At 39.9% G+C, this 57,671-nt stretch carries 50 protein-coding genes and 2 riboswitches (1 of these 52 only partly in view); of the genes, 8 read left to right on the top strand and 42 right to left on the bottom strand.

Translation table 11 applies throughout. The features are described from left to right. Positions 1 to 34: 34 nt before the first annotated feature. The 8 genes from G622_RS0110615 to G622_RS0110580 all read right to left on the bottom strand — a co-directional run bounded on the left by G622_RS0110615 (position 35) and on the right by G622_RS0110580 (position 16,582). Positions 35 to 1,798 (bottom strand): cache domain-containing sensor histidine kinase, encoded by a 1,764-nt coding sequence (locus G622_RS0110615; protein WP_026510708.1) that lies wholly within the window; start codon positions 1,796 to 1,798, stop codon positions 35 to 37. A 93-nt stretch (positions 1,799 to 1,891) separates the two neighbouring features. Further along, positions 1,892 to 2,902 carry a galactofuranose ABC transporter, permease protein YjfF gene (gene yjfF / locus G622_RS0110610; RefSeq protein ID WP_044957491.1) on the bottom strand — a complete coding sequence of 337 codons (1,011 nt, stop codon included), beginning with the start codon at positions 2,900 to 2,902 and terminating at the stop codon, positions 1,892 to 1,894. Then, positions 2,899 to 3,936 carry an ABC transporter permease gene (locus G622_RS0110605; RefSeq protein ID WP_044957490.1) on the bottom strand — a complete coding sequence of 346 codons (1,038 nt, stop codon included), beginning with the start codon at positions 3,934 to 3,936 and terminating at the stop codon, positions 2,899 to 2,901. The genes yjfF and G622_RS0110605 overlap by 4 nt, the downstream gene beginning before the upstream one ends. Next, a complete protein-coding gene (locus G622_RS0110600) occupies positions 3,933 to 5,435 on the bottom strand; it encodes a sugar ABC transporter ATP-binding protein (protein WP_044957488.1) in 1,503 nt (500 codons plus the stop codon). Before G622_RS0110600 ends, G622_RS0110605 begins: the two co-directional genes overlap by 4 nt. Positions 5,436 to 5,585: 150 nt before the next feature. Further along, positions 5,586 to 6,668 carry an ABC transporter substrate-binding protein gene (locus G622_RS0110595; RefSeq protein WP_026510704.1) on the bottom strand — a complete coding sequence of 361 codons (1,083 nt, stop codon included), beginning with the start codon at positions 6,666 to 6,668 and terminating at the stop codon, positions 5,586 to 5,588. 119 nt (positions 6,669 to 6,787) lie between these two features. After that, the gene (locus tag G622_RS0110590; protein WP_026510703.1) at positions 6,788 to 8,002 is read right to left on the bottom strand and encodes a response regulator transcription factor; all 1,215 of its coding nucleotides are present in this window, start codon (positions 8,000 to 8,002) and stop codon (positions 6,788 to 6,790) included. A gap of 173 nt (positions 8,003 to 8,175) precedes the next feature. Next, a complete protein-coding gene (locus G622_RS24620; protein ID WP_049945795.1) occupies positions 8,176 to 14,442 on the bottom strand; it encodes a family 43 glycosylhydrolase in 6,267 nt (2,088 codons plus the stop codon). Between the two features lie 406 nt (positions 14,443 to 14,848). Continuing rightward, complete coding sequence (locus G622_RS0110580; protein WP_026510702.1) at positions 14,849 to 16,582, bottom strand: methyl-accepting chemotaxis protein; 1,734 nt, start codon at positions 16,580 to 16,582, stop codon at positions 14,849 to 14,851. Between the two features lie 237 nt (positions 16,583 to 16,819). After that, positions 16,820 to 16,895, bottom strand: a riboswitch (cyclic di-GMP riboswitch). A 434-nt stretch (positions 16,896 to 17,329) separates the two neighbouring features. Here G622_RS0110580 and G622_RS25725 point away from each other — a divergent pair. Together G622_RS25725 and G622_RS0110570 are read left to right on the top strand one after the other, a co-directional pair. Further along, positions 17,330 to 17,485 (top strand): hypothetical protein, encoded by a 156-nt coding sequence (locus G622_RS25725; protein ID WP_155831461.1) that lies wholly within the window; start codon positions 17,330 to 17,332, stop codon positions 17,483 to 17,485. Between the two features lie 8 nt (positions 17,486 to 17,493). Then, positions 17,494 to 17,868 carry a hypothetical protein gene (locus tag G622_RS0110570; RefSeq protein ID WP_026510701.1) on the top strand — a complete coding sequence of 125 codons (375 nt, stop codon included), beginning with the start codon at positions 17,494 to 17,496 and terminating at the stop codon, positions 17,866 to 17,868. On the opposite strand, the gene G622_RS0110565 is transcribed toward G622_RS0110570, so the two are convergent. The 5 genes from G622_RS0110565 to G622_RS22515 form a co-directional block, all read right to left on the bottom strand. Continuing rightward, entirely contained in the window at positions 17,865 to 19,391 is a 1,527-nt protein-coding gene (locus tag G622_RS0110565; RefSeq protein WP_196814203.1) for a flotillin family protein, read from the bottom strand. The two genes, G622_RS0110570 and G622_RS0110565, sit on opposite strands and share 4 nt — an antisense overlap. A gap of 410 nt (positions 19,392 to 19,801) precedes the next feature. Continuing rightward, positions 19,802 to 20,125, bottom strand: a complete 324-nt coding sequence (locus tag G622_RS0110560) for a putative quinol monooxygenase (protein WP_026510699.1) — start codon at positions 20,123 to 20,125, stop codon at positions 19,802 to 19,804. After that, on the bottom strand, positions 20,091 to 20,354 hold the full coding sequence (locus G622_RS0110555) for a hypothetical protein (protein WP_155831460.1): 264 nt from the start codon (positions 20,352 to 20,354) through the stop codon (positions 20,091 to 20,093). The genes G622_RS0110560 and G622_RS0110555 overlap by 35 nt, the downstream gene beginning before the upstream one ends. Positions 20,355 to 20,639: 285 nt before the next feature. After that, positions 20,640 to 21,164, bottom strand: a complete 525-nt coding sequence (locus G622_RS0110550; RefSeq protein ID WP_026510697.1) for a DUF3990 domain-containing protein — start codon at positions 21,162 to 21,164, stop codon at positions 20,640 to 20,642. A 24-nt stretch (positions 21,165 to 21,188) separates the two neighbouring features. Next, positions 21,189 to 21,758: an NAD(P)H-dependent oxidoreductase gene (locus tag G622_RS22515; protein ID WP_044957486.1), complete on the bottom strand. Its 570-nt coding sequence runs from the start codon at positions 21,756 to 21,758 to the stop codon at positions 21,189 to 21,191. Positions 21,759 to 22,036: 278 nt separating this feature from the next. Between G622_RS22515 and ilvD the strand changes: the two genes are divergently transcribed. Beyond that, complete coding sequence (gene ilvD / locus G622_RS0110540; RefSeq protein ID WP_026510696.1) at positions 22,037 to 23,779, top strand: dihydroxy-acid dehydratase; 1,743 nt, start codon at positions 22,037 to 22,039, stop codon at positions 23,777 to 23,779. Positions 23,780 to 23,841: 62 nt separating this feature from the next. On the opposite strand, the gene ribH is transcribed toward ilvD, so the two are convergent. From ribH to ribD, 4 genes are read right to left on the bottom strand one after another with little or no spacing between them, the layout of a single operon-like run. Continuing rightward, positions 23,842 to 24,306, bottom strand: a complete 465-nt coding sequence (ribH, locus tag G622_RS0110535; RefSeq protein WP_026510695.1) for a 6,7-dimethyl-8-ribityllumazine synthase — start codon at positions 24,304 to 24,306, stop codon at positions 23,842 to 23,844. A 4-nt stretch (positions 24,307 to 24,310) separates the two neighbouring features. Beyond that, positions 24,311 to 25,507: a bifunctional 3,4-dihydroxy-2-butanone-4-phosphate synthase/GTP cyclohydrolase II gene (locus tag G622_RS0110530; protein WP_026510694.1), complete on the bottom strand. Its 1,197-nt coding sequence runs from the start codon at positions 25,505 to 25,507 to the stop codon at positions 24,311 to 24,313. A 25-nt stretch (positions 25,508 to 25,532) separates the two neighbouring features. After that, positions 25,533 to 26,168 carry a riboflavin synthase gene (gene ribE, locus G622_RS0110525; protein WP_026510693.1) on the bottom strand — a complete coding sequence of 212 codons (636 nt, stop codon included), beginning with the start codon at positions 26,166 to 26,168 and terminating at the stop codon, positions 25,533 to 25,535. Next, positions 26,168 to 27,256: a bifunctional diaminohydroxyphosphoribosylaminopyrimidine deaminase/5-amino-6-(5-phosphoribosylamino)uracil reductase RibD gene (gene ribD, locus G622_RS0110520; RefSeq protein ID WP_026510692.1), complete on the bottom strand. Its 1,089-nt coding sequence runs from the start codon at positions 27,254 to 27,256 to the stop codon at positions 26,168 to 26,170. Before ribD ends, ribE begins: the two co-directional genes overlap by 1 nt. A gap of 354 nt (positions 27,257 to 27,610) precedes the next feature. After that, a riboswitch (FMN riboswitch) is annotated at positions 27,611 to 27,725 on the bottom strand. A 177-nt stretch (positions 27,726 to 27,902) separates the two neighbouring features. On the opposite strand from ribD, the gene G622_RS0110515 reads away from it, so the two are divergent. The 5 genes from G622_RS0110515 to G622_RS22505 all read left to right on the top strand — a co-directional run bounded on the left by G622_RS0110515 (position 27,903) and on the right by G622_RS22505 (position 31,398). Continuing rightward, complete coding sequence (locus tag G622_RS0110515) at positions 27,903 to 28,277, top strand: GntR family transcriptional regulator (protein WP_026510691.1); 375 nt, start codon at positions 27,903 to 27,905, stop codon at positions 28,275 to 28,277. A 78-nt stretch (positions 28,278 to 28,355) separates the two neighbouring features. Continuing rightward, positions 28,356 to 29,288, top strand: coding sequence for an ATP-binding cassette domain-containing protein (locus G622_RS22510; RefSeq protein WP_044957484.1), 933 nt, complete (start codon positions 28,356 to 28,358; stop codon positions 29,286 to 29,288). Next, a complete protein-coding gene (locus tag G622_RS0110505) occupies positions 29,285 to 29,941 on the top strand; it encodes a hypothetical protein (protein WP_026510690.1) in 657 nt (218 codons plus the stop codon). The genes G622_RS22510 and G622_RS0110505 overlap by 4 nt, the downstream gene beginning before the upstream one ends. Before the next feature lie 27 nt (positions 29,942 to 29,968). Next, entirely contained in the window at positions 29,969 to 30,640 is a 672-nt protein-coding gene (locus G622_RS0110500; protein ID WP_026510689.1) for a hypothetical protein, read from the top strand. Continuing rightward, entirely contained in the window at positions 30,637 to 31,398 is a 762-nt protein-coding gene (locus G622_RS22505; protein ID WP_049945794.1) for an acyltransferase domain-containing protein, read from the top strand. The genes G622_RS0110500 and G622_RS22505 overlap by 4 nt, the downstream gene beginning before the upstream one ends. Positions 31,399 to 31,470: 72 nt before the next feature. Here G622_RS22505 and G622_RS0110490 read toward each other — a convergent pair whose 3' ends face one another. The 25 genes from G622_RS0110490 to G622_RS0110365 form a co-directional block, all read right to left on the bottom strand. Beyond that, on the bottom strand, positions 31,471 to 31,734 hold the full coding sequence (locus tag G622_RS0110490; RefSeq protein WP_026510688.1) for a GIY-YIG nuclease family protein: 264 nt from the start codon (positions 31,732 to 31,734) through the stop codon (positions 31,471 to 31,473). A 30-nt stretch (positions 31,735 to 31,764) separates the two neighbouring features. Next, positions 31,765 to 32,538, bottom strand: a complete 774-nt coding sequence (locus G622_RS0110485) for an SDR family oxidoreductase (RefSeq protein ID WP_026510687.1) — start codon at positions 32,536 to 32,538, stop codon at positions 31,765 to 31,767. 355 nt (positions 32,539 to 32,893) lie between these two features. Further along, complete coding sequence (locus tag G622_RS0110475) at positions 32,894 to 33,448, bottom strand: DUF3793 family protein (protein WP_026510686.1); 555 nt, start codon at positions 33,446 to 33,448, stop codon at positions 32,894 to 32,896. A gap of 169 nt (positions 33,449 to 33,617) precedes the next feature. Then, complete coding sequence (locus tag G622_RS0110470; RefSeq protein WP_155831459.1) at positions 33,618 to 33,782, bottom strand: hypothetical protein; 165 nt, start codon at positions 33,780 to 33,782, stop codon at positions 33,618 to 33,620. 70 nt (positions 33,783 to 33,852) lie between these two features. Further along, positions 33,853 to 34,086, bottom strand: a complete 234-nt coding sequence (locus G622_RS0110465; protein WP_026510684.1) for a Fur family transcriptional regulator — start codon at positions 34,084 to 34,086, stop codon at positions 33,853 to 33,855. A gap of 87 nt (positions 34,087 to 34,173) precedes the next feature. Further along, the gene (locus G622_RS25250; RefSeq protein WP_081675265.1) at positions 34,174 to 34,332 is read right to left on the bottom strand and encodes a FeoB-associated Cys-rich membrane protein; all 159 of its coding nucleotides are present in this window, start codon (positions 34,330 to 34,332) and stop codon (positions 34,174 to 34,176) included. Between the two features lie 67 nt (positions 34,333 to 34,399). Further along, the gene (locus G622_RS0110455; RefSeq protein WP_026510683.1) at positions 34,400 to 34,759 is read right to left on the bottom strand and encodes a heavy-metal-associated domain-containing protein; all 360 of its coding nucleotides are present in this window, start codon (positions 34,757 to 34,759) and stop codon (positions 34,400 to 34,402) included. A gap of 91 nt (positions 34,760 to 34,850) precedes the next feature. Continuing rightward, on the bottom strand, positions 34,851 to 36,842 hold the full coding sequence (feoB, locus tag G622_RS0110450) for a ferrous iron transporter B (protein WP_026510682.1): 1,992 nt from the start codon (positions 36,840 to 36,842) through the stop codon (positions 34,851 to 34,853). Between the two features lie 103 nt (positions 36,843 to 36,945). Further along, positions 36,946 to 37,158, bottom strand: a complete 213-nt coding sequence (locus G622_RS0110445) for a FeoA family protein (RefSeq protein ID WP_026510681.1) — start codon at positions 37,156 to 37,158, stop codon at positions 36,946 to 36,948. A gap of 425 nt (positions 37,159 to 37,583) precedes the next feature. After that, positions 37,584 to 40,751 carry an EAL domain-containing protein gene (locus G622_RS24615; RefSeq protein WP_049945793.1) on the bottom strand — a complete coding sequence of 1,056 codons (3,168 nt, stop codon included), beginning with the start codon at positions 40,749 to 40,751 and terminating at the stop codon, positions 37,584 to 37,586. 50 nt (positions 40,752 to 40,801) lie between these two features. Further along, positions 40,802 to 41,896, bottom strand: coding sequence for an amino acid ABC transporter ATP-binding protein (locus G622_RS0110435; protein WP_196814202.1), 1,095 nt, complete (start codon positions 41,894 to 41,896; stop codon positions 40,802 to 40,804). A 2-nt stretch (positions 41,897 to 41,898) separates the two neighbouring features. Further along, a complete protein-coding gene (locus G622_RS0110430) occupies positions 41,899 to 42,570 on the bottom strand; it encodes an amino acid ABC transporter permease (RefSeq protein ID WP_026510679.1) in 672 nt (223 codons plus the stop codon). Positions 42,571 to 42,590: 20 nt separating this feature from the next. Beyond that, positions 42,591 to 43,454 (bottom strand): substrate-binding periplasmic protein, encoded by an 864-nt coding sequence (locus G622_RS0110425; protein WP_026510678.1) that lies wholly within the window; start codon positions 43,452 to 43,454, stop codon positions 42,591 to 42,593. Between the two features lie 44 nt (positions 43,455 to 43,498). Then, on the bottom strand, positions 43,499 to 45,838 hold the full coding sequence (locus tag G622_RS0110420; protein ID WP_026510677.1) for a glycoside hydrolase family 31 protein: 2,340 nt from the start codon (positions 45,836 to 45,838) through the stop codon (positions 43,499 to 43,501). Positions 45,839 to 45,968: 130 nt separating this feature from the next. Continuing rightward, the gene (locus G622_RS0110415; RefSeq protein WP_026510676.1) at positions 45,969 to 46,913 is read right to left on the bottom strand and encodes an ABC transporter permease; all 945 of its coding nucleotides are present in this window, start codon (positions 46,911 to 46,913) and stop codon (positions 45,969 to 45,971) included. A gap of 5 nt (positions 46,914 to 46,918) precedes the next feature. Continuing rightward, positions 46,919 to 48,223, bottom strand: a complete 1,305-nt coding sequence (locus G622_RS0110410) for an ATP-binding cassette domain-containing protein (protein WP_026510675.1) — start codon at positions 48,221 to 48,223, stop codon at positions 46,919 to 46,921. Between the two features lie 142 nt (positions 48,224 to 48,365). Continuing rightward, a complete protein-coding gene (locus G622_RS0110405; protein WP_026510674.1) occupies positions 48,366 to 49,442 on the bottom strand; it encodes a threonine aldolase family protein in 1,077 nt (358 codons plus the stop codon). 68 nt (positions 49,443 to 49,510) lie between these two features. Further along, positions 49,511 to 50,539: an SDR family oxidoreductase gene (locus G622_RS0110400; protein WP_026510673.1), complete on the bottom strand. Its 1,029-nt coding sequence runs from the start codon at positions 50,537 to 50,539 to the stop codon at positions 49,511 to 49,513. Positions 50,540 to 50,568: 29 nt separating this feature from the next. Next, positions 50,569 to 52,122: a sodium/proline symporter gene (locus G622_RS0110395; protein ID WP_026510672.1), complete on the bottom strand. Its 1,554-nt coding sequence runs from the start codon at positions 52,120 to 52,122 to the stop codon at positions 50,569 to 50,571. Between the two features lie 130 nt (positions 52,123 to 52,252). Continuing rightward, complete coding sequence (locus G622_RS0110390) at positions 52,253 to 54,064, bottom strand: carboxylesterase/lipase family protein (RefSeq protein WP_026510671.1); 1,812 nt, start codon at positions 54,062 to 54,064, stop codon at positions 52,253 to 52,255. 135 nt (positions 54,065 to 54,199) lie between these two features. Further along, entirely contained in the window at positions 54,200 to 54,343 is a 144-nt protein-coding gene (locus G622_RS25720; protein ID WP_155831458.1) for a hypothetical protein, read from the bottom strand. Positions 54,344 to 54,524: 181 nt separating this feature from the next. Continuing rightward, a complete protein-coding gene (locus G622_RS0110380) occupies positions 54,525 to 55,415 on the bottom strand; it encodes a cation transporter (RefSeq protein WP_026510670.1) in 891 nt (296 codons plus the stop codon). Between the two features lie 20 nt (positions 55,416 to 55,435). Beyond that, entirely contained in the window at positions 55,436 to 56,245 is an 810-nt protein-coding gene (locus G622_RS0110375; RefSeq protein WP_026510669.1) for a transporter substrate-binding domain-containing protein, read from the bottom strand. Between the two features lie 70 nt (positions 56,246 to 56,315). Next, on the bottom strand, positions 56,316 to 57,056 hold the full coding sequence (locus G622_RS0110370) for an amino acid ABC transporter ATP-binding protein (RefSeq protein ID WP_026510668.1): 741 nt from the start codon (positions 57,054 to 57,056) through the stop codon (positions 56,316 to 56,318). Between the two features lie 12 nt (positions 57,057 to 57,068). Next, positions 57,069 to 57,671 carry the 3' portion of an amino acid ABC transporter permease gene (locus G622_RS0110365; protein WP_044957483.1) on the bottom strand. 72 nt of this gene lie beyond the right edge of the window, so only the last 603 of its 675 coding nucleotides appear in the window; its start codon lies beyond the right edge, outside the window; its stop codon occupies positions 57,069 to 57,071.

Below are 57,671 nucleotides of genomic sequence, written 5' to 3'. Positions count from 1 at the left end.
CCTTATAAACCCGATCAACTTAAAACCTTAGCCTTTATGTATTATTATTTTTTATGAAAATAGAAATCCTGCTACCAACATCAAGGGTACTTGAAACTTCCACTCTATAGCCATTCTTGTATCTCTGCTGTAATCTTTCTTTCACGTAGAAGAGTCCAAAACTCTGGTTATCATCAGCGGATACACTCTCCGGACGCTCTCCTGCATTTAAGAGTTCGCAGAGATATTGCCTGGTATTTTCATCCATTCCCTTTCCGTCATCCTCAACAGTCATACAAATGCTGTCCTCTACTCTGTGAACAGAAATATTTATATGTCCGGTGCCTCTTTTTAGCTTAATTCCATGATAAATAGCATTCTCTACCAGAGGCTGTAATATAAGCTTTGGAACCAGAATCTGCAGGCAGTCTTCGTCTGCGTCTATATCAAAAAGCAGTTTGTCTTCATATCTTGTCTTTTGTACATATAAATAGCTTGAAATGTAATGAATCTCATCTTTTAAAGTAATGAAACTGTTTCCATGACTAAGACTTATTCTAAACACGTTGGTCAGAGCGTCAACCAGGCTTACTATATCTTTCGCCCCATGCTCTCTTGCCATCCAGTTGATCGTATCTAATGTATTATATAAAAAGTGAGGCTTGAACTGCTCCTGTACAATCTTCAGTTCCGCTTTTCTTTTAAGATCTTCCTCCTGCCTTACTCTTTCAAGTAGTTCTCTTATCCTGTCAATCATATGGTTAAAACTCATTCCGAGATCTGCAATCTCATCCTGAGAATCACTCTCAAATCGGTTTGAAAGATTACCGTCATCTGTCTCCATCATCAGGTCTCTTAGCCTTTTGATAGGTCTTGTGATATTATCAGAAACCTTGAGTGAAAGATACTGAACAAGCAACAGCGTTGCAAGCAGAATGGCTGTATAAATGCCAATCATTCTGTTGATGTCCCCCATAATCTCCTCATAGGAAATAACGCTTACTGTTTTCCACCCTGTTTTTTCAGAGGTTTTAAAACGTATCATATAACGACTGCTTCCAATATCAACTGTAATGAGCTTATTATCATCAACAAGCCATTCCGGCCTTATTCTGTATACCACAGGATTTATCGGCGTATATACCATTCGGTTTTCCTCGTCCAAAACGAATACAAAACCTTCCCCTCCATGCTGCGAAACTTCAATTGCAGCTGAAATAATGCTGTGTCCTACATCCATGAGGAGTACGCCTTCCGGCTCTCCTGTAATTCTGTTTTTAACGGCTTTTACAATAGAAAAAACATCATCTACGGAATACCCCACATCAGTAGCGATATTTCTTCCGGTTACAGTACTTATCATATGGCTTGAATCGGGTTCCTCCAAAGCCATTTTGTACCATTTTTCTTTTTCAAAGGAATCCCTTGAAATTCTGCTGATTCCTGTACTTATATACCTGTCATCAGAATAGGCATAAAGTATTCCCGCTATTTCATCATACCTTCGCATGATATTTTTCATGGTCTTATTTACTTTATTGGCATCGATTTCACGGGCTTCAGAGAGGTTAGCATCAGAAATCTCATCGGACACTGCCAGAACCAGCTTATCAAGATCCTCCATATATGTATCAAGTGTCTGACTTACCTGAGTAACGATCTGTGATGTGCGCTGATTAACGTTTTTTCTGGCTTCCCTGACTGAAAATATAATTCCTACAATTCCCACAAGCACAAAAGGGATAAGCGCAATAAGTATCTGGGACAGGATTAGTTTTGTGCGTATTTTCGTTGTTCTGAATCCTGTCTTTGTACTCATTGTGCTTATCCCCGGTTAGTGCATTTTTTATATTACTCTGGTCACCTGATAATAAAGTAATAATCGTGATGTTTAGTGATCAGATTAATTATGTTAGGCTGCAGCCACTGCTTTGCCCTTCATGGCTTCGGCTCTTACTGCTATTATCCTCTGTACAACTATAAAGAAGCACAAAAGTCCTGCGATAGTAACCTTAGTCCACCATGTATTTAAATTTTCATAAGTTACGATAGTCTGGATAATTCCCTGAATCATTGCTCCCACAGCGGTTCCAAATACTGACCCCACGCCACCTGTGAGAAGTGTTCCTCCGATAACAGCAGATGATATGGCATCAAGCTCCATCCCCATATTCTGAAGACCATATCCGGCGAGTGTATAAAAGCTGAATACAACACCTGCCAGTGCTGCACAGAAACTGCTTATAATATACGCTCCTATCTTGGTTCTTGCAACATTAAGTCCCATGAGTTCTGCGGACTGTTCGCTTCCACCAACTGCATAAACTGCACGTCCAAAAGGTGTCTTCTTAAGTACATAAAGTGCAGTGCAGAGAACTGCAATAAATATCAGCACGTAATAGTAGATTTTACCATTGAAAGCTTTCGAATCCCCGAGCCTTATCTGTATTCTTCCAAGTGCCATAAACTTAAAGAAAGGATCTGTGATCGGTATGGATGCCTCGCTTATTACCACACACAGGCCTCTCATAAGGAACTGCCCTGCCAGAGTTACTATGAATGGCTGGAGTTTAAAGTAATGAATAAGGCTTCCCTGAACTGCACCAACTATTATTCCGATAATAAGTGCCAGCGGAATAACCACAAATGAAGGCATTCCGTGCTGCAGGCAATAAGCCATAAATACACCTGTAAATGCTATGGTTGATGATATGGATATGTCAATTCCTCCGGTAATAAGAACAAACGTTATTCCGATTCCGGCAATCATCAGATATGCATTATCGTTAAACAGATTAAGAAAAGTTGACAATGACAAGAAGTGGTCATATCTGACAGATCCAAAAATGAACATAATCAGAAACAGTAAAACCGTCATCGTAAGTGATATATTTTTAATTCGCAGTTTTTTCAAGTCCTTCATAATACGACTGCCTCCTTCTTCTCTGCTACCTTAGCTTTTTTGAATGATAATTTGAATCTGTTTGACTGAGCGAGGCAGATAATTATGATGAGCAGTGCCTTTAAAACTCTGATATATGCTGCCGGTACACCAAGTGCCAGAACTGTTGTGGTGATGCTCTGTACAATCAGAGCACCGATTACGCTGGCAAAAATTGAAAAGCGTCCGCCCATAAGATTGGTTCCACCGATTGCTACTGCAAGAATCGCATCAAGCTCGATATTAAGTCCTGCATTATTACAGTCAGCGCCCTTTATTCCTGCACTTTCAATAAGTCCTGCAACTGCTGCAAAAGCACCGGAAATTGTATAAATAGCAAGAAGATATAAGTTTACCTTGATTCCTGCAAATTTTGATGCCAATGGATTACAGCCTATTGATTCAAGAAAAAGTCCGAATGCGGTTCTGTTTACAAATATCAGGAGCATTCCTACAAGAAAAAGTACTATATAAAGAGGAAAAGGGAGTCCTAATATGTAGCCACCATTGATAAAATAATAAGCGTCTGAATTAATGGTTACGATCTTGCCATTTGTAATAAGTTGTGCAATTCCTCTACCTGCAACCAGAAGTATCATTGTCGCAACAATGGGCTGAATCTTAATTTGAGAAACTAGAAGTCCGTTCCAGAGTCCGCATATGATTCCCGCAATTATTGCAAGTATGATTGCTGCTGCAACATTACCGTTAAGTCCCGGAAGCAGAACTCCTTTAATAATACTGCAGGCAATAGCTCCGCTAATAGCCATGACAGAACCTACTGAAATATCGGTTCCGCCTGTAGCCAGCACCATTGTCATGCCGGCTGCCAGAATCATGAGTTTTCCTCCGTTTCTGAAAATATCTATGATTCGTCCATAGAAATGTCCATCAACTATTGTTATTGAAAGGAACTCTCCTCCGGTCATTATCGTGTTAAAAAGTATGATTGTAAGGAATATTACTACAGGCCAGAAAGCCTGATATCCCGACAGTTTCGCCAGCTTAGTTTTCATTTTGTCTCTCCTCCTGCCATGATCTGCATTACAGCTCCCTCGGAAATGTTGTCTCCCGATACTTCTCCGACTCTCTCCATATCCTTAAGAACCACTATTCTTCTGCAGCATCTAAGTTCCTCATCAAGCTCTGATGATATAAATAGTACTGCCATTCCCTGTGCTGCCAGATCTATAACTATCTTCTGTATTTCAGCCTTTGTACCTATATCTATTCCTCTTGTGGGCTCATCCAGCATCAAAAGCTCCGGATTTGTTGCAAGCCATCTTGCAAGAATAACCTTCTGCTGATTTCCTCCCGACAGATTTTTAATAAGCTGATCTGCATTGGGAGTTTTGATTTCAAGTTTTTCAATATACTCATCAGCTATTGCCTGAGCTTCTTTTTTGGATATTTTTTTGAAAAGTCCTTTCTTAGCCTGAAGTGCCAGGACCATATTGTCTCTTATGGAAAGGTCTCCTATTATGCCTTCTGTCTTTCTGTTTTCAGGACAAAAAGCCAGATCCTTTCGTATCGCATCTATTGGATGCTTCAGATTAACACTTTCACCATTTATATAGATCTCACCCTCATTTACCTGATCTATTCCAAACAGAACCCTGGCTGTTTCAGATCTTCCTGAGCCCAGAAGCCCCGACAATCCAAGAACTTCACCCTTAGATATGCTAAGATCCATCTGAGATATGCTTCCCTGATGAGATACATTTTTCATGGAAATGAGCTCATCGCCTGTTCTGGTTCCTTCTTTCTCAGCCTGTCCCTCCTTAAGTGACTGGTTTAGTACCGCATAATCCTTACCAATCATCTTGGATACCAATTCTACCCTTGGAAGGTCACAGGTTTTATATGTGCCAACATAACGGCCGTTTCTCAATACAGTAATCCTGTCTGTCACTTCATATACCTGATCAAGGAAATGAGTTACGAATATTATGCCCATTCCTTCAGATCGAAGTCTTTTCATGATTGTAAATAGTTTTTCTACTTCCACCTTTGAAAGCGAACTTGTAGGTTCATCAAGAATCAGAACCTTTGCCTTGATATCACTGGCTCTTGCTATTGCTACCATCTGCTGAACAGCCACTGAATAATTATCAAGACTCTTACTAACATCAAGTTTTAAGTCAAATTTCTCCAAAAGCTTTGCGGCATCTTCAGTCATGGTCTTCCAGTCTATTCCGCCCATTTTTGTTTTAGGAGCTCTTCCTATATATATGTTTTCTGCAACTGACAAGTTGGGACATAGATTGACTTCCTGATAAACTGTAGATATTCCAACCTGCTGTGCTTCATTTGTAGATTTGGGATGGATTTTTTTGCCATCCAGCTCTACTTCCCCTTTATCTCTCTCCTCAACGCCTGTCAGTACTTTAATCAGTGTAGATTTGCCTGCTCCGTTCTCGCCAAGAAGTGCGTGTATTTCTCCGGATTCAAGCTCGAACTGCACATCATCTAATGCTATTACAGCTTTTCCGAAGGATTTTGAGATGCCTTTCATTGTTAAGAGTTTTGTTTGAGTGCTCACCCTTTATCCTCCTTAATATATTTATGATTCCTCCTGATTTAAGGTATTGGCCCTATTACTTCCTCAGCCTTAAAAAAATCCGCTCCATAAAGCTTACGGAGCGGATATAAACACTATTACTTTTTAATATGCGCGTCCGTCGATTACGTCTGCAGCTGTATCTGCTGTGAATACGCCGTCAACTGACTTAACCCACTTTTCAACTGTTTCACCGTTCTTAAGCTTAGCTGCTGTCTCGAAGAAAAGAGGTCCAAGAAGAGGATTACACTCAACTGTGCAGTTAGCTTCGCCTGCTACCATTGCTTCGAAGATGCCCTTTACGCCATCAACTGAAACAGTCTTGATATCTTCGCCGGGCTTAAGACCAGCTTCCTTAATAGCTTCGATTGCGCCAAGTGCCATGTCATCGTTGTGGCAGTAAACACCTACGATATCAGGATTGGACTTAAGGAATGACTCCATAACTTCCTTACCCTGTGCTCTTGTGAAATCACCGGTCTGTGATGCAATTATCTCAATGTCAGGGAAATTAGCAGCAATTTCATCATCAAAGCCTGTCTTTCTGTCTGTTGCAGCAGAAGCACCAACAGTTCCTTCGATCTCAACGATCTTACCCTTGCCGCCGATGAGCTCTGCCATCTGCTGTGCAGCTACTTTACCTTCCTCGATGAAGTCAGAACCAATGAATGTGGAATAGAGGCTATCATCTACATCAGCTGTTCTGTCAAGAAGGATGATCGGGATGCCTGCATCCTGTGCTTCAGCAAAAACCTGATCCCAACCTGTCTCAACAACAGGCGCAAGTCCGATAACATCTACATCCTGTTCAATGAAGCTCTTAATAGCCTTGATCTGATTCTCCTGCTTCTGCTGAGCGTCAGCGAACTTGAGAACAACTTCATCTGCATGCTCTTCAGCATATGTCTGGATTGACATTGTTTCAGCATCTCTCCAGCCTGACTCCTGACCTATCTGAGCAAAACCAACAACCAGCTTGCCTTCTTCATCTTCACTACTTGTAGGTGCTGCACTTGTAGCAGTCTCTGTATCCTCAACTGTTGTTTCTTCTTTAGTAGTCTCTGTCTTTTCAGTTGATGTCTCTGTTTTTGTTGTTTCCCCAGCGTTTCCTGCGCTTGATCCGCAGCCTGCAAGCGTTGCTGCAACCATTGTTGTGCACATGATCATACTTAATAGCTTCTTCTTCATATTGTCCTCCTTATTACCCTGACGGGCTTTGTTTGTTTACAAGAATGATTTTAGCTTGGGGCGATTCAATAGTCTTTAGACTGATTTGACATAAATTTATAGATTTTTGTTTTTCTTCATTATTTCTCTTTGATCGATTGTTTGTAGTCTATAGGATTTACCCCAAGCTTTTTCTTGAATACCAGGCTGAAATACTGCTGTGAAGAATAGCCTACTTTTTCTGCGACCTCGTAAATTTTAACGGAATCATCCTGTAAAAGTATGCTGGCTCTGCGCATTCTAAGATTTGTCAGATAATCAACGAAGGTGCATCCGGCTTCTTTTCTGAAGATACGGCTCAGGTATGCTACAGAAAGTCCGACTTCACTTGCAGCCTCCTGAAGAGAGAAATCCTCTCTTGAATAGTTTTCCTGAATCAATTCAATTACTGATTCCATAATAGAGGACATTCCGGTGTTTTCCTCAGTTTTTGCAAGGGCTTCCTGATAAGCATTTGTAATGGTTCCAGGTGCAATTCCGGAGATAGTTTCCACAACTGCTTTCACAGGTATTATTCCTGCTATACACTTTTTATATTCCTCTATCTTCTCATCTAAAATTCCTGCATCGGTTTTTCCGATTATGAGCACCAGATTGCCGGATTCATCACGGCACTTACTTTCCAGAGCAAGTGATGCAAACATCTCCAATGCTATGTTTTCAGATACAAAATACAACAGATCATCATTCCAACTGCTGCTTAGTTCCTCGGAAGGTTTAGTATCTATTCTAAACAGAATAAGCGAATATTCATAAGGCAATTCAAGATTTAGATATTCGCATTCCTGCCTGATCTCATCTTCAATAAGTCTGCCGTCAATAATCTTTTTCATGAGCTCTGAAATCAGAAGTTCTCTGCTTTCATTCATTTTATCCTTAGCCCATTCCAGATATTTTTTCTCCATCTCTTCAGAGCTTCTGTCACTAAGTGCCACCCTGATTCTGCCTATAAGATCGTCGAAAACATCCTCCATCAGAGGCTTTACTATATAATCAAAAACACCAAGCCCCACAGCTTTTCTTGCATATTCAAAAAGGTCATATCCTGTTATTATTACGACCAGTGCCTGTGGATATAGTTTTTTCAATTCCTTAATAAAATCCAGTCCATTTAGAAAAGGCATGTTTATATCAACAAAAAAGACATCAATAACTGTAGTCTTTGCCTTTTCAAGGGCCATCTCACCATCTTCTGCTTCTGCTACTACTTCAAAATCACTATAAACCTTAAGGAAACTGATTATTCCTCTTCTGATCATAGGTTCATCATCAGCTACCAGTGCTCTGTATTTCATATGCTCTCCTCGTCAAACGCTCTGCTCAAACAAACTCCACCAGACTTGATAAGACCTAGTCAAGTGCTCTGGTCAAACCACATAGCTCCCAGGACTTCATTTTTACTGAAGTCCTGGGAGGAGGGGTTATTTATGAGCGTCTTGCATTTTTAATTTTGATTATTAGTTTAAATTCATTTCTTTACAACGCTCTGCGTCTTTTTATTTAGTCCTTTAGCCTTGAAAATCTTGGTGTAATCCTTCAGGACTTTTTTAGGTACTTTGATCTTTGCCATAGAAGAAATGCCCTTGAATGCATTACTACCTACAGATTTCTTTGTAAGCTTCTTGCTGCTAATTGTTACATTCTTCAGGTTTTTGCATTTGTAGAATGTCTTTTTACCGATTTTCTCTACATTTGAACCTATTGTAACCTTTTTCAGATTCTTGTTACCCTTGAAAGCACCTGCTGCAATTTCAGTTACCTTGTACTCCACATTATCAATTGTGACGGTTGCCGGAATCGTTGCTCTGATTGCATCTGCATTTTCAGGCTTGTTATAGCTGACTGCCTGTTGTCCATCATCAGTGGAAGTAATCGTGTAAGATGCTCCATCTGCCACAACAGACTCTCCTGTGCTATGAACTACCGGTGCCGAATTCTCTACAATTGGAGCCTTAGTTTCTACAGGCTTAGTCTGAATCGGATTTTCAGGCTTTGACGGTACTACCTGTGAGGGTGTGCCGGAATTACCGGGCTTAACCACATTGCCGGGATTCTGCGGAGTTGTTCCTGGAACCTGAGGTGTCGTTTCCGGTGTCTGCGGAATTGTGCCGGGTGTCTCTGGCTCTGTGCCTGGTGTTTCTGGTTCCGTTCCGGGTGTCTCAGGCTCTGTTCCGGGTACTTCTGGCTCTGTTCCTGGTGTTTCTGGTTCTGTTCCGGGTACTTCTGGCTCTGTGCCGGGAGCTTCGGGTTCTGTTCCGGGTACTTCTGGCTCTGTGCCGGGAGCTTCGGGTTCCGTTCCGGGTATCTCAGGCTCTGTGCCGGGAGCTTCGGGTTCCGTTCCGGGTGTTTCAGGTTCTGTTCCTGGTGTTTCTGGCTCTGTTCCGGGCGTTTCAGGTTCTTCAGGTGTTGCAGAAGGTGCGGGATTTGGAGCAAGGGCATCTTCAAGCTTACAATACTCAATATAATCAAGTGCCGCTGTTCCCTTTCCACTCACTCCGGATACTACTATGGTGTTACTTCCTTCATTAAGGCTAATCTTCTGTTCATAACCAAACCAGTTGTCTACGCACAGTCTTGAACCGGAATTAGCATTAAAATTGTAAATTGTTTTCTCGTACTCATCTCCATTAACACTGATTTTAAGTGCCGCATCATTTACATCTGCTGAAGCACCGACATAAAGCATATATTCTCCGGCTTCTTCTACATCAAAGGTAAACTCTGCTGTTTTACTCTCATCTGTCAGCCCATGTACGCAGGCATTTGATGAAGAGTTATAGGTTTCTGTACTTGAAAGGCCGGTAAGCTCTGCATTTTCAGCTTCTAACTTATGATATACAACCTTCTTTGTTCCGGAAGGCATCTTTACTTTATCTGTATATTCTGCTGATGTGCCAAGGAAAGGTGTTCCATCCTCAAGCCAGTATACTCTCTGCGCCCTTACACCTCTTCCATTCCAACCGCCACCCGGGAATCTTGTTGCATGGAATACCAGGTAATCCTCTGTTCCATCCGGTGACTTTACAAAGCTTGCATGTCCTGTAGAAAATGTAGTGCTATCATTTTTCTCAAATATTGGCTTGGAGGATTTGATCCAGGACGATTTTTTCATAGGATCTGCACCCTTCTTAAGTGTCAGTAATCCGAGACAATAAGTATCTGACCAGGATCCGCTTGCTGAATATACGATATTTACTGTTCCGTCAGGAGCTATTGCAATTTCTGCACCTTCATTGATAGTAGGATGCTCATTCACTTCCCACTTATATTCAGGTCTTGAAAGCTCTACCCTGTCACCTGAAATCGTCCATGGGTTCTCCATTTTCGCAATATATAGTCTCTGCTCACCATCAACAAATCCGTCCCAGCCTGACCATATCGCATATAGCTGTCCGTCAAGTGAAAGAACTGTCTGATCAATGGCCCATCTGTCTGTTTCAGGGTTAATTTTCCCTTTGTAAATATACTCACCCTGAGCATCATCCGTTACACTCTCAAGTACCATCATTCTGTGATTGGCGCCCTGACCTGCTGTGTAGTAGATATACCATTTACCGTCTATGAAGTGTATTTCCGGCGCCCAAAGCTCTCTTGAGGGCTGATCTCCTGAGGGCATGTACACACATACAGGTTCAACTTTACCGATTCTTGAAAGTTCAGCAGCTTTTGTTACCCATATTCCGGTGTCATTTCGTCCCATACGCACATAGTAGTAGTATCCGTCATGATATGTCACAAAGGGATCTGCACCATAATTCACCAGTGAACTTTCAAAGGAATCCGATGTGTTAAAACGGATAGTGTATTTATTCACATATGATGGATCCTCATCACTATAAACTGTGATATAGCTCTCCGGTCTGTCAGCAGTTGCCTGGGTAACCTTTGATTTAAAGCTGTCATCTGCATTTTCATCAAACTTTACCGATACTGAAGGAATATCTGAAAAATCATCTACATCTACGCTGTATACCTGTTTTTTCTTATCAAAACCTTCTATGGCTCTATCACCAACCATGAGCTCGTATCCAGGTACTTCTACAGCATGGAAAACAATATAATCAAGCTCTGCAAAACTGTTTTCACGTCCGGAGTGAGATACGGTAAATGTATTCTCGCCTTCCTTCAAATCCACATAAACACTGTATAAAGACCATATATCCCAGTTTGTAGCATTTTTATATTCTACAATCTCAGCATGCTCTTCATCTCCGTTTACCCAATATCTGTGTGAAGGATTAGGAAATGCACCTTTATCACCATCTGCAGCAATTTCAACTCTGTAAGTACCATCATGAGGAGCATTTATCTTCATGGTAACCGTTGATGATGTATCATCGATATAACCAATCTTGCGTCCGCCTGATGAATCACCTCTGTCAACAACTTTAGCTTTTCCGGTAACTGTTCCGCTCTCGCCTTCGATTTTTACTGTAAATGCCTTGGCTTCTTTGGCGTTCAGTTCTTCCAATGTCAGAGCTTTATTGTAAATCCTGACATTGTCGATACTTCCCTTGAAATTTCTTCCACCTGCAAAAGATTTTCCAAGATACAATGAAAGTTCTCGCCCAAGCTCAGATATATTTCTGTTTTTGACCGTTCCAACCAAAAATCCATCTGCATAGAAAGTCAGATCATTATTCTTTACAATAAGATCCAGATGGACCCATCTGCCATAAGTTCCATAATTACTGCTCTTTACAGACTTAATACCATTTACACCACTTGTAGTGGAGCCTGCAGATGTCTCATCATTATTCACTCTCATATAAAGATGTTTATCTGCTCCACTTCCAAGTGCGGCAACCATGCTCTGTACATCTGCACGTTCAGCCTTAACATCCATTCTGATGGTTAGTTCGTTCATAGCATCAAAAATGCCATCCTCAAACTTTGCATAGCAATCGTCCGAGCCATCAAGATATAGAACATTACCTGCTTCAGCATCTGCCTTAAGTTCTGCACTTCCGCTAAGAGTTAGCCCTAAATCTTTTCCGTTTGCTATAACCCTGGTTCCATCAGCATTTTCAAAGTCATACTCAGCTACCGGATCATCCTGCTTATCCATAGCTGCAAGCTGACCCTTTTCTACACCATAGGTTTTAACTAATGCATCATATTCCGCCGCAGTTACAGGCAGGATAACTCCATGCTTACAGCCTTCCTGGGCTGTGTACTGATTTTCATCAAGCACATGAATCCTGTTTGGCCTGTTAAGATCGTCCGTGGTAAAAGGAATATATCCTCTGGCAGCTCCGCCATACTCATCTAGCATTACGCACCATTCATCTCTGTCATTAAACTTGAACATGGTGCCGCCTTCATAGTTACCTCTGAAGGATTCAAGACAGCCACTTCCTGTGTTGCCTATGTAGCTGTAATTGTTGCCTACAACATTAAATGTAAGACTACCGATATTTTTTGTAGTAACAGCTTCACCATAGGAACGAAGCTTTCCGGATGCCTTGTCCAGTCTCACATACATGCCATCTTCCATTTTGGTAAGTCTGTAATAATCGTTTCCGACTTTAAGCATGGAAGTATCAATATTGCTGCCAAAATCGTTGAACAGCTCAGGCTCTGTAAACGTGTAAAAATCTCTGGTTCTTGATACAAATGTATACTGTCTGGCAAAATTATCGGCTGCGATTTTGCTTGCCCAATAAACAAGATATTCTCCGGTTGCCTCATCATATATTGCTTCCGGTGCCCATGCACATCCTCCATCTATAGAACCTGCTACATCAACATTTCTCTCATTTGTCCAATGTATAAGATCAGTGGATTCCCAGATTGTAAGCGCCGTGCTGCCCTGAGTTGATAATCTGTCCCATGGAATGTTATTTCCATATTTATATATATCCTGATCTGTAGCAAGAAGGAAAAATCTATCCCCTTCAGCACTTCTGATTATATAAGGATCTCTTGTTGCCTTATCACTTACGTCTGATTTAAGAACTGCTTCATTACCGTTAAGTGCTGTCCAGTTAAGACCATCTTCACTTATTCCATAAAAAATATCCTGTTCGCCCTTTTGACCGGGTATCTCTTTAAAGTGAGCATAAAGATATCCCACATAGTTTTCGTCCCGGGCTTCCTTTGCCAGGACATTGACTTCAATATCTTTTGAAAGTGACACTCCTGATAAAGTAGCCGTTACCGTAAGTGTTACCTTTTCATCCCGTGCGCCTCTTTTTACAACACCGGCAGGGATATCATAATATCCTTCCTGTGAAACATCCTTGGAGCTTATAACTTCTTCGTTATCAGATTCCCAGGATAATTCCGCTTTTCCTGCTTTAGACGGGAGTGTGATATTCCCTCTTATCGCATCAGCAGCCGGAATACTTATTTCATCAAGTGCCTGTTCAAGGTATTCTTTAGCTGCCTGTTCATCAAGAATTTCCTCATCTGTCTCTTCCTTGTACTCACTTACTGCAAGATTCCTGAAGCTTGCATGGGAGAGCCAGTTTCTCATTCCTATTCCGCCACTTTGATGTGTGCTGTCCTTTACGGAAATGGTGGCAAGATTCTCCCCTTCATAATCAGCGTAACAAGTGATATTATATCCGTTTGCAACTACCGTAAGGTGATAGCTTTTCCCAAAATCCGCATCCATTTTCTGCTTTGCTATCTCATGCCAGTTATTGCCTGAGCATCTTCCGAGAATAAGCTCTTTACCTCTTGCATTTACTCCGAGATAATAACCAAAGTAGCCATCATTTTGTCTATTTGTACCTTTTGAAGCTCTGAACAAAATACCGCCCTGAGCACTGGATTTATCAGGTAAATCTGCCTGTTTTTCAACAGTAACATCAGCTTCTAATACAAAGTCGGTAAACTCCTGTCTCTTGGAAATAGCCTTATTACCATTACCACCATCAATTCTTGCAATATTGTCTGCAGCTGACCAGCTACCCTCATTGGGACCTGTATATAAATCGAACTGAGACAGATCATTCATATCTACAGTCCAGATAAGATTGCCTCTGTTTTCGACATCTCCCTGTCTTGGATCCTCTGTCTCGGATTCACTTTCAACACTGTTTTCTGGATTATCTTCCCCATCAGCTTCGGGAATAACTGTATCTTCTTTATCAGTATCAGCCGGAGCGCTGTCAGCATCCTTATAAGTGGCATCTTCATTATTTTCCGGATTTGCAGCTCCATCTAAATCTGATTCAGTAACGCTATCTGCTTCTTTAGCTGTATCACTTCCGTTTTCACTATCCCCACTATTTTCAGCTGCGCCATTATCAGATTCAACTGTGTCTCCTTCAGAACTGTCTTTTTCCGTACTATCTGTCTTCTCTTCAGTTACAGTCTGATTACCTTCTTCCGCGCTGCTATCAGAATTGTTATCCCCATTAGCATCTTCTGAAGTCTCGTTTTTACTGCCATTATTTACTTCATCTGCAGTATCCTGCGTATTGTTCGTTTCTACATTATCTGCAACATTATCCTCTTTGATATTGCTATCTGTATTATTATTCTCTGCCTCACTTTCCCCTACGTCGCTTTTATCGTCAGTTACGGTTCCTTCATCTGCCTGACCCTCCAGGCTCTGATTATCTTTACCTGCATCCTCCTCTGTCTGATCTTCTGTCATTTCTGCTTCGGTAGGTACAGACACCTGCTGTACATCTTCAGCAGCATGAACCACCGGCGCGCCGATCGTTTGCATCGTAAGAGCCGCAGCCAGCGCCAATGATTGAAACCTACTGTTTCTTCTCATTGTGAAACCCCCTTTCACTTTTTCTTTTTTCATACATTCCTTTTTTATTTGTAATAAATAAAGCCTCTTATCTTGGTTAACCGTTTAACTTCATGAGGACACTTTATGCGCATTTAGAGCTGTTACAGCCATATTAAACTATATTTATACCCCCACACCAGACCCAAAAATACCTCGTCAAGTGCTCTTTTTCTGCTCAAATAATCTGAAAGAACTATCGATTGATATTCTAACATCACATATAGGTAAAGTAATTATAAATATTGGACTATTTTTTATAGTTTTTTGTACAGTTAAATCTATGATATAGATATAAAAAGAATGCATTCAAAAAGGTATGACCGAAGCCATACCTTTCCATAATTATATCCTTGTGCTTACTATGAATATTTAACAGCTATAACGTTCATGCTGACATTTTCTCAAGTGAGAAGAAATCCATCTTCTCATTAAGTGTTTCAGCCATATCACGAAGATCATTAGCCGCATTGCTTATAAGCGCAAATGTAGAATTAAGCTCTTCCATTGAAGCATTTGTTTCCTCAGTAGATGCTGCATTCTGCTGAGAAATAGCTGAAAGCTCTGAAATAATATCAGTAAAGCTTGCCTTAAGCTGGTTAAGGAGATGAATCTTTTCAGAAATCATTCTGGTTGAGTTATCAACGTTATTTACATTGGATACAACAACATCCATATCATCCTTTGTAGATGTAAGCTGTGCGTTCTGCTCCTGCATGCTTTCGCCAAGTCTCTGCATAGTCTCAACACTCTTTTTTGATTCTGCTACAAGAGTCTCAACTATCTGCTTGATTGAAACAGCAGCCTTCTTTGACTCTGAAGAAAGAATACCGATTTCTGAAGCAACAACTGAGAATCCCTTACCATAGTCTCCTGCTCTTGCAGCTTCTATTGTTGCATTAAGAGAAAGAAGATGTGTCTGCTCTGCTATCTCTGTGATCACATTTGACGCCTCGGCAATGTCCATAACTGAATCATTTGTAAGACGAATCTGATCATTGATATCCTTCATGGATGTCATAACATCTTCATTTTTATTCATAAGATCGCTAAGTGTATCAACTGTGCGATTTGCACCTGTTAACATCTCATCTGCAGCAGCTGAGAGACTCTCGATTCTATCTGTAATCTCATCGATACTGTCACCCATCTCATTTGTATTGTTTACAGAGCTTTCCATGCTCTCAGCCTGTGAAGCAGCTCCGCGACTGATATCTTCAACAGCGCATGTAACCTGCTCTGCAACACGTGAAGCTGACTCTGCTGAACTTGCAAGAGTCTCACCTGACTTAGTTACATCTTCAGAAAGCTTCTTTGTAGCGCTGATAACATCCTGAAGCTTGTCACGAACCTGCGCTGAACTTGCAGCAATAACACCAAGCTCGTCCTTACGGTTAAATGTACGATCTTCAATATAGAATGAAAGCTCACCATCTTCCAGCTTCTTAAGACCATCTGTGATGTCTTTGATGGAATTTGAAGTTTTTGTGATAAGAATACGTGCAACTATAAGATTAAATACAAAGAATATCAAAAATGTTGCTATTATTGCTAAACTTGCAGCTCTCATGTTACCGTCAACAATTGTTGTATCACGGCCGGCAAAAATCATACCAATAACTGAGCCATCAGCGTTTTTAAGAGGAAGATAATATGCATACCAGTTCTGATTTGCGATTTCAAAATTAGCAGCAAGATACTCATCACCTTTTCTTAATACTTCATCTACTACAACGTCTGATGCCTTAGTGCCTTCCATACGCACCCCTGTTTCAGCATCTTTAAGTGAAGTAATATAACGTGTATCACCAAAGAATACAGTATAGTGCATACCTGTCTTTCTATTAAGTTCATCAAGCTGTCCCTGATACAAATCATGTACAGGTGTCTCACCCTTTAAGAGCTGACCATCTTCTCCCAATGTCCAGTCTCCTGAAATCTGATTGGATAATTCATCTTCCAAAAGGATAGCTGCAGCATGCAAGCCTTCCTGGAAGGAAGTGAAATAAGCCTTCTTAATATGATTAAAGCCAATAAGGCCTATGAAAAATGACATAAGCAGTGCAAGGATAGAGGCTATGATAATAATACGACGGACCATGTTTCTACTTTTTGTGTTCATAAAATACCTTTCCGATTGTCATTTGCAATCTTGAATAAAAAAAACGGTGCATTTGCCTTATAGAAACAGTAACGGCATTTCTATAACGCAAGTAGTTATAGCCACATATAATCATGTGACCAGATTTTTGCAGGCAGGATAACTCTACCGCGATACATTTTTGCTTCAAGAAGAATAATCTCTTAAAAAGCAAAAAAAGCATGGAATCATGTCCCATGCTTCAAATCTTAGTATTTAAGATGCAACTGGCTGACATTTTAAAGTCCCTATAGCTTTGCGCCACAGGCTTTCACCTGCTTTGCCCTGAATATTACAAATTGGAATTATAATTGAGAGTATTAGCTTGTGCAATAAAATATTATATAGGATTTAATTTTTCTACCATATGTTACATGTGTTACCCTAAAACTACTATCTATTTGTTAAAAATGTATAAAATTTATATAAAATTTTTACTATGTTAACTTTAGACAACAAAATTAATCCGGCCCATGCTTCCCTGTCTTTCTGTAATTGCCTTATCTGTGACGTTATCATATACTAACAATATTAGCGTCAATTACTATTCTTACAGAATCAGGGCAGTATTTATAAAAAAATTCTAAATTCACATATTTGCATAGTAATAATAATTTTTAGAGCTATTTATAAATTTTTAAGCCTTCCGATGCAGAATCTACACAATTTGTGACTATGCTTTATACAACATAAGAAGTGTGTGCATTTTTACATTTTGAGGTATTTATCATGAAACCATATGATAATAAAGATAAAATCATAGATACTATAGAATATAACGGAAAGTACAGAAATGTGAGCGACATCAGAAACAGAATACTCGCTGCCGTTGGTACGATTGTTCTTGTCGCAGTTTTCATTACTCTTCCTATACTTGTACTGTGAGTCTTAATATGAAAAAAACAAATGAAATAAGCTACAACATAACTGAAGATCAGATCCGGTATATCCAGGAGCATACTTTCAATATGCTCTACCAAGACACCATGTACTGGTTGTTTACAGAAAGAATGGCTATGTATTTACCGTTCCTGCAGAAAAAGAAGGAATCACTTATTTCTCTGCAGGAACTACTTACATATTGCAAAAATCACTATATTGAAGTTTATCCTATGCCCTTTAAAAAGGGAAAACTCCGTACAGCTATTGCTTCTTATATTGAGTCCTATAAGATGTACCGCGATGGATTACTCATAAAAAGCAATAAGGTTGCACGTCTTATAGTAGAATACTCCAAATTCTGCCTCGCAAATTTCCCGGCTGTTTAATTGTTATCTTTATCAATGGTAACATTCACTCCGTCCCCGCTAAGGTTAATGTTCTTGTTAACCTTGGCATCATACGTGCCGGCTCTCATGATTTCTGTGAAATCAACACCTGTTGCCTCTGACATGGTATCAAATACCTGCTTCATAACAATCGGCATGTTTCCTGAAATCTGACTTGCACCATTTGAGCCATCCCCTGTTCCATAGATGTTAATCTTATCAATCTGTGAAAGAGGCTTAGCAATCTCAGCAGCCATCTGAGGCATGATTTTGATCATCATCTCAGCCATAGCAGCTCCGTTGTACTTCTTGTATGCTTCCGCTTTTTTCTCCATAGCTTCTGCTTCCGCGATACCTTTTGCTCTGATTGCTTCAGCTTCTGCCTTACCTTTTGCAGCGATACCTGCAGCCTCAGCATCATATTTTGCCTTGATACCTGCAGCTTCCTGTTCTGCAGCGTACTTCTGAGCTTCAGCCTGTGCCTTCTTTGCATCAGCCTCACGCTCCTGCTCGTACTTGGCAGCCTCAGCCTTTTTCTGTCTCTGAACCAGCTCTGCTTCAGCCTTTTTCTCAGCCTGATATTTCTCAGCATCAGCCTTCTTCTCAATTTCAGCGGCAAGTTCCTGCTGTTTTACAATAACTTCCTTCTGTTTAAGTTCTGCTTCACGTTCAGCCTTTGCAATCTGAGCATTAACAGTTGCTGTCTGAATTGACTTCTGCTGTTCCTGAGTCTGAATCTCATAAGCTGCATCAGCTACAGCGCTTGCTGTATCAGCTTCTCTCTTAAGTTCTGCCTGCTTGATGGCAAGTGCATTGTTTTTTTCAGCAATCTCTGTCTGTGCAAGAACTCTTGCATCATTAGCTGCCTTGTCAGCCTCAGCTTTTGCTATAGCCACGTCCCTGTCAGCCTGAGCTTTCGCAATTGCTGCATCCTTCTTGATCTTAGCTGTGTTATCCATACCAAGATCACTGATAAGACCATTTTCATCTGTTACATTCTGGATGTTACAGGAAAGAATCTCGATACCAAGCTTATTCATGTCTCTTGAAGCCTTCTCCATAACCTGATCTGAGAAGCTGTCTCTATCGGTATTGATAGTCTTAAGAGCCAAAGTACCGATAATCTCACGCATATTACCCTGCAGTGAATCCTGAAGATCCATAGTAATCTGCTCAGGAGACTTGTTTAAGAAGTTCTTAGCAGCGAGTTGAATTGCTTCAGGAGTTGTTCCGATCCTTACCTTTGCTACTGCATCAACATTTACATTGATGAAGTCATTGGTAGGAACAGACTGCTCAGTTTTAATGTCTACTGTCATTTGTCCAAGATAGAGTTTATCAACTCTTTCGAGGAATGGAACTTTAACTCCTGCTCTACCAATAAGAATACGTGGAACTCTTCTGATACCGGATATGATGAATGCCTTATCCGGCGGAGCTTTCACATAGCCTGCTGCTATGATAAGAATTGCCAGAATAATAATGGCTGCAATGATGATTGTGACTGTTGTGTTTGTCAACATGGATTTCACCTTCCCTCTTAATAATAATATTGTCTTGTTACAGTTATTATTTTAACAATCTGTACTGAAACAATATATCACAGGTTTGGCGAATTTATGCATTTTATTTTCATCTTTTGGTGACTAATTGCATTATTAAAGGCTGCCACACGAATTACGCATGACAGCCTGAATATTTAAGGGAGGAGCTGTCTGGTTCTAAACCAGACAGCGTTATGAAAAAGATTATTGTTTCTAATTTCATCAAAGGTCTTCGTCCTTCGATATAGTTATCTTAACAGCACTTCCTTAACTCAAATTTAATAGGATGTTAACAGTTTGTGTACTTATTTTGAACAGGGTATGTCACAAACAGCTTAGCCCTAACCACTTTAATTACAGAGTACAACAGAAATGAGATATTGATTTAATCATGCTCTTATAAATCCTTCGTCTGATTCAGGCATAATGTCTGATGTATATCTTTCAACTCTCATGTGAAGATCATATTTTTCACGCAATTCAATTATATTTTTCATCATCGGTGATTCATGATGAATATCAATCGCCTCCTGGTTGTCCCACGCATCGATCAGTAGCACTGTTTCCGGATCATTCATAGGGAAAAAGTATTCATATCTGACATTTCCCTTTTCAGAACGTATTTTTTGCGCAGTACCACTTTTCTCCATATCCTCTGCAAACTTGCGTGCACTTCCATTAGTTCCTGTGTAATAAATATTTACCGTGATCATATTCTCTCCTTTTACAAAAAAATGTGCTTAAGTGAACGGAAACATGTTTACCTTTAAGAAGTCCCTGAAGCCCTGCCGCGAACACAGTTCCGGGTATAGACAAAAGGTATGCTATCGCAAGAATTCTGATAGCTACTATTCCTATTCCCATCATGTGCTCAGAAGCATCAAACAGTTTAAGCATCTGAGTTGGTAGTATTTCAAGTACTGCAAAAAATCCTATATACAATATTATGCCATATGTTTTAGCAATCTTATTAATACCTCCGGTGATAGTCCACTCAAATTTGTCCCATTGACGCCCAAAAAAGCAATAAACGGCAGTCTGATATATAAAAAATATGAAGTACAATCACCTGCAGTTAAGTTCTTTTTGGAGGAAATTCAAAAACTGATTTCTAATGACGTTTGCGATAAATAAATCAGAATTTACTAAAGGTTTGAAAAGCCCAGTACAAACAACGCTCAGTTGAGAATGTCCGGGCGCAATACCGAATAATGATTTCATTGAGTTTTACATTTTTTTCATCGCTTCAGAAAAATCAATCTGATACTGCTCGCGTTCTTTTCGGATAGTTTCTAAAAGTTCTTCATCCTGACCTGCATCAAAGGCTCTTTGCCAGACTAGCTGGTCCAAAGCCTTCCGGGTCTTTATCACTACCTGAGTATATTCAGGACCGATCATCAGAAGAGAAAGAGCTTCGTCGCTGCTTAAAAAGCCGCTTCCAATAATCCCCAGAGTATCAAATAATGTATCATTGGCGATGGGACCTATCACTATATCAGCAGGCAGAGTATCCTCAAGACGCCTGTTTTTCATGATTTTTTCAAACCAATCAGCATTCCTTGACAGACGGATGATCTCAAGACCATTTTCATCAAGTTCGTATTCGTTTATAAGTGAATCCTTTACAGCCCATCTTCTGGAAAACTCCAGGTCAGAAGATAAGTAGAAACCTTGCCCAAAGTCCGCATTTTTCCTGCCTCTTGTGAGACTGGGATCTTTAATAATCACATCGCTTGTATGATAGAGTTTCATACAGTTCTCCTTTGAACAATTAATCTATTTCATATTTTCCACAGCATCCTCTGCGGAGCGCATAATAGCATCCACATCAGCGCCATAGATATCCAGGCCGACAGCCTTTATGAGACGTACATCCTCAATGCCATAATAGCTCTGTGCCAGCGCCTTAACATATTCGAAACCGTAAGCTTCAGGGACAAAATTCCCACCTGCTGTAGTCACATAGAATATTCTGGATGCTTTACACAGACCGATAGGAATGCCCTCTTCCGAATACCTGAATGTGATTCCTACGACATTAACCAGCTCCAGATACTGCTTTAACATGGCAGGGAAAGATAAATCCCAAAATGGAGCCGCTATAACAATGCACTCTGCCTCTGCGAAACGACGGGCAAGATCAAACATAGAATTATTAAAGTCGCCCTCTGAAATAAGCTTATCGCGCTTACCAAGATAGTCCTCATTAACAGTAGGAAAAGTAAGACCTTCAAGTCTAACCTCATCATAAGGCTGCTCCAGCTTTTTAAGAAGCTTTTGAGCGAGGATAGCGGTTCTTGATTCTTTTCTTACACAAGCATTAATGTACAATATCGGATTTGCCATATTTTACCTCTAAGCTTGAATCAGTCAACGATCATAGCACAGTTCCATATGAAAAATTGAACCAGAATAGATTATAATGTTTCAATATTATTTTAATGACTATTTATAAGATGAGTGTTGATGTTTTCTTAATTAATTATTAACAATTATTTACCACGCATATTATGTATGGCTGAAAGTCATACTATTTTTATTACTTGATGGAAGCTTTCTTGGATTTTTAATGTAGGAATGTCATAATGTTAGATATAAATGTGAATTGCTTGGAGAGATAATATATGGAACTTAAAAGTCAGGAAATGAGGAAAAAAGCACCGGAAATGGACCCTTTACGCCTGGGAACAGGCTGGTCAAAGGAGGATTTGTCCAAGCCACAGATTTTTATCGAAAGCACTTTTGGTGACAGTCATCCGGGAAGCGGTCATCTTGATAAATTAGTCGAGATGGTGAGAAAAGGCGTAAAGGATGCAGGTGGATTCGGCGCCCGTTATTTCTGCACAGATATGTGCGATGGTGAAAGCCAGGGGACAGATGGCATCAATTATAGTCTTGCCAGCAGGGAGATGATCGCCGGTATGATCGAGATTCAGGCCATGGCAACTCCTTTTGATGCAGGAGTGTTCATTGCAAGCTGTGACAAGGGTGTACCCGGGAATCTTATGGGGATGATGCGAGTTGATATGCCTTCTGTTTTTATCTCCGGAGGAACGATGAATGCAGGCCCTGATATGCTGACTCTTGAACAGCTTGGTATGTATAGCGCAAAGTTTGAAAGAGGAGAAATAGGGAAAGAAGAGTTTGATTTTGCCAAACGTAATGCCTGTCCAAGCTGCGGAGCTTGTTCTTTTGTGGGAACAGCCTCAACTATGCAGATTATGGCAGAGGCTCTGGGATTGTCACTTCCCGGAAGTGCTCTGATGCCAGCCATGTCTGCAGATTTACTGGATTATGCATATGAATCCGGAAAAAGAGCTGCCCTGATAGCTGGAATGGATAACATGAGACCATCCAAAATTGTTACGATGGAAAGCTTTGAAAACGCTATCCTGGTTCATGCTGCAATATCAGGATCCACAAATTGTCTGCTTCATTTACCTGCCATTGCACATGAGCTTGGTATAGAGATAACAGGAGAAACCTTTGACCGATTACACAGAAATGCCCATTACCTTCTGAATGTAAGACCTGCAGGTAAATGGCCTGCAGAGGTTTTCTATTACGCGGGTGGTGTTCCTGCAATAATGGAAGAACTAAGGCCACTTTTACACCTTGATGTCATGACTGTTACAGGTAAGACTCTCGGTGAAAATCTCGATATGTTAAAAAATAACAACTTTTATGAAAAGTGTGCAAAGCTTCTTGCTGCTTTCGGAGAAAGATATGGTGTGAAGATTTCAAAGGAGGATGTAATAAGGCCCTATGACAATGCGATAGGAACGGATGGAAGCATTGCAATCCTTAAAGGGAATCTTGCGCCTGAAGGGGCTGTTATAAAGCATACAGCCTGCCCTAAAGAGATGTTTAAGGCTATATTGACTGCAAGACCTTTCGACTCAGAAGAGGAATGCCTTGATTCAGTGCTTCACCACAGGGTTAATAAGTCAGATGCGGTATTTATCCGATATGAAGGCCCTAAGGGTAGTGGAATGCCTGAAATGTTCTACACATCCGAGGCAATTAGCTCTGATAAAGAGCTTGGTAAAACTATCGCACTTATTACAGATGGAAGATTCTCCGGTGCATCCACCGGCCCGGTGATCGGTCATTGCTCCCCGGAGGCTGCAGATGGTGGTCCCATTGCACTTGTGGAAGAAGGAGACCTCATAGAACTGGATGTATTTGAGAGAAAGCTCAATATCATCGGTGTAAAAGGTGAACGCAAAACCGAGAAGGAAATTGAAGACATTCTTATTGAGAGAAAGAAAAGCTGGAAACCCAAAGATATGAAATATAAAAAGGGTGTTTTGAAGCTCTTTAGTGAACATGCCGTAAGCCCAATGAAAGGGGCATATATGGAATGAATCACTAAAGCCGACTGCATTGGAAGATGGTGTTTATCTCACACCATCTCCTCCACTTTTCATCAGTTCATTTCTCTTATGAGATTCACCATCTCTATGGCTCCCTGAGCACATTCAAAGCCCTTATTTCCAGCCTTTGTACCTGCTCTCTCCACTGCCTGTTCAATGGTATCCGTGGTAAGAACTCCAAACATTACAGGAACTTCCGAATTCAGACTCACCTGCGCAATGCCCTTTGATACCTCAGAGCAAACGTAGTCATAGTGGGAGGTCGCTCCGCGGATTACTGCTCCAAGGCAGATTACAGCATCATATTTCTTGCTGTCAGCCATCTTTTTAGCAATAAGCGGAATCTCAAAAGCCCCGGGAACCCATGCCACCTCAATATCCTCTTCCTTTACATTTTCACGCTTAAGGCCATCAATTGCACATCCAAGGAGCTTGGATGTGATAAACTCGTTGAACCTCGCCACAACAATGCCGACCTTAACGCCTTCTGATACCAGTTTTCCTTCATAGATTTTCATACAATTACACCTCCAGTAAGTGACCCATGCGGATCTTCTTTGTTTTTAGATAAAAAATGTCATAGCTGTTAGCTTTTATCTCAATCGGAACTCTTTTTGAAATCTCAATTCCATAATCCTCCAGCTGATAAACCTTGTCAGGATTATTCGTAAGCAGCTCCAGAGAATGAATTCCCATATCTCTCAAAATCTGAGCGCCTGTATAATATTCTCTAAGGTCTCCGGGGAAACCAAGGGCTATATTGGCATCAAGGGTATCCATTCCGCCATCCTGAAGCTTATAGGCTTTGAGCTTATTAACAAGGCCGATTCCTCTGCCCTCCTGTCTCATATACAAAAGCACTCCTCTGCCATTTTGGGCAATTGCCTTCATAGCAGCATCAAACTGCTGTCCGCAGTCACATCTAAGGGAGCCAAATACATCTCCTGTAAGGCACTCTGAGTGCACTCTGCAGAGGACATCTTTGCCGTCACTTATATCTCCGAGTACCAGTGCTACGTGATGCTCGCCGTTTAGCTTGTTGATATAGCAGTGCGCCGTGAATTCTCCATATTTTGTTGGCATTTTTGCAATCGCAACACACTCAACAAGTTTGTCGTATACCTTTCTATATTCCACCATCTGAGGAATAGTAATAAAAGTGATTCCCATGCGCTCAGCAAGCTTTCTAAGGTCATCTCCTCTCATCATTGTGCCGTCATCTGCCATGATTTCACAGCAAAGACCGCATTCCTTAAGTCCTGCAAGTTTCATGAGATCTACTGTCGCCTCAGTATGGCCGGGGCGCTCTATAACTCCGCCCTTTTTAGCAACAAGAGGAAACATGTGTCCGGGTCTTCTGAAATGCATAGGATTTACATCATCCTGCACGCAGCTTCTGGCTGTAAGTCCCCTCTCCGCAGCTGATATTCCGGTGGTTGTTCCTACATAATCAATTGAAGTCATGAAGGCTGTCTCATGATTATCAGTGTTATGACTTACCATAGGCGAAAGTGCGAGCTTTACTGATATTTCCTCACTCATGGGCATGCATATAAGCCCCTTTCCCACAGTTGCCATTAGATTAACGTTTTCTGTAGTCGCATATTCTGCTGCACAGATGAAATCTCCCTCATTTTCTCTGCCTTCGTCATCCATCACCAGGATAACCTTTCCATTTTGTAAATCTTTTATCGCTTTTTCGATTAGTTCTTTTTCCATATATTCCCTTCCTTAAAGCAAGTAATCAATATCCGTTTGCCATCAGAAATTCTTTGGTCAGACCGCTTTTTTGCGCACCTTCAACAAATTTCTTTACATATTTACCGACTACATCATTTTCAAGATTAACAGTGTCTCCATTTTTTCTATGCCCTAACACCGTTTCCTTTAAGGTATGAGGTATTATTGACACTTTGAAGCTGTTACTTGTCACATCTGCAACGGTAAGGCTTATTCCATCAATAGCAACAGAGCCTTTTTCAACTATTCCGTCAAGAATCTTTTTGTCTGTACTTATTTCAAACCAGACAGCATTTCCATCCTGCCTTATACTCTTTATTTTTCCTGTTCCATCTATATGTCCGCTGACGATATGGCCTCCAAACCTTCCATTTGCAGGCATCGCCCTCTCAAGGTTGACAAAACTCCCACTAACCAGCGCTCCAAGCCCTGATCTGGAGAAGGTTTCATTCATAACATCCGCTACAAAATAGCCGTTGCCATGATCAACTACCGTCAGACAAACTCCATTGACAGCAATACTGTCTCCCAAATGAATGTCATCAAGTATTTTGTTGCAACCGATAAAAATCTGCTGTTCCTTACTTCCTCTGGTTATTCTCTGAACTTTTCCAAGCTCTTCCACAATACCTGTAAACACTAGTAAATCACCTCGTTTTCTATAACAAGATCATTTCCGCACCAGCTGCTATTAACAGGATTCAGCTTTATGGCATTTCCTATGTCGCTAATGCCTACACCTTCAACAGGAGATTTACTTCTTCCTCCAAATATCTTTGGCGCCATGTGGATGTGAACCTCATCGACAATCCTGCTCTCAAGTGCGCTGAAGTTCACGGTTCCACCACCTTCAAGTAAGACACTGTCGATGCCGATTTTTCCAATTTCCTTCATAAGGTAATTCAGATCTATTCCATTCTTTCCCTGAGGAACCCTTAAAACTCTGCATCCACGCTTCTCATACTCTGCGATTTTGACATCATCCTCTGATGAAGTCGCAATGATTGTCTCCCCCTCATTTGCAGTTTTTACAACAACAGAATCCAGCGGTGTTCTGAGATTTGAATCACAAATGATCCTTACAGGATCTTTTGAAGGCTCGTCAAGTCTGCAGTTAAGGCTTGGATCATCAGCTATAACCGTAGATACACCAACCATTATTCCTGAGAGATTTTTCCTTAGCCTGTGTACATTTTCTCTTGCTTCATCCCCGGTTATCCATTTGGACTCTCCTGAGGTAGTGGCAATCTTGCCATCCGCAGTCATGGCATACTTCATAACCACGTACGGAAGCTTTGTAGTCATATATTTGTTGAAAACGCGGTTAAGTCTTCTGCATTCTTTTTCAAGAACTCCCACTTCTACTCTGATTCCGTTATCAGCAAGGATTTTAGCGCCTTTCCCTGCTACAAGTGGGTTCACATCAAGCGTTCCTATAACTACTCTGGATATCCCGCTTTCAATAATTGCCTCTGTACAAGGCGGTGTTTTTCCATAGTGACAGCAGGGCTCCAAAGTAACGTATATTGTGGCGCCTTTTGGCGATTCCTTGCAGTTTTTAAGGGCATTTCTCTCAGCGTGTAGACCGCCGTACTGTTCATGGTAGCCTTCACCTATGATTTTCCCGTTTTTCACAATTACAGCTCCTACCATTGGATTAGGATTAACAAATCCTGCGCCCTTTTTTGCAAGTGTAAGAGCTCGTTCCATGAAGCTTTTGTCTTCCATTTCTCCTCCTTTTCCTTACTTCATGCTCCACCAGTGCCAAATGGACTTGCATGACTCGCACTAAGTTGCAAATAGCTCAGTGCAGAACAAAGAGTCGCTCGCGACTCTTTGCGCGCTGGTGCGCGCAGGCTTTAGCTTGCAAAATTCATCTGCGCACCAGTCGCATCCATAGCGGAGCGCTTTTTATTCAATAGGAAATCCGAAGGAATTTCTATTGAATAAAATAAGCCCCGGAAATAACTCCGGGGCAAACATGTTATATAAAACAAAAAACTCTGAGATATACAATCTCAGAGCAAATGTTCCTGGATTCCCGTTTTTATTCAGAAAAATTGGAATCAATACAAATATAACACTAATCTTCTTCCATCCAGACTATACTGTCGGCTTCGGAATCACACCGAATCTTGCCTTACGGCTCGTGGGCTATACCACCGGTAGGGACTTGCACCCTGCCCTGAAGATGCTATTCAATTGTGTACATGATACATCACAGTACCGCGTCAGTCAACTAAATTTTTTTATTCACGCCATGACACGAGCCAGAGGGGATTGGACAAAAAAGATGTTGACACGGGTGTGTTATAAGTGTATATATAACACATAAACAGTTATAAGTAACAATGTTTTTCTATCAGGAGGAAAAATGAAAATATTGCAATCGTCGGGAGTCCCGATTTATCAACAGATTGCTGATAGCTTCAGGACCGACATACTTGAAGGTAAGCTGCAACAGGGAGAGTATCTGCCTTCCATACGCGGACTTGCCAAGGACCTTAAGATTAGTGTTATCACTACTCTTAAGGCATACGAGCAGTTGGAACAGGAGGGGCTTGTTACAGCGGTTCAGGGCAAGGGATATTATGTTAATGCCCAGGACACACAAATGCTCATGGAGCAGCACCGGCGCAAGGTTGAGGATGCTTTATTAAGCGCAATCTACTCAGCCAAGCTCGCAGGTATGACTCAGGAAGAGCTTGTTGACACATTACAGACGCTATTGAGACTGGATGTTATGTGAAATCAATCATGCAAACATTATACTGACCTAAGGAATCAACGCAAACGATACTCCTTAGGACATTTGGAGGGATGAATTATGGAATGCAACTATGTTTTAGAGGGACAAAACATCATTAAGAAGTATAAGAATTTCACTTTGGATATTGAGAATCTGCAGATTCCCAAGGGCTTTGCCACAGCGCTCATAGGCGAGAACGGAGCCGGCAAAACTACCCTTCTTGATATCCTTGCCGGAATAAAGCTTGATTACAAAGGTAATTTAAAGTTTTTCGGACAGTACAATGATAAAGACAGAGAGAAGGATTCTGCTGTAAAAAGCAGAATCGGTTATACAGGAACAAATAATTATTTCTTCCCGCATTGGACTTTAAATCAGGTAGAAGATCTCCAGGAGCTGCTGTTTGACAATTTTCACATTGACAGATACAGAGAATTATGCAGAGAACTTGCACTCTACACCGGTGCTTCTTTTGAAAAGAACAGGAAGGTCAGCAGCCTCTCTGATGGTAACAGAGTTAAGCTGATGCTTGCCGGAGTCCTTGCAAGAGACACCGATCTTCTTCTTTTGGATGAGCCTGCATCTCCTCTTGATCCTCTTATGAGAGACAAGCTCTGCAACATGCTCAGAGACTATCTTAACGAGAACGAGGGTGAAAAGAGTGTACTGTTCTCCACCCATAACATCACTGATATGGAGAGCATCACCGACTACGTAATAATAGTTGAACAGGGAAAAATCGTAGAGCAGGGATTTGTTGAGGATCTTAAAGAAAAATATATCGTTGTAAAGGGAGAGAAACAAGACGAAAGCTACGCTTCCAAGATCATCCAGAACATTTCCTCAAACTCCTTTGGATTTGAAGGAATCTGCCTGTCAGATGATCTCGATAAGCTTTCAGGCATGGATATCGCTGTTGAGAGGCCGACGCTTTCTCAGATTTCAGTACATGTCATGAAAAAATACTCTATCCTTGGGAAAAACGATGTTGATAAGAGGGCCGCATCATGATCCAGACAATAAAAACTTACAATCTATTTCATAGCATATGGGATAAGCTTATTTTTGGATTTGCTGTTCCTGTGGTGATTATACTGTTTCACGCTCTGGTCTCTTTAGAATTAGCGGAGATGACAATTACCTTTACGGTTGTATATACAATGTATTCAGAGGTCATGAGGGATTATTTTATCTTTAACGGTATTTATTCCAGGGACTCACATCATTTAATCCTAAGAAGCTCCTACAATGGAAAAAAGCTCTTTTTAAGAGGTATCATGAGTGAGCATATGCGAAGCCTTATCCACTTATTCGCAGTTGTTATGATATGCACCGTTATAACATCAATTCTAAATAAGCCTGATTTGTATTACATTCCGGTGAACGTGATCATAACACTTACTGCATATGCTCTTTATACTATATCAATAAATATAGTTCGATATTTTGATAATTTTACACTATATCCATTTATTGCAACTCCTTTCATCATCTTAGCTATACTATGCGCCATCGCTTTGACATTCACCGGTATAAAGCTGGGAACTCCTCTGCTGATACTCTTTATTGTATTAGCAGTTGTTCTAAGCATACTGGTTACAGCGTTAAGCTATCTTCATGCTAAGCGCTGCTATGAGAATAGCTTTTATGATAAAGGCAACTGACTTTTTGGTAAGATGAGGTTAAAGAATATGAATACATTTATTAAATGCTTAAAGCTTATAAAATACGGAACTCAGGTAAAAACACAGCTTATATTCATGGCTATTTTTGCAGCGATAGGAATCTTTTTCGAGTTCTTTTCAGACTCGAATACTATGCTGGGAGGATTTTACATTTTCCTGCTCCCTGTAATATTGGGCCAGCTTTTAACAACACTATCAATTTCAGGTCTTGTTCAGTCTTCACCGCTTAAGAAAAAGCTTCAAACCGTCTTCCCTTATATGGTTTCAACTCCTTTTATGGCTCTATCATTGCTTATAATAATTGCGCATCGTGCATTTATGCTGCATACAGGAGTTGAAGGGATGACAGACGCTGAAAATTATACAATGCAGTCAGCATATGTAATGCAATTAGGAATTATGATATTCTTAGCCCTTATATATTTTGCATTTGCTTACAAATTCTTTCTGGTAGCCATGATAATATTTGTTTTATTCACTGTTCCCTCCATAAGTATTTTGTCGAATCCTTTTTTTGGAGCCTATTATTTTATCGGTCAGAATTTTACGGTATCTGTTATTGTAGCTATTTCATTATTTATCATAGGAAATATCCTTTCCTTTATTTTCACAGGCCTATGCTACAAGTACGATATATCTAAATACATGACAAGAAGAATGTTAGGAAAAATGACATGATACTGAATACTTTTAGTGAAAACAATCTTGAAAAGCTTTTATATGAAATTCATATGCCGGACGAAGTGACAAGTGATATCCTGAATTATGCAAAAACAGGCTCCTTCTCTCTTCCGGGAATAGACGAGCTGACACAGCATATTCTCAAATCCCTCGAAAGCAGAGAAAACGGTGAATGGCACAATTTACCTGAAGATATATTCATTGCCACCATGGGCTGCTTTTCCAGATTTGTAAATGAATATAAAGTCTCCTGCAACAGCTATGGCTTTGACAGAGCCTTTTGGACCACCAGGCAGGCAAGTGCAAAGCTATTCCGCATAGGAGAGCTTGAATATGAGTTTGCTGATGATGATGCACATAATATCCATCTCCATATACCTTCCGATGCAAATTTGGATCCGAAGTATCTAAATGACTCTGTCCGTAAGATGAGAACTTTTTTGGAAAAATATTATCCGAAAAGAAAAGATGATCCTGTATGTGTAGATACCTGGCTCTTATCACCGGCTTTAAAGGAGCTTTTACCTGATGGCTCACGCATTCTCTCATTCCAGGCCGCCTTTGATATTACAAAATATGAGCCTGAGGCTATGGATTGCATTGAATGGGTTTTCAAGATTCCAAGTAGCGGAATAGGTAATGTATCAATATCTGATCTTCCGGAAAACACAACCCTTCAGCGAAATATGAAAGAATATCTGCTCCGTGGAAAAAAAGTAGGAATTGCCTATGGTATTCTTGTTCGGGATTTCTAGTAAATATTAATTTAAAAACGCTGCCACATATGACCTATATGTGACAGCGTTTTAATATTTTAGCTTATTCAATTACGAAATATCGATATTCTCTTTTCCTTTGGACACCAATTCCAGTTTCTTCTTTCTGGGAAGCTGCTTTATGTGCCATTCCCGGCTCATAGCTTCTTCTTTTGTGTCAAAGGTTTCAAAATACACAAGCTTAACAGGAAGCCTTGGTTTTGTATATTTTGCGCCCTTTCCGGCATTATGGTCATCGATGCGCTTTTCCAGGTTGTTCGTCCACCCGCAATATAAAGTTCCATCAGCACATTCAACAATATACATGTAGTTCATAGATTATAAGACCATTGAACCTGGCTCAGATCAGATAGCTGTCCATCCTCCATCAATATACAAAATCTGTCCCGTTGTGTAGGAAGAAGCATCAGAAGCAAAATAAAGAACTGCTCCATTAAGCTCTCCTTCTTTACCTGCTCTTCCCATAGGGCAATATGCCTGTGCCACCGGGTCAAATCCACCGGTACTAAGAATATCGTTTGTCATCTCACTTCCGAAATAAGCAGGTCCAATGGCATTGACTGTGATACCTTTTCTTGCCCATTCAACTGCAAGTGACTTTGTGAGCATCTTTACGCCGCCCTTTGCTGCCGTATAAGCAGGCACTGGCCATGTTCCCGGAGGCATAACAACCTCAGAATGAAGTGAACCCACATTCACAATCTTACCATAACCGTTTTTAAGCATTACTTTTCCGACTTCTCGTGCCACATAGAATACAGCATCAAGATTTGTGCCGATTACATTGCGCCATGTGTCATCAGTAAGCTCTTCTGAAGGAGTAGCATCACCTACTCCGGCATTGTTGATCAAAATATCAATCTTGCCAAAATGCTCTTCCACTGCCTTTACCATTTCACGGATCTCATCAGTGTTCAGAACATCACATTTGTGAGCAAAGCACTTAACCCCGAGTGCTTCAATCTCCTTTTTTACAGCTTCAAGCCTTTCCACTCTTCTTGCGCATATAGCGATATCTGCGCCCTGTTCTGCAAGAGCTTTTGCAAACTGTACCCCTAATCCGGAGGAAGCGCCTGTAACCAGTGCTACTTTCCCACTAAGATCAAAATAGTTTTTCATTATACCTCCTTTTAATTGTAACCCCATTAGTTTTTATATTAATAATTCTAATAAGCAGCCATCATGCCGTCAACAATATAATTGGAGGTAATTAAATATTTACCTTCCGCAGGGACAAACAATATATCTTTTTGTGCGTATTCCGATAAGTCCAAGTAACATTCTGATTATTCTCATAATTCTGTCCTCCTACTCTTAGTGAAAGTGCGCTACATATGCGCCTTTACAGTAAAAATGTCATTTCCTTACTTCCAAGAATAGTTTATCAGTCAAATTATCACAGAATTGTCACTCATTATCCCTACTGCAATTTATTAATTGTAAACGGCAGATATAGCTGAGTTTACTATAGCAATCAGCCTGTCTTAACTACCAGCTGTTCAAGTGATGCTCCCTGCTTATGGGCATGACTATATATCTCCGTGCACTTCTTATATTTATCAAAAGTCTTTAGTGCAGCGTCTTTATCCCCGTAAACCTTCCAGAATCCTGTGTACTTTACCCCTTCCTCAGGACTTTTCATGAATCCCAGCACATCCTCCACAGGATAGCCCAGGAAAAGTCCTATCTCATGAGGAAAAGACGGATCACTTGAAAGATGCCTTGCAAGCTGAGCCACGCACAGATCCGCGTTTTTGTAAGAATACCCCTTTTCCTTAAGAATCTTGCAGACCTCTTCATTTGCAAAATCCCGTTTCAAAAAGGAAGGTCTGTATAGATAAATAAGCACATGCCCCTTTGAGTATTTGACAGGTATCATTCTCAGACCTTTACCGCAAAGCCTTGAATTAAACTCCCTGACTTCACAGTTAAACCTGTCCCTGTCATCAATTTCTACAGAAAAAAGATTTCCTGTCTTAAGTCCCGCCAAGGTAGGCGAGCACAGCCTGATAAGTAGCTGGTCCCCCATTTAACCTTCCTCCTTTAGTAAAACTCTACATTTATTCCACCCTGATACGGATACCGTAAACTTCTGCAAAAATTGCATTATCAGTATCCAATCACTCTTTGTTAGTTATTGCTAACTTCAGTTTTAAAAATCAGCTTCCTGTAACAAACAGGAAGCTTTTAATAGTCTATTACTCAACATTTTTAAGCGCTTCATTCATAGGAATTTTACTAATTCTCCTATATTCAATCACTGCCACAACTGCATATGTAATTACTCCCATAAAAAACATCTTTACATACACAGAAGGATCAAGCCAAATGATCAGCCACCCACTCATCATCTGCTTCAACATCGCCTTAAATATTCCCACCATAATAACAGACAGAATCGGATATTTCCAATGAAATCCAAGATTCTATCACTCACTGGAGCTTGATCATATCTATTCTTTCAACAACCCCTATGTCTTCTAAAGCCTTTATCATGCGATAAACTGTTGCTGTTCCGATAGTTTTATCCATATTACGAACAATACAGCAGATATCCTTGCATGAAGCCCCATCATTCTCGGCAATCACATTTGCAACAATTCGTCTTTGCTTTGTGATGCGCATGCCTTTAGCCCTAAGTGCAGTTATTATCTGTTCATTACTCATGCTATGTCCCCACCAATTCACTAGTCTGATATTACCTTCACTGTTATGTTAGCGAGCGCTAACCTTATATTTAAAAGTAAAGCCCTCTCAACAGGGCTTCTCTTTATTTGCTTTTCCATATTTATGACAATTGCCTGCCATAGGACATCCAATACAATGAGTGCCCTTCTTTTTTTCCTTATAAATATATCTGATTGCCAATCCTACAATCACTACAATCACTGCGCCTGCAACTATATTGACCATATTACTTCCATCCTGATTAAAACTTATGATAATGCTAATAGAATAACCTCTGATATATAGGATAAATTTAATTCACCGATATAACCTTGTAATCTAAAGCCTCTATCGCATTTATCAAAACAGCATCGTCCACTTCACGGTCATATTGAACTACTGCTTCTTTTTTTCTGAGATTCAGTTTTGCTGAAACTCCGTCAATTCTATTAATCGCACGTTTAACTCTATCTGTGCAATTTTCACAATGCATTCCATCAATCTTAAACACTTTACTCTTGATCACGGGACCATCAAGCTTTTTATCAGACTCCCTTACTGTAGAGCCTCCCCCACAGCATCCACCTTCTCCCTTAAAGTGTTTAATTGTGCCCCTTAGAGCTATAGCCAGTATTATCACCAACCCTATGATGATAAGTATATTAGATACCATATTTTTTCCTTTTTGATAGTCGTCAATATAAACAAGTCATATGAAAGTAAAGCCCGTATAAAACGGGCTTACTTTCGCTATTAACATTTTATCAATCAAGCTTGTACTCAAGTACCATTGCTTTCTGATTTCTTCTGATCAGATATACTATTATACCTGCAAATACTGCAATTGCAATAATTCCGTAGATAAATCCTGCACCTAAGCTGCCTGTTGTAACGAGTGTACCGATCTGGTATACAAGGAATCCAACTGTAAATCCTGTTGCAAGCTGAAGTCCGATTGCACCCCATAACCACTTTGCTGACTTCATTTCTGAATTCATGGCACCAAGAGCTGCAAAGCACGGAGGTGTATATAAGTTGAACATAAGATATGCAAGTGCTGCAACCTTTGTGATTCCCATAACTGCTGCAACTGCATTTCCTTCACCGATAAGCTCAAGTTCTTCTGTATCAATAAGGTTTGAAATTGCAAATACTGTAGCGATTGTTCCAACAACGTTCTCTTTTGCGATAAATCCTGTGATGGCTGCTGCTGCAAGCTGCCAGCTGGCAATTCCTACAACAGGAACAAGGAGATAAGCAAAAGGTCCTGCAACGGTTGCAAGGATAGATGTACTCTCCAAACCTTCTTCCACAGGCTGGAATCCCAAAGTAAAGCTCTGCATTATCTGAACTACTGTGTTACAAACAAGAATAATTGTTCCTGCCTTTACAATATAAGCTTTTCCTCTTTCGAGCATTGATTTTACTGCAAACATAAGACTGGGAGCCTTATATTCAGGAAGCTCAATAATAAAGAAACTCTTTCTGTACTTCATACCTGTGATAGCCTTGATGAGAAGTGCTCCAAACAGGATAAGTAAAATACCACCCATGTAGCAGATAAAGCTTACCCATTTTGACTCAGGGAAAAATGCACCTGCAAAAAGTGCTATAACCGGAAGCTTTGCTCCGCAGGGCATAAATGTTGCAAGCATTGCTGTAGAGCGTCTTTCTCTCTCATTTCTGATGGTACGGCATGCCATGATAGCAGGTATTCCGCAACCTGTACCAATAATCATAGGGATTACTGATTTTCCTGAAAGTCCAACTCTCTTGAATATAGGATCAAGAACTACTGTTGCTCTTGACATATATCCGCAATCCTCTAAAAGTGCGATGAGGAAGTACATTACCATAACAAGTGGAAGGAAACCTACAACAGCACCTACACCACCGATGATACCATCAACAAGCAGTGCATAGAGAAGCGGGTTGGCATCTGCCATCTTATCACCTACAAAGCCCTGGAAGGTTTCAATCCATCCTGCAAGCAGATCAGCAAGCCATGTTCCAACTGTTGTCTGTGAAATATAGAATACAAGCCACATAATAGCAGCAAACACAAATATTCCAATAACAGGATGTGTTACTATATCATCTATTTTATCGCCAAAATTTCTGTCCTTTGTAAGAACCTTACGATTTTCAACTTCACTTACAATCTTATTAACGAATTCGAAGCGCTTTCTGTCAGCTGCTTCAACCGCATTCTTATCTGTTACATCTACGTTGCCCTGAACATAAGGCTCGCTCTGTCCTTTTCCATAAAGGTCAGCTGCAGCCTTAACAACATCCTTAAGACCTTTTTCTGATGTTGCTACGGTCTTTATAACAGGACATCCAAGTTTTTCCGATAAGAGCTTTTCGTCAATGGCATTTCCCTTTTTATCATTGGCATCATTCTTATTAAGAGCAACAACTACCGGAATCCCCAATTCCAACAACTGTGTTGTAAAGAACAAGCTTCTGCTGAGGTTTGTGGAATCAACTATGTTGATTATGGCATCGGGATGCTCATTTTTAACGTATCCGCTTGTGATGCTCTCCTCAGAAGTAAATGGTGACATTGAATAAGCGCCGGGAAGATCTACAGCGATCAGTTCCTTGTCTCCATCGTAATAGTTTTTCTTGATTACGCTCTCTTTTTTGTCAACTGTAACACCCGCCCAGTTACCAATTTTCTCGCTTCTACCAGTCAGGGCGTTGTACATAGTGGTTTTACCACTATTGGGATTACCCGCCATTGCGATTCTCATAATTTTTTCCTCCTACTTTCTTCTCTTCATTTATATATATTCAAAGTCTGTGAATATGGGATTTAATCTTTTGGATTTTCTCAGTTCAGACTATAGAATACCGTTAGATCTTGATAGCTGAAGCTAACTCAGGATCAATATTATATCTTGCATCCTTAATAGCGACTACAAGATTGCGCTTCTTATCAATAACAGTAATATACTCACCACTATAACAGCCAAGAGAAAAGAGAAAGTTCTCCATCTCATCGTCCCCATCTGTGTCAATAGCTTCAATTTTATATTCTTTGCAGAGTTCTGCATCATTAAGTGTCATATAGTTCCTCCTATAAAAGCTGTTAGTCTTATATAATTTCCATTAGCATAGGCTAACTTTTTGTCAATAGATAGAATATGCTTAATAATAATTATTGTCAATAAGAAAAATAAAATTTTAATTATTTTTATAGATTATTTGCCTTAACCATCGCATATTCAAGCGCTTCACATTTGATTGTGCTAAATTCAAATATGCTCTACTCATATAAAATGCCGCATTGGCAAGATGCGGCATTTCAGGTAGGAGATTTCTTATGACTATGTATGTCATTTGTTAGTTATATCTAACAAGACTATGTTAGCATTGTCTAACTATTGTGTCAACATTTATTTCACAATTATTTTCACTTTTATTTAATGAGATTGCCTGGCGAAGTATTATCTAGCCTGACGGGGATTATTAGCCTGAGCTAACAGCATATATCAATAGCGACTATTCTTTAAGTAGTTTTTATTATCGTACATATTCTTGTCAGCGCGCATAAATACTGCATCTACATTAGGATCCTTAGCAAATTTTGACATGCCGCAGGCGATCACTATACCGCCAGCGGTAATAGCTTTTTCATTGTGCTCAGAAATGCTTTCTACAAGTTTTTCAATATCTCTATAATCATCCCCCTGCGATATAACTGTAAATTCATCCCCACCTACGCGATAAACCGGACTGAATTTAAAAATTCTGCATATCATCCTGCAGGCATCAAGAATATACTCATCTCCGGCTTTATGTCCCTTTGTATCATTGATTTTCTTGAGATCGTTAACATCAAGTATCGTAATGGCAAATTCCGGAGCTTTGTCCTCTTTAATTAGAAGGTTTAACTTTTTCTCTTCCTCCTGATATGCATTCTTGTTCTTAACCCCAGTTAGAGAATCTATATTTGCCTGATTATAGGCCTCTGCAAGTCTTTCCACATATTCATGTTTTATGAGCATTGCATCTGTTACATCCTGGCTAAGGCCAAGAAGGCACTGTCTGCCTGTATCGTCAGTAAAGTTCAGCTTGGTCGTCTGAAAACGGCGCATATTACCCGCAGCATCATGAACATCCTCAAAGAAAATATATGGCTTGTTCATTGCCCATGCCTTTTTATCATCATCCACAAAATGCTTGGCCGTGTCCCAATCAAATATCTCAAAATCTGACAGCCCCACAACCTCCTCCGGGCTGTCCTTATGGGCATACTCAGCAAATGCCTGATTACAAGCCAGATATTTTCCCGAATTAATATCTTTGGAAAATGTCATGGCAGGCATGTTTGTCAAAAGAGCTGAAACCGACTCCCTAAGCTCTGTTATTTTCCTGTTTGCTTCCGCTTCCTTTCTAAGGCGCTCATTTTCCTCCAGGAGTTCTTTATATTCCCCTGTGATTTTGTGTGTTGTATCACTGTTTCTTGCTTCACTCTCTAATTCATAACCGTTATTATCGATTTCAGTAGACGACAGAACAGCTATCATCACAGCAGCACTGCCCGTGAGCGGATTAATGGCTATCCTCCAAATCAATAATTCTATCTGTTTTCCATCATGTGTTATATCTTCAAGAACAACCTTCTTACCGTCTTTAGCGCACTTTAATATAGCATTTAATGAGTATCCTCCCTGACCATCCAAAAGATCTGCTACATCATACTCTGTCTTCGTATAAGAATCAGGAAAATTAATTCTTAGGAACTCTTTAAAATATTGATTATGCCTTATAATTGATATTCTCTTGTTCTTGCATTCAACCATCAGCATAGGCCATGTATCAAAATAGTTCCTAAACTGGCCTTCACCTGTGCCGGTCATGGAAAGATCATACAGATTTACGTTTCCAAGCCTTTCATAATATTCTGACTCCTCGGGATTTTCATAGCATATAGCAGTACCATTCTTATTTCTTTCAACTATCTCCTCATAAGGAATGGGCTTACTATAATAAAATCCCTGAAGCATATTGCATCCTATATTCTTAAGGAAATCAGCCTGTTCTTTTGTTTCAACCCCTTCAGCCACAGTACTAAGCCCCAGAGACATCGCCATACGTATTGTTTCTGTAAGGATAATCCTGGTTTTTTCTTCTCTTTCAAGCTGTCTTACAAAATCCATATCTATTTTAATCAGGTCAAAGGGTACTTTTTGCAATATGACAGGTGATGAGTATCCACTTCCATAATCGTCCATCCAGACACTGAATCCCAATAGCTTAAACCGTTCGATTATGTTTATCATATAATCAATATCATCTGCTATAGCACTTTCTGTAATCTCAATAACAATCTTGTCCCTTGAGATGCCGCTGACATCAACACGCTCCCGCACCTCTTCCACAATATCACAGGCATAAAAATCAGCCCTTGAGAGATTAACTGATACCGGCACAACATAAAGACCATCATCTGCCTGCATCTTCATTTTCTTAAGCACAGACTCCAAAACATATAAGTCGAGCATATAAATCATATTTGTCTCTTCAAGAGCCGGTATAAACGCACCGGGATTAAGGAATCCTTTTTCAGGATCTATCCACCTTGCCAAAGCTTCTTCATGGCAAACCTTTCCGTTGGTTGTTCTGATAACAGGCTGATAGTATACCTTTATCCAGTCTTCCCTTATGGCTTTACCGATATTTTCAACCACATATCGCTTTTCCTCGATAGTGGTCATCATCTTATTATCAAAAAGATATATCTTGTCCGAATAGTTATTCTTTTCTGAATCACAGGCAATCTTAGCCCTGTCACATGCCCCGCTTATACTGATATTTTCATCATCATAAATATACATGCCTATGCGAAGCGGCATACTTCTGTCAGCATCTTCACTATTATCATCCGCAATCAGCTTTAAAGCGCCTTCATGAGCTGCTTCTTCATCTGAATATATGCAGAAATGATCCGCACTGAATCTGCAGCAGTTTTCATGACTGAACATGGCTATGATTTTTTCCGAAAAGTCCTTTAATAATCTATCGCCCTCCTCAAGGCCATATTTCTGGTTAAACACCTTCATTCCGTTAAAATCAATAAAAAGAATGGCAGGTGTCTTCCCTTTACTACGAATTTCCCTGCATCCCTCTTCAGCAAGTTCAAAAAAATAGGTCATAGACGGTAGTCCCGTCAGATAATCATGATTGAGCCTGATATCATGGCTTCTCTCCTCAAGAGCCTTCTTTGCTGTCCCAATAAAAATATCCCTGGAGGTTTTCCCATCTTCAATATAGGCTCCCTGATCCATATAGAATACAAAAGCAAGCCTTACTCCGTTTTCTTTATAAATATGCCTTCCGGTAGCATGAATGATCCTATACTCATTGCCCTTTTTGCTTCTGTAGAGCACATCATACCTCCCGCCTTCGGTAGCAAAGCGATATGCTGCATCTCCAAGAACCGCCATATCGTCAGGATGCGTTCTATGATACATATTTTTATTCATCAGAGAATAAACTTCACTCCTTGGAAGATCTTCATATCCAAACAGTTCTACAAACCCCTGCGATATAACTACCGTGACAACTCTTTTATTTATGAACTGATAAATTGCAAAAGGTACTTTACTATTTTCCAAAAAATGCATTTCTTCAGCACTATAGGTATACTTATCCAACTAAATTACCTCCTTAGCCGGCTTTATTCAGTTTACAGATAGATAACTGCTTACATTTGAATACAAACATCATACCCGACATCATCTCTTTTCTTGCTCATTATCAAAGAAGATTGATGTTCCAATATCTTTAAGTTTAGTTCATCTATAAATGTATCGCTTAATGGATCAATGTCTAAATCCGGAAAACCAAACATTAAGTAATGTGATCTGCTGGTTTCACTACAGATAAGTCTCATATCCATACTTACGGGAGCCTTTTCTCCGGCATTGAATATCGGATAAAGAAACTCATCACAAATAGTGGAAATAAGCTTATCGTGATTACTGTCATTTTGAAATCTTGATATAAATTTTCGTAATTCACTGGCAAGGGCTAAGATATCTATGGTATCTGACTCAAAGCTTCTTTCAAGCATTCTTGAATTATACAGAAACTTCTTAGTTAACACCTTTTTAGGTTTATCAAAAAATTCAATTGGCTCACCCTGTTCATATATGCCTTTTTCCGCAAGAAAAACCACCTTAGACGCAGTATTTCTTGCAAAGCTCATATCATGTGTCACTATTACACTAGTCTGTCCTTCATTGCAAAGATCACTTATAACCGCTTTAACTTCGCCTACCATCGTTGGATCAAGTGCACTTGTTGGCTCATCAAAAAGAATAACATCCGGATGCATGGCAAGCGCCCTTGCTATAGCTATTCTCTGCTTTTGTCCACCCGAAAGCCATTCCGGCATGGAATTTTCACGTCCGGACATACCTACTCTTTTTAAAATTTGCCTGGCATCCTCTATAGCCTCTTCTTTTGACTTATTTAATACTTTCATCGGTGCAAGTATCAGATTTTCAATAACATTAAGATGTGAAAACAGATTAAAGCTCTGAAATACCATGGCCATACTGCGACGTATTTTGTCGATGTCCGCATCCGGCTTTAAGATATTCTCGCCATTTATATATATTTCTCCAGCCGTAGGTGTAATAAGTCTGTTTATGCATCTAAGAAGAGTACTTTTCCCGCAGCCGGATCCCCCGATCAAAAAAACTGTCTCCCCTTTTGCAACATCAAGATTAATATCGTTAAGTATAATGCCCTGACCATAATCCATTGTAAGATTCTTAATATTTATCAAATCCATATTTATACCTCGATATGCTCATTTGCCTGCAACAGATTCAACAAATTCTTCGCAATATATCCAATCAGGAAGTAAATTATTGTGATCGTAATAAGTCCAAAAAATGCGTCCATAGTTCTGGCAGCTACTATACTGGCAGCTCTTGTAAGATCCACCATGGCAACATATCCTACAACTGCAGTTTCCTGCATACAAATGACGAACTGGTTTTTATATAACTCGAGCCCTGTTGAAATTACATGTGGCATGATTATATATCTGAATGTCTGCCTCTTACTCATTGCCAGGGTTCTCGCTGCCTCTATTTCTCCTACATCTACTGCATCAAGAGAAGTATTGAATATTTCACAGATATATGCTCCTGTCTTCATAGTAAGTGCAATAATAATAATTATCGTAAGTGGAGCATGGATTGATCCGAATATCACATATACAAATGCCAGTAGCAGTACCATGGTTGGAATATTTATAAGAATTGAGGTTATCAGATTCCCGATCTTTACAAGTGACTTGTTCCCTGAACGTTTGCATGCACAAAGAAGCACTCCAAACATGGTTCCAAGGATAAAGCTTGCAATTGACAAAAGTAGTGTATTACCAAAGCCTCTTAAAAAGATTATGTATCTGTCTTCATTAACAAATGTGTAATAAAGCATTTTTCTCGTATAATCCATAATAAATACCCCTCAGCATATCACTCGAACTCTTCATAAAGCCCATAACTTGTCGATATTCCGTTTTTACTTTTTACTAAAAAATAAATGCCTATGGGATTTAATGGTATAGAATGATTGATTCCAAAGGTATCAAAGTCATCTTGATACAACTCACTCAGAAATCCGATTATCATCTCGTATCTGCCTCTGAAAACGCCCATAATCATGTCTTCATATACAGTTCCTGTTATTTCAACTTTATAATTTCTCGCATTTGCCCATGTGATAAAAGGTTCATAATCACTACCGACCCAGCAATCATTAGCATAATCATAGTACGTAGATGGAAAACCACTTTCATTACATGCTACAGTGATGGTTCTGCCCGTTCCTGTTGGTCTTATTATCTTTCCGTCGAATTTATGACCGTCAAACTCGCTAATTCTTCTCTGAAGATCCTGATATTCATCTGTCCTGATGTACTCCCTTAAAAATGCATCGTAGTCATCACATAGTTCCTTTTCATTTCGCCCAAAAGCAGCTACATACCCATATTGTCCGTAAATCGGCGGCACAATCTCCAATCCATCTGTCATGAAAAGTACGGTTTTTGCAGTCAACGCATCCAATGCAATAGCATCTATTCTGTCATGCTGAAGTGCCATAACCATATCCGGTAACTGATCATATCTTAAAATATTAAGATCCTTTCTTGCTGTCAGAGCATAATCTGACTCCCAGGCCAGCATTACTCCGACAGTTTTTCCGGAAAACTGATCGACCTTTTCTGCCCCGGACAAATTATTGTAGTTACTGTTGTTTGTTATAATAAAAACAATAACCGCTGCAACCACTACTCCCAAAAATGCCATTAAAAATTTATGTTTATTAACCATACCCATCACATCAGACTCTTAGACAACTACACTGATTCTTTGGAACTTTCCTAATGGATTATCTTATAATTTATTTTGCCTTTTCTAAATCTCATATCTCCTACAGATTCATAGGAAAAATTCCTATCCTTATCATTCCAGGAAAAATCTGTAATAACATACTCTCCGTTTTCATAGCCGTAACCGTCCCCGGCATCTTCATATAATCTGAATTTCGTATCAGCTCCGGGATAGATTACAACTTCTATATCATCCCCATCCATATATTCTGTACATCCGGCAGGCTTCCCTGTGGGTATAATCGCCCCTGCTCTTACAAATACCGGGATACTTTCAAGAGGACTGGTATATTGAATGGTCTGACCACCATTAAATACTTCATCGGTGTAAAAATCGTACCAATCACATTCTGAAGGCAGATAAACTTCTCTCCTGTCAGACTCACTTATCACAGGGCATATCATAAGACTGTCACCAAACATAAACTGATCTGCAATATCTACAGCTTTTCCATCAGATGCAAAATCAAACATAAGTGGCCTTATGATCATCGCATCATCAAAATGAGCCGCAGCGCCAATTGAGTAGATATATGGAAGAAGTTTGTATCTGTTTTTTATGGTATCGCAGATAGCTTCATAGTACTTATCGCCTCTATCTCCAAATGCCCAGGGTTCTCTGTCCACATCAGTACCATGAGCCCTGAATACAGGGAGATATGCGGCAAATTCAAGCCATCTTACATATAGCTTCTTATATGCTTCATCTATTCCGTCACTAAAATCACCATTCCAGAACCACTGTATTCCTTTTTTTACAAAAAAGGCTCCTGCATCAAGGGTCCAATAGGGCATTCCGCTTGAAGCAAACTGCAACGCGGCTCTGACCTGGTTTTTAAGTGTATTCCAGCTGGCAGCAATATCTCCTGACCAAAGTATGGTTCCATACTTCTGACTTCCAGACCATCCGCTTCTTGTCAGGTTTACTACTCTCTTTTCTAATGAACTGCTTCTTTGCCCATCCCATATGGTCATGGCATGATATTTACCAAATGCATTTGCAAGCTCAAAGGGCATCATATTTGATGCATCCTGCTTATACTCATAGTATTTTTCCCCATCAGAGGGTTCTACCAGATGTGTCCACTCAGGGGTTATGGGTTCGCTTGAATCACACCACCAGGCATCAACTCCATGAGGATACAGTGCCCTTTGGGCCTGTGACCAGTAAAGATCTCTTCCTTCTTTGGAAAACGCATTGTAAATATCAGTTCCCGGAAACAAAAGATCTTTCTTCTTAAATTCTTCATTATTCTCTGTCCCTGCACTCATATTGGGCCAAATGGACATCATAAAATGAATTCCCTTCCTATGAAGCCCTGCTATCATAGCCTTCGGGTCAGGAAACCGCTTTTTATCAAAACTCTTTTGTCCCCATTTGTTATCCTCCCAGCTCATCCAGTCAAGCACAAGGCAGTCAACACCTATATCCCTTTTCCTGAATTCCTCCGCTGTTTTCAGGATTTCTTCCTGATCACAATATCGCTCCTTTGACTGAATGTAGCCGTATGCCCACATTGGCAGCATGGCAGCTTTTCCTGTTATCCTTCTGTAATTTCTAACTACATCAAAAAGATCTTTTCCAAACAGGAAAAAATAATCCAGATAATGATCTGCTTCTGTCTGAATATATGCCTTCTCTTCATCCTCACAGAACATAAAAAGAGAATTTGTGCTTAAAAGGATTCCATATTTCCTGCTGGAAACCATCATTGGAATCCCAATTTTCTTATTTGCCTGATGTACATAGTAAGTGCGTTTCCTTAAATTCCACTCACCATGCTCTCCCTGTCCAAATCCTGTTAAAAGCTCGTTCTCCTGAAAATCAAAGAAAATCCTTGTCTTGTATGCCTCACCATACTGTTCTTTATCAGCCGCCTTGATCCTTTTCTTTACTCCGTCTGCAGTCACAACCTCTTCGATCTGCACCCTGTCGGCTTTAGCTGTCCTGAATAACGGGATTTTCTCAAGCTCTCTTGGATGTTTTTTATCCTCTGAAAGCAGGAGCTGTCCTTTATTATCATAAAATGAAATAACTCCGGACTTTTTATGTACTCTGACAGTTCCTTCATCTGTCTTTATGCTGATATATTCCATATTTTCATCAGTTACATCACCCAAAATTTCATAATTTAAGCTTCCGCGATAGTCCAAAAAGTCTTTTCCCTGCTCCTCGTTAAAGCTCCCGTCACCGGAAAAAGAAACTCTGACTATTCCTCCCTTTTGTGGAATAATCCTCAAAACACCGGCTTCAGACACCATAAAAACAGCATCATTTTCTTCATATACTTTAGAAATGCTTCTTCCCTTTGCAGGCACAACGTCCATCATAATTCAAATACCTTCTTTCCCCACTTTTCTTCAATTTCTGAACATGGTCATTACAAATGATTATGAACGGAATACCATCCAAAGTATATATTCAATTTTGTTTATCTATTTGCAATTATTGCTTAACCTATTATCTTTTATCTCTGTCAATGAACTCCAGTAATATTGTGGCTAAAATAATATATATTACTGTCCACAAAATCAGCCAGCTCCAGGCTCCTAACACTATATCTTTGTCAAAATCGTATTTCGGTTCCTGGTTCTGCTGGGCACATCTCATTAAAAGATCATCTCTCATATTGTTTTTTTCAATATAGACCAGTGCCTCCTGAAAAGGCTTTTCTCCTTCTATTTCAACATTTTTCATCTTAATGGCACTATTCCAGATAGATACCATCGGCAGGGAATTATAGTCCCCCTGGGCGCACATTGCCGTCAGCCCCCATTTGGTTGCCGTAAGATATGTAAATGGCATTGCTTTTTCAGGAAGTGAAAAGAATGCACCGGAAAATAAGAGCTGAACTATGAGCAAAAACGGCATGATAGTCATAGCCGCGGTAGGCGTTGTTGCAAAAGCTGAGATTAAAAGCGCACACATATCAGCGCAATATGTAATAAGAAAAAGGGTAAGTCCAAAATCTATGATTGGCCATTTTGTAATAAGACTCCTTTGTGGCAATTGGATTTCCATAAGATGACAGACGCCAATCATAATCGCAACCTGTAAAATGCATAGAATTGCCTGATAAATCATATGCGAGGCTACATATGCACTCATGTGAAGTCCTGACCTGTGCTCTCTTTTGATTATCGCACGCTCTCTGCATATTACCTGGATGGAATTGAAAAAGCCATTCCAAATACATACACATGCCAGGGCAAAAGTTCCCATCAGCGTGCCTTCCATTGTTTTAAAGAGATTCCCTCCAACCGCAAAATAAACAAGACCTGCAATTACTGCCGACATCGGCAGAACCTTCCAGTCATTCTCAAAAAGAAACATTCTGAAATGTTTTCCCAAATAGATGATAGTCTGAGAAAATCTTCCTCTATGCCTTTTTATCTTAGCAGCCATTTTTTTCACCCAACCTTTTCTATGATTCGTTTAGCATATTCCTCGACAAATTCGTCTGCTCTTCCCTGACCGCCTTCCTCTTTCTGGTTAATCGTAAGAAGAACATCCTCCAAAGAATCAGCTCCAAAGAACTCATAGGCTTCCTTTAACGGCCCATACCACGCCAGTCTTCCGGCTCTTGTCTTATCCTTTGCAAGAACTATAAGATCATCAAACAAATCTGCAACTCTGTCGGGAGTGTGGGATATTACTATTACAATTTTTCCTTCATCCGCTATCGCTCTAAGCTTTTCAAAAATGCTCCTTGCTACAACTCCGTCAAGCCCCGAATCAGGCTCATCAAGAATAAACAGGGAGGGATCGGAAATATACTCCATCGCTATGGACAATCGTTTTCGCTGTCCTCCTGAAAGCTTCTCAACAAGGCTGTTCTTTACGGATTCAAGACCAAACTCTTTTAGTACATGATTGATTCTTTCGTTTATCTCAATAAATCCAACGCTTGATGGAAGTCTTAATGAAGCAGCATCCGATAAAGTAAGAAGAACTGTGTCATTATCCCTCATCAAATCCTGTTGGGGGACGAATCCAACATCATAAATCATCTTGGAGTATTCTTCATAAATATCATTCCCATCAAGCTTAACCGTAGCATCTGCCTTTTCGTAGCCTGTAACAGCATTTACAAAGGTGGTTTTTCCTGCACCGGACCCTCCCAGAAGCAAAACCATGCGCCCCCTTGGAATAGTCATGTGGATGTCCTTAAGTAGCATAATTTTCTTAAAAAACTCAAATGTGGTTCTTTCGTTTATATTTACAGACAGTCCGCTATCCGTATCCTCGGTCTCTACTCCGCTGACCATAGCGCCATCCAGCTTTCTGTAATCTATAAACTTTTTGTTAGGCATGCATTTTTTTGAAAAACCGAGATATAAAAGAGCAGGAACTTCAAATATGACCAACAGCCATATGAAGTTTTTCTTTCTTTCAAAGACTTTTATAAGACCCAGGTATATTCTTATCTGATAAACATATCTTGATATATATACCGCCAGCAATACGATTGTAAGAAGAGCAACCGCCATCTCATTTTTAATGATATGGTTCAGGGATAAAATGACATAAGCAATAGCGGAATGGATAGTATATACCCGTCCCTCAAGCTCCCTGTCTGCGCACAAAGATATATGATATTCCCTTGCAAAAGGGATAAACGCCCAAAAAGACTTAATACCACATTTATTGAAGATTTTCCAGTATCCTAGAGATATCAGGAAAAACAACAATAAATCAAGAATTGAATTGAACATATTTTGCCCCCTCTTCATAAGACTCTCATTAATAATAACAAGTTATTATGAAACCCTCATAAACATAATATAACAATTTCAGAAAAAGGAACATCCGTAGTATCAACAACGAATGTTCCTTTTTATAATCACAAAATATACCCTACATATAGGACATTAATTTATCTATATCTTCTTTTGTTGTAGCCCAATCTGTTGCGAGCCTTATAACAGTGTGAGTATCATCAAGTTTCTCCCAGAATCCGTATACTACGTTCTCTGAAAGTGCTTTTAGCTTGTCATCCTCAAGAACAATAAACTGCTGGTTCGTAGGAGAATCGATATAAAGCTGATACCCCTTGCTTATGAGTCCTTCCTTAAGCATATTTGCCATATCAATAGCATTTTTACTGATATCAAAATAAAGATTGTCAGTAAATAATGTATCAAACTGTAGTCCCAACAGCCAGCCTTTGGCAAGAAGCGCGCCATGCTGCTTAATTACAGGTATGGGATGCTTAGTGGTAACTCCTTTTGTAAATACCACAGCCTCTCCAAACAAAGCTCCGACCTTGGTTCCTCCGATGTAAAAAACATCAACAAGACTTGCAATATCCTGTATTGTAACGTCCGTTCTGTCGCTCATAAGACCATAGCCAAGCCTTGCTCCGTCAAGAAATAGCGGAATTTCAAACTCTTTGCAGACATTGGAAATCTCTGTAAGCTCTGACTTAGTGTAAAGAGTTCCGTATTCTGTCGGATGTGAAATATATACTGCTCCGGGAAAAACCATGTGTTCATGGTTATCATCAGCATAAAAAGCCTTGATAAAAGCCTTAAGATCTGCGGCATCAATTTTACCAATCTGATCGGAATATCTGGTTTTCTCACCTGCCATGCTGTCTTTGACGCTTGGAAGTGTCAGTACTTTATGACCGGAAAACTCTATCGCTCCCGCTTCATGGGCTGCCACATGACCTGTTTCTGCTGCAACCACTCCCTCATAGGGATTAAGCAGCATGTCTATAATAGTCTGATTTGTCTGGGTTCCACCTACAAGGAAGAAAACATCCGCATCAGGACAATTACATGCTTCCTTTATCTTACCGGCTGCGCTTTCACAATATTTATCCGTACCATAACCGGTATTTGGCTCAAAATTAGTCTGACTTAATCGCTCTAATATTTTTGGATGCGCTCCCTTAGTATAATCACTGGAAAAAGATATTTTGTTACTCACGTTGTATGCTCCTGTCAAAAGTGATGATCCTTGAACGCTTTTCTTTATTGCGTTCAGAAATTACATCATTATATTTTATTCTTTGCATCCTCTAATGCTGCAATGACCTTATCACACCAGCTGTCGAATTCCGGATCTTCCTTCTGACACTCAGGATGTGAAAGTATGTAGTCAATAGCTATGCGTGCTCCCTCATCGAATCTGACTGTAGTAGTCATTTCGGGAACAAGTCTCTTTAATTTACTGTTATCAAAAACTACGGAAACAGCTTTATCTCCTATAAGGCCTCCCTCGAAGTCATAGCCGTATTTTTCGCCTACAGCACTTAAGAATTCTGAAGAAACATGATAAAGCTTCGGCTCTACTGAAAGGATATCCGCAACTGTCTGATGTATCTGATCCCAGGTAAGAACCTCATCTCCGGTTATCTGGAAAGCTTCACCAAAGGCATGTCTGTTGCCCATAAGGCCTGTATATCCAATGGCAAAATCCTTATTAAAGGTTAGATGCCACAAAGATGATCCGTCTCCGTGAACAATTACCGGTTTTCCCTCCATCATACGCTTTAATACCTGATAGGAACCGTATTGTCCGTGAACACCTACAGGAATACTTCTCTCATCATAGGTGTGGCTGGGTCTTACAATTGTTACAGGGAATCCTTCCTTGCGGTATTTCTCCATAAGAAACTCCTCACAGGCGATCTTATTTCTGGAATATTCCCAGTGAGGATTGGCAAGGGTAGTGCCTTCCGTAATCACATAATTTGCTGCGGGCTTGTTATAAGCTGATGCAGAACTTGTGTATATGTACTGCTTTGTCTTTCCCTTGAAAAGCCTGTAGTCACGCTCAACCTGCTCTACGGTAAAACCGATAAATTCGCATACACAGTCAAAGGTAAGGTCTCCAATCTTTTCCAGGACCTCTTTTTCATTATTGATATCAGCTGTGATAAAATGTGTATCCTTCGGGAGGACCTCTGAGCGGTTTCCACGATTAAGAACCCATACGTCCCAATCAAGCTCATTGACAAGACGTTTCACGATTGCAGTACTTATTGTACCTGTTCCACCGATAAATAATGCCTTTTTCTTCATCCGTAAATCCTCCTTATTTGGTCCGATGCTTAAGACATTTTGGATACATGTTCAAATTCGTCCAAAATATCCTGCTCTGGTGCCTTTGTTAAAAGACTTACAATTACTATAAATACTAACGCTACAATAAATGCAGGTGCAAGCTCATAAAGATCCCAGAAGCCACCGATAGGTCTTACATAATATTTCCACAAAAATACCATGCTGCCGCCAGAAATCATGCCTGCCATAACACCGAATTTATTTGTTCTTTTCCAATACAGTGACATAATCATTGCAGGTCCGAATACCGCACCAAAACCAGCCCATGCAAATGATACAATACCAAATACCGAACTATTGGGATTCCATGCAATTAATACCCCAAATACTGCTACAACAATAAGTGTAATGCGGGCAGTAAGCATAGCAGCTTTCTCATTAAGCTTAATACCAAAGGTCTCCTGAATAATATTTTCAGAAACCGCTGAAGATGCTGCAATCAGCTGAGAATCTGCCGTAGACATGGTTGAAGCAAGAATTCCTGCCAGTACTACACCAGCTAAAAGTGCAAAGAAAAAGCCATTTTCACTTATCTGATGAGCTAAAACAACTATCAGAGTCTCTGCTTTGGAAGAACTTCCGGGATTCTCAGGATCAATAAGAGATTCCAGAACATTTGCCTCTGTCATTGCTCTTCCGACTACTCCAAGGAATACTGCTATAAACAGTGAAAAAACAACCCATACAGATGCTATTCTTCTGGATAATTTTAAGTCAGTAGCCTTACGGGCAGCCATAAATCTTAAGAGAATATGTGGCATTCCGAAATATCCAAGTCCCCAGCAGAACATCGTAATCTTATTAAATAAGCCATACGCATCAGCGGCATCTGTTATATTGTTATGAGTTTCACTGAGCTCCAAAAATCCTGATATGCTTTTTGAAATATCGATTACGGAAGATATACCTGCGACAGAATATATACCATATCCAAGTACAAAAAACAGTGCAATGGTCATAACGATTGACTGGATAAAATCAGTCTTTGAAGCTGCAAGAAAGCCTCCCGTTGTAGTGTAGCCGATAATGATTACAGCCGAAACGATCATCGCAAGCTGATAATTCACACCAAAAAGTGATGAGAACAATTTTCCGCAGGCTGAAAATCCTGAAGCTGTGTAAGGAATAAAGAAAATAATGATAAATATAGCTCCGAGACACAGTAAAATGTTGCTATTATCGCGAAATCTCTTTCTGAAATAATCAGGAATGGTAATAGCATCAAGCTTTTCAGTGTAATTCCTGAGTCTCCTTGCTGTGAAGAGCCAGTTCAGATATGTTCCTACAATAAGCCCGATTGCAGTCCATCCTGCATCTGCTATTCCTGAAAAATAAGCCAGACCCGGCAGACCCATGAGCAGATAAGAACTCATATCTGAGGCCTCTGCACTCATGGCTGTCACAAAAGGTCCAAGCTTTCTTCCTCCCAGATAAAAATCACTGACATCATTAGTATCTCTGGCGCTTACAAATCCCACCAGCAACATCATAGCTAAGTATGCCAAAATTGAGATGATAATACCTATTTGTGCTGTTGTCATATTTACTCCCCTTTAGTCTTCGACCTAAGGGGTACCGATTGCGATGGATTCCTTAGGTCAGTCCTCTTTTTTCATTTTTTTATATATACTTTATGATTTTATCACACTAAAGGGTTAAAGGGAATATCTATTACTTAAGCTCTTCCTGATATTTATCTATGATTTTGTTAAGCTCATGATATGGATTGTCTATGAGTTTTATCTCATCATTTAATTCTAAGAGTTTATCCTCTGAAGAGTTCCACACAGGCCAATTAGGAAGTTCGCTGCCTGTGCCGTTGGGATCTCCGTATTTTGCAAAGTTTGTCCAGTATTCCTGCATGGCTTCAGAAACCTTGTAGTCATCCTCATCATATAATCCGGGATAATAATCCAGATTGCCGTAAGCATATATGAGTTCACCCGCGTGATGATTACTCAGATGATTGTTGGTTTTGGTAAAGAAATACTGATAAACCGGCTTATTCTGCGCCTCCATGTATCTGCTCCAAACATTATGGCTGTAGGAAAACCATGCATCACTATAAACAAATGCCATGCTTCCCTTGGCATCTCCTCCGGCATCTACTATAAATGTCTGATCTCTTGTTACACTTCCTGCAGGTATCAGCTCTGCCGCTTCTGCTGCGTAGGGACCAAGAATCTTTGAAAGCTCCTCTTCATAGTTCTCCTTAGTCACTTTTCTTGGCATAACAAAGGCATCTGCTTCTTTCATGTTAGACCCGTTAAGAAGAGCCTGTTCGTGATTTTCACCTTTTTCATAAGTAAGATAAGGCTGTTCCGTAATGGCATAGCCGTCAACGCACATACTGTCATTGACAGACTTTGTGGTGAGAATAGTTGTTGCATCAATATCTCTTAATTCTTCAATATTATTAGCAGAAAACTCCTGCATTACCTCTTCACCTGTTGAAAGGGCTTTTTCCATCTCTCTGAAGGTATGATAGGGCTTGTAAGCATTTATTCCACTACTCTCTGCTATTGCTCTTACAAATAACCCCTCTGAAAGAGGTGATACACAAAGAGCATTTACAGAAGATGAACCTGCTGATTCACCGGCTATTGTAATGTTATCGGGATCCCCGCCAAAGGCTCCGATATTTTCATGAACCCACTTAAGTGCCTTGATCTGATCCAAAAGTCCGTAATTACCGGTGGTATTATTAGGAGACTCAGCCATAAGCTCATCATTTGCCATATATCCAAAAACACCAAGTCTGTATGCAAAGTTAACTAAAATAACTCCTTTTTTTGCAAAGCTCTCTCCTCTGTACTTTGTATAATAAGATTTTCCTGTATTAAGAGATCCTCCATGTATATAAAATACAACCGGAAGCGGTTCTCCCTGGTAATCTGCAGGGCGGTACACATTGAGATACAGGCAGTCCTCGCTCATGGCTTCTCTATATTCGTCGCCCATGGTAAATCTATACTCATGGGTTCCAAGTATATCTGACAGTGAAGAGTACCATACCTGCTGTGTGGGCTGCATAGCCATAGGAGCATAGGTATCACAGGCTCTTACGCCTTTCCAGCCTTCAGTATCCTGGGGTTCTTTCCATCTAAGATCTCCCACAGGCGCTTTTGCATAGGGAATTCCTGCATAAATCTCTGTTAAATGATCCTTGTCATAAACACCTGTAATGTCTCCCTGCTCAACGTGAATTGGTGCTGTTACCACAGGATTTTTATAAGTAACTGCAGGAACCTGCTTATAAGGCGGTTCTGTAGCCTTATAGTTGAACGCAAGGCATATCAAAATGATGATCATTGTGCATACGGCACTAATTCCACTCCACTTGTTTTTCTTCTTAAGAGTGTGCCTTACACAAAATGCAATAATAAATAGAACTATTCCTATGCACCAGCCTATAATAAGGTTCTTCGAAATCTCAAGGAAGAACAGATAGGCAATAGCAAGAATCAATAATAAAAACAACATATCTTTACCTCTTACAACTAAAAACAACTAAATATCTTTCGAATAAACATAAAAATCCCGGATACATGTGACTATGTCGTGCATCCGGGATTCAGCTCTCTATTAGTGCTAATATATTCATTTCTCGTAATTCCTTTATCTACAGTAAATATCGCTCCACACACCTACATAGTTCTGAAGAGCCTGCTCAGCCCGAACATTTTGTGTGTTTCCATAGCCTGCAAAAAAAGTTACTACAAGGCAAATAAACATAATAATTACGCACTTTTTTGCTTCCATAAAACTATCTCCCCCTCAAAGAAATTGTCCTCATAAGAAACATGATAAGTGTTTTTCATTTATCATGTTTTCATTATAAGTATCTTTGTCCAACAAAAGTCCAACAAAAATATAAACTAAGTATAAACTTTTGTTTCAGGGAAGGCTTTTTTCTTTTCTCATTTACATATTTGTAAATGTTTTAAGTCTTATTTGAATTGATAATGATGTTGACCTTACAGTCTCCTATCTCTTTTTCAATTCCGGAAGCAATATTTTCTGCAGCTTTTTTTATCTCTTTAAAGCTTTTATCTTCATCAAACATGAGCTCAAGATCAACATATAAAAGATTACCGTTTCTTCTGCTTTTAACTTCTATAAGCTGCTCATATTCTTCATAATATGAGGACAAAACCTTTAATAGTTTAAGCTGCGTATCCTCATCCAGTGTCAAATCCACAAGCTCATAAATTGCATCTGTCAGATGATGAAAACAAATAACAAAGAATGGTATTACAAATATCAGACACAGAATCGGGGAAAAATAATTAATCCATTTACTTTTTCTATATACATAGCTAAAAATCAGGGCAAGTGAAGCAACTATATCAAATACAAACTCTTTTTTTGCTCCAACATAGGCTGAGTGAAACATTCTGCTTTTTACTTCATGCGCCAGCTTCTTTTGCTTGTTGAGCAGGAATAAATCTATCACAAGCCCGACAAGTTTTAATAAAAGAGCCGTAAGTATAAAGTGGTGTTCCTCCTCAGGCTTTATCAGCTCTCTTATTGAAAAGAGAACTATGCAGCAAAGTCCGGCAATATCAAATATCTCACAGCACATTGCTGTTATTGCTTCCACTTTTCCTGTACCATAATTAAATTGGAATTTCAGATTTCTGTTAAGCTTAACAGAAAGTATTATCAGAATTATTCCGGGAATGATTATACTGGCGCTCTCTACAAACTCCATCCAGATTATCATGTATCCACTTGCAAGCGCCGCAAGAAAAGATGTGATAAAATCCGGAAGACGCCATATCACCAGCAATGTTGCAAGCTTTTGTTCTTCAACTAACCCCTCTTTGTTCATTCTGATATCCTTTTCAAAATTTATTCAGCAGTTATATCTGCACCAAAATATTTATTGGATATTTCTGTAAGTTTACCTTCTTCTCTAAGTTCCTTAATAGCATCATTTATAGCTGCTCTTAAGGTATCATTATCTTCGCCCTTGGAGAGCGGTATTGCATACTTTGTAACCTCTTTATCAACAGCAGCAACCTTAAGGTCTGTTGTTCCTGTTGTGTTGAAATAATCCTGTGCAGATGTGTTTGCATTAATTGTAGCATCTACTGTTCCATTTTGCACAAGTGTCATTGTCTCACCAAGAGTATCTACATTTTTAACTGTAGCACCATACTCAATACCCATTGCTTCATAAGTGGATCCTGCTGAATTAGCAGTTGTAAGTCCGTTTAAATCCTCAAAAGAAGTAATGTTATTATTTGATGCAAGTGTCACAACTACAGCGTGATCATAAGCGTAGGGATCAGTAAAATCATAGGTTTTACCACGTTCCTCGGTAACATCCACACCATTTGCCATCATATCAAAGGTTCCGGTAGACACACCTGTCAGACCTCCGTCAAATGCAACCTCCTGGAAATCAGCTTCCACACCAAGTTTTTCGGCAATTGCTGCAGCTACCTCAACATCAAATCCGATAAGCTCATCTGTAGATTCATCGTGGTAGGTAAAAGGTGCCCATACTCCTTCTGTTGCAATTGTAATCTTACCTGCCGCCTTTATTCTTGCAAGGTGGTCATCAGAACTGCCAGTAGCTGCTCCCTTTGAACCGCATCCAGCGACCGCCACAGTCAATGCAGCTGTCATCATCATTGTCACAATTTTCTTTCGCATTTTGTCCTCCTTGTAATAATTCAAGTCTTAAGTAACCGAAATAGCAGGCTTTACACCCGCAAAATATATATCAGGAATTTGTAAGTCTTAAAAACTCCCTTGTTCTAGGTTGTTTAGGATTATCAAAGAATTCGTTTGAATTTCCCTCTTCGATAATTCCGCCATCAGCCATAAAAACCACCTTTGAAGAAACATCCTTCGCAAATCCGATTTCATGAGTTACAACAATCATCGTCATGCCGTCCTCAGCAAGTCCTCTCATAACCTCAAGAACTTCAGCCGTAAGCTGCGGATCAAGCGCAGAAGTAGGCTCATCAAAATAGATTATCTTGGGATTTGTAGCAAGCGCTCTGGCAATTGCTACTCTTTGCTGCTGTCCGCCTGAGAGCTGACTGGGATAAGCAGATGCATGATCCTTCATTCCAACCCTGGAGAGTACCTCGTAGGCCTTCATATCAGCCTCTTTGTGAGGAATATGTCTTGCAGCCGTAAGTCCCAATGTCACATTTTGAAGTACGGTCTTATTAGCAAAAAGATTATAGTTTTGAAAAACAAAACCTGTATTGTTTCTGATTCCGGAGATCTCTGCTTTGCTTATCTTGGAAAGATCATAGCTTTTACCATCAAATATAAGCTCTCCGTTATCAGCTTTTTCCAGAAAATTTATACACCTTAGAAGGGTCGTCTTTCCTGAACCAGATGGTCCAAGTATTGAAACAACGTCTCCTTTTTCTATTTTCAGATCAATTCCACGAAGTACCTGTGTTGTACCAAAGGTCTTGTGTATATTCTTAACTTCCAGTAATGACATGTAAGCCCTCCCTTATTTTCTTATTCCATAGCTTCCAAGTAACATCTCTCCTCTGCCCTGTATGTATGTGAGTACAGTACAGAAAATGAGATAAACAAGAGCCACTTCTAAATATAATGGAAGGTAGTTATAGGACTGTCCTGCTATCTGCTTAGTTCTGGTAAACATTTCAACAACAGTTATGCTTGATGCAAGAGATGTGTCCTTTACCATGCTTATCAGTGAATTAAACAGTGACGGAAAAGCGGTCCTGAACGCCTGTGGAAGTATGATATGCCACATAATCTGCATATAGCCCATTCCAACGCAGTATCCCGCTTCCATCTGTCCCGCAGACACTGCCTCCATGGCAGCTCGCATGGTCTCGGCACTATATGCGCCTTCATTTATTGTAAAAACAATAACCGCCATCAAAAACGGATTAGAATGAATTCCAAGAAGTGGTAATCCATAAAAGGCCACCATCAATTGTACAAGAAGCGGTGTTCCTCTTATGATCCATATATAAAATCTACAGAACTGTCTGAGTACAGGTACATTCGCATATTGTACCATCGCTACAAACACTGATAATATTGTAGATAATATAAATGCTATTGTTGCCAGCGGCAAAGT

The sequence above is a fragment of the Butyrivibrio sp. LC3010 genome, assembly GCF_000424385.1.
Classification (GTDB): Bacteria; Bacillota; Clostridia; order Lachnospirales; family Lachnospiraceae; genus Butyrivibrio.
This window is presented reverse-complemented; position numbering and strand designations above follow the sequence as displayed.

Excerpts from the sequence above, each read along its gene's own strand:
- G622_RS0110615 (WP_026510708.1), bottom strand. The coding sequence starts at position 1,798 with ATGAGTACAAAGACAGGATTCAGAACAACGAAAATACGCACAAAACTA.
- yjfF (WP_044957491.1), bottom strand. The coding sequence starts at position 2,902 with ATGAAGGACTTGAAAAAACTGCGAATTAAAAATATATCACTTACGATG.
- G622_RS0110605 (WP_044957490.1), bottom strand. The coding sequence starts at position 3,936 with ATGAAAACTAAGCTGGCGAAACTGTCGGGATATCAGGCTTTCTGGCCT.
- G622_RS0110600 (WP_044957488.1), bottom strand. The coding sequence starts at position 5,435 with ATGAAAGGCATCTCAAAATCCTTCGGAAAAGCTGTAATAGCATTAGAT.
- G622_RS0110595 (WP_026510704.1), bottom strand. The coding sequence starts at position 6,668 with ATGAAGAAGAAGCTATTAAGTATGATCATGTGCACAACAATGGTTGCA.
- G622_RS0110590 (WP_026510703.1), bottom strand. The coding sequence starts at position 8,002 with ATGAAATACAGAGCACTGGTAGCTGATGATGAACCTATGATCAGAAGA.
- G622_RS24620 (WP_049945795.1), bottom strand. The coding sequence starts at position 14,442 with ATGAGAAGAAACAGTAGGTTTCAATCATTGGCGCTGGCTGCGGCTCTT.
- G622_RS0110580 (WP_026510702.1), bottom strand. The coding sequence starts at position 16,582 with ATGAACACAAAAAGTAGAAACATGGTCCGTCGTATTATTATCATAGCC.
- G622_RS25725 (WP_155831461.1), top strand. The coding sequence starts at position 17,330 with ATGAAACCATATGATAATAAAGATAAAATCATAGATACTATAGAATAT.
- G622_RS0110570 (WP_026510701.1), top strand. The coding sequence starts at position 17,494 with ATGAAAAAAACAAATGAAATAAGCTACAACATAACTGAAGATCAGATC.
- G622_RS0110565 (WP_196814203.1), bottom strand. The coding sequence starts at position 19,391 with ATGTTGACAAACACAACAGTCACAATCATCATTGCAGCCATTATTATT.
- G622_RS0110560 (WP_026510699.1), bottom strand. The coding sequence starts at position 20,125 with ATGATCACGGTAAATATTTATTACACAGGAACTAATGGAAGTGCACGC.
- G622_RS0110550 (WP_026510697.1), bottom strand. The coding sequence starts at position 21,164 with ATGAAACTCTATCATACAAGCGATGTGATTATTAAAGATCCCAGTCTC.
- G622_RS22515 (WP_044957486.1), bottom strand. The coding sequence starts at position 21,758 with ATGGCAAATCCGATATTGTACATTAATGCTTGTGTAAGAAAAGAATCA.
- ilvD (WP_026510696.1), top strand. The coding sequence starts at position 22,037 with ATGGAACTTAAAAGTCAGGAAATGAGGAAAAAAGCACCGGAAATGGAC.
- ribH (WP_026510695.1), bottom strand. The coding sequence starts at position 24,306 with ATGAAAATCTATGAAGGAAAACTGGTATCAGAAGGCGTTAAGGTCGGC.
- G622_RS0110530 (WP_026510694.1), bottom strand. The coding sequence starts at position 25,507 with ATGGAAAAAGAACTAATCGAAAAAGCGATAAAAGATTTACAAAATGGA.
- ribD (WP_026510692.1), bottom strand. The coding sequence starts at position 27,256 with ATGGAAGACAAAAGCTTCATGGAACGAGCTCTTACACTTGCAAAAAAG.
- G622_RS0110515 (WP_026510691.1), top strand. The coding sequence starts at position 27,903 with ATGAAAATATTGCAATCGTCGGGAGTCCCGATTTATCAACAGATTGCT.
- G622_RS22510 (WP_044957484.1), top strand. The coding sequence starts at position 28,356 with ATGGAATGCAACTATGTTTTAGAGGGACAAAACATCATTAAGAAGTAT.
- G622_RS0110505 (WP_026510690.1), top strand. The coding sequence starts at position 29,285 with ATGATCCAGACAATAAAAACTTACAATCTATTTCATAGCATATGGGAT.
- G622_RS0110500 (WP_026510689.1), top strand. The coding sequence starts at position 29,969 with ATGAATACATTTATTAAATGCTTAAAGCTTATAAAATACGGAACTCAG.
- G622_RS22505 (WP_049945794.1), top strand. The coding sequence starts at position 30,637 with ATGATACTGAATACTTTTAGTGAAAACAATCTTGAAAAGCTTTTATAT.
- G622_RS0110490 (WP_026510688.1), bottom strand. The coding sequence starts at position 31,734 with ATGAACTACATGTATATTGTTGAATGTGCTGATGGAACTTTATATTGC.
- G622_RS0110485 (WP_026510687.1), bottom strand. The coding sequence starts at position 32,538 with ATGAAAAACTATTTTGATCTTAGTGGGAAAGTAGCACTGGTTACAGGC.
- G622_RS0110475 (WP_026510686.1), bottom strand. The coding sequence starts at position 33,448 with ATGGGGGACCAGCTACTTATCAGGCTGTGCTCGCCTACCTTGGCGGGA.
- G622_RS0110470 (WP_155831459.1), bottom strand. The coding sequence starts at position 33,782 with ATGTTGAAGCAGATGATGAGTGGGTGGCTGATCATTTGGCTTGATCCT.
- G622_RS0110465 (WP_026510684.1), bottom strand. The coding sequence starts at position 34,086 with ATGAGTAATGAACAGATAATAACTGCACTTAGGGCTAAAGGCATGCGC.
- G622_RS25250 (WP_081675265.1), bottom strand. The coding sequence starts at position 34,332 with ATGGTCAATATAGTTGCAGGCGCAGTGATTGTAGTGATTGTAGGATTG.
- G622_RS0110455 (WP_026510683.1), bottom strand. The coding sequence starts at position 34,759 with ATGGTATCTAATATACTTATCATCATAGGGTTGGTGATAATACTGGCT.
- feoB (WP_026510682.1), bottom strand. The coding sequence starts at position 36,842 with ATGAGAATCGCAATGGCGGGTAATCCCAATAGTGGTAAAACCACTATG.
- G622_RS0110445 (WP_026510681.1), bottom strand. The coding sequence starts at position 37,158 with ATGACACTTAATGATGCAGAACTCTGCAAAGAATATAAAATTGAAGCT.
- G622_RS0110435 (WP_196814202.1), bottom strand. The coding sequence starts at position 41,896 with ATGGATTTGATAAATATTAAGAATCTTACAATGGATTATGGTCAGGGC.
- G622_RS0110430 (WP_026510679.1), bottom strand. The coding sequence starts at position 42,570 with ATGGATTATACGAGAAAAATGCTTTATTACACATTTGTTAATGAAGAC.
- G622_RS0110425 (WP_026510678.1), bottom strand. The coding sequence starts at position 43,454 with ATGGGTATGGTTAATAAACATAAATTTTTAATGGCATTTTTGGGAGTA.
- G622_RS0110420 (WP_026510677.1), bottom strand. The coding sequence starts at position 45,838 with ATGATGGACGTTGTGCCTGCAAAGGGAAGAAGCATTTCTAAAGTATAT.
- G622_RS0110415 (WP_026510676.1), bottom strand. The coding sequence starts at position 46,913 with ATGGCTGCTAAGATAAAAAGGCATAGAGGAAGATTTTCTCAGACTATC.
- G622_RS0110410 (WP_026510675.1), bottom strand. The coding sequence starts at position 48,223 with ATGTTCAATTCAATTCTTGATTTATTGTTGTTTTTCCTGATATCTCTA.
- G622_RS0110400 (WP_026510673.1), bottom strand. The coding sequence starts at position 50,539 with ATGAAGAAAAAGGCATTATTTATCGGTGGAACAGGTACAATAAGTACT.
- G622_RS0110395 (WP_026510672.1), bottom strand. The coding sequence starts at position 52,122 with ATGACAACAGCACAAATAGGTATTATCATCTCAATTTTGGCATACTTA.
- G622_RS0110390 (WP_026510671.1), bottom strand. The coding sequence starts at position 54,064 with ATGTTGTTTTTATTATTGATTCTTGCTATTGCCTATCTGTTCTTCCTT.
- G622_RS25720 (WP_155831458.1), bottom strand. The coding sequence starts at position 54,343 with ATGGAAGCAAAAAAGTGCGTAATTATTATGTTTATTTGCCTTGTAGTA.
- G622_RS0110380 (WP_026510670.1), bottom strand. The coding sequence starts at position 55,415 with ATGAACAAAGAGGGGTTAGTTGAAGAACAAAAGCTTGCAACATTGCTG.
- G622_RS0110375 (WP_026510669.1), bottom strand. The coding sequence starts at position 56,245 with ATGCGAAAGAAAATTGTGACAATGATGATGACAGCTGCATTGACTGTG.
- G622_RS0110370 (WP_026510668.1), bottom strand. The coding sequence starts at position 57,056 with ATGTCATTACTGGAAGTTAAGAATATACACAAGACCTTTGGTACAACA.